The organism is Leucobacter chromiireducens, assembly GCF_003917135.1.
GTDB classification, from domain to species: Bacteria; Actinomycetota; Actinomycetes; order Actinomycetales; family Microbacteriaceae; genus Leucobacter; species Leucobacter chromiireducens_A.
Map to the genome: position 1 here is coordinate 56103 of NZ_RPDI01000007.1, position 54236 is coordinate 110338.

At 68.7% G+C, this 54236-nt stretch carries 69 protein-coding genes (2 of these 69 cut by a window edge); 61 read left to right on the top strand and 8 right to left on the bottom strand.

Going from position 1 to position 54236, the window contains the following annotated elements; all coding sequences use genetic code 11:
- From rplC to rplQ, 28 genes are all read left to right on the top strand, one after another.
- Positions 1-509 carry the 3' portion of a 50S ribosomal protein L3 gene (gene rplC / locus EGM46_RS05015; RefSeq protein ID WP_125099078.1) on the top strand. The gene continues 145 nt to the left of window position 1, outside the view, so the window shows 509 of its 654 coding nt (coding positions 146-654); its start codon lies off the left edge, out of view; its stop codon occupies positions 507-509.
- Between the two features lie 3 nt (positions 510-512).
- Complete coding sequence (gene rplD, locus EGM46_RS05020; RefSeq protein ID WP_125099079.1) at positions 513-1166, top strand: 50S ribosomal protein L4; 654 nt, start codon at positions 513-515, stop codon at positions 1164-1166.
- Complete coding sequence (gene rplW, locus EGM46_RS05025) at positions 1163-1462, top strand: 50S ribosomal protein L23 (protein WP_125099080.1); 300 nt, start codon at positions 1163-1165, stop codon at positions 1460-1462. The genes rplD and rplW overlap by 4 nt, the downstream gene beginning before the upstream one ends.
- Positions 1463-1484: 22 nt before the next feature.
- A complete protein-coding gene (gene rplB / locus EGM46_RS05030; RefSeq protein ID WP_125099081.1) occupies positions 1485-2321 on the top strand; it encodes a 50S ribosomal protein L2 in 837 nt (278 codons plus the stop codon).
- Positions 2322-2343: 22 nt separating this feature from the next.
- A complete protein-coding gene (gene rpsS, locus EGM46_RS05035) occupies positions 2344-2625 on the top strand; it encodes a 30S ribosomal protein S19 (RefSeq protein ID WP_025133706.1) in 282 nt (93 codons plus the stop codon).
- 26 nt (positions 2626-2651) lie between these two features.
- Positions 2652-3035, top strand: a complete 384-nt coding sequence (gene rplV, locus EGM46_RS05040; protein ID WP_125099082.1) for a 50S ribosomal protein L22 — start codon at positions 2652-2654, stop codon at positions 3033-3035.
- A complete protein-coding gene (gene rpsC, locus EGM46_RS05045; RefSeq protein ID WP_125099083.1) occupies positions 3036-3794 on the top strand; it encodes a 30S ribosomal protein S3 in 759 nt (252 codons plus the stop codon).
- Between the two features lie 2 nt (positions 3795-3796).
- The gene (rplP, locus tag EGM46_RS05050; RefSeq protein WP_017885320.1) at positions 3797-4216 is read left to right on the top strand and encodes a 50S ribosomal protein L16; all 420 of its coding nucleotides are present in this window, start codon (positions 3797-3799) and stop codon (positions 4214-4216) included.
- Positions 4216-4527: a 50S ribosomal protein L29 gene (rpmC, locus tag EGM46_RS05055; protein WP_125099084.1), complete on the top strand. Its 312-nt coding sequence runs from the start codon at positions 4216-4218 to the stop codon at positions 4525-4527. Before rplP ends, rpmC begins: the two co-directional genes overlap by 1 nt.
- 2 nt (positions 4528-4529) lie before the next feature.
- Positions 4530-4802, top strand: coding sequence for a 30S ribosomal protein S17 (gene rpsQ, locus EGM46_RS05060; RefSeq protein WP_025133710.1), 273 nt, complete (start codon positions 4530-4532; stop codon positions 4800-4802).
- A 33-nt stretch (positions 4803-4835) separates the two neighbouring features.
- Positions 4836-5204, top strand: a complete 369-nt coding sequence (rplN, locus tag EGM46_RS05065) for a 50S ribosomal protein L14 (protein ID WP_025133711.1) — start codon at positions 4836-4838, stop codon at positions 5202-5204.
- A 4-nt stretch (positions 5205-5208) separates the two neighbouring features.
- Positions 5209-5571, top strand: a complete 363-nt coding sequence (gene rplX, locus EGM46_RS05070; RefSeq protein WP_125099085.1) for a 50S ribosomal protein L24 — start codon at positions 5209-5211, stop codon at positions 5569-5571.
- Positions 5571-6134, top strand: a complete 564-nt coding sequence (gene rplE, locus EGM46_RS05075) for a 50S ribosomal protein L5 (protein WP_125099086.1) — start codon at positions 5571-5573, stop codon at positions 6132-6134. Before rplX ends, rplE begins: the two co-directional genes overlap by 1 nt.
- Positions 6135-6247: 113 nt before the next feature.
- On the top strand, positions 6248-6646 hold the full coding sequence (gene rpsH, locus EGM46_RS05080; protein WP_025133714.1) for a 30S ribosomal protein S8: 399 nt from the start codon (positions 6248-6250) through the stop codon (positions 6644-6646).
- A 6-nt stretch (positions 6647-6652) separates the two neighbouring features.
- Positions 6653-7189, top strand: a complete 537-nt coding sequence (rplF, locus tag EGM46_RS05085; RefSeq protein WP_125099087.1) for a 50S ribosomal protein L6 — start codon at positions 6653-6655, stop codon at positions 7187-7189.
- 2 nt (positions 7190-7191) lie between these two features.
- A complete protein-coding gene (gene rplR, locus EGM46_RS05090) occupies positions 7192-7566 on the top strand; it encodes a 50S ribosomal protein L18 (RefSeq protein ID WP_125099088.1) in 375 nt (124 codons plus the stop codon).
- Positions 7563-8273 carry a 30S ribosomal protein S5 gene (gene rpsE, locus EGM46_RS05095; RefSeq protein WP_125099089.1) on the top strand — a complete coding sequence of 237 codons (711 nt, stop codon included), beginning with the start codon at positions 7563-7565 and terminating at the stop codon, positions 8271-8273. Before rplR ends, rpsE begins: the two co-directional genes overlap by 4 nt.
- The gene (gene rpmD / locus EGM46_RS05100) at positions 8273-8461 is read left to right on the top strand and encodes a 50S ribosomal protein L30 (protein WP_125099090.1); all 189 of its coding nucleotides are present in this window, start codon (positions 8273-8275) and stop codon (positions 8459-8461) included. Before rpsE ends, rpmD begins: the two co-directional genes overlap by 1 nt.
- Positions 8458-8919, top strand: coding sequence for a 50S ribosomal protein L15 (rplO, locus tag EGM46_RS05105; protein WP_125099091.1), 462 nt, complete (start codon positions 8458-8460; stop codon positions 8917-8919). The genes rpmD and rplO overlap by 4 nt, the downstream gene beginning before the upstream one ends.
- Before the next feature lie 216 nt (positions 8920-9135).
- A complete protein-coding gene (gene secY, locus EGM46_RS05110) occupies positions 9136-10461 on the top strand; it encodes a preprotein translocase subunit SecY (protein ID WP_125099092.1) in 1326 nt (441 codons plus the stop codon).
- Positions 10458-11054 carry an adenylate kinase gene (locus EGM46_RS05115; RefSeq protein WP_125099093.1) on the top strand — a complete coding sequence of 199 codons (597 nt, stop codon included), beginning with the start codon at positions 10458-10460 and terminating at the stop codon, positions 11052-11054. Before secY ends, EGM46_RS05115 begins: the two co-directional genes overlap by 4 nt.
- Before the next feature lie 3 nt (positions 11055-11057).
- A complete protein-coding gene (map, locus tag EGM46_RS05120; protein WP_125099094.1) occupies positions 11058-11900 on the top strand; it encodes a type I methionyl aminopeptidase in 843 nt (280 codons plus the stop codon).
- A 271-nt stretch (positions 11901-12171) separates the two neighbouring features.
- Positions 12172-12393, top strand: a complete 222-nt coding sequence (gene infA, locus EGM46_RS05125; RefSeq protein WP_125099095.1) for a translation initiation factor IF-1 — start codon at positions 12172-12174, stop codon at positions 12391-12393.
- Positions 12394-12464: 71 nt separating this feature from the next.
- On the top strand, positions 12465-12581 hold the full coding sequence (gene rpmJ, locus EGM46_RS05130) for a 50S ribosomal protein L36 (protein WP_005050492.1): 117 nt from the start codon (positions 12465-12467) through the stop codon (positions 12579-12581).
- Positions 12582-12736: 155 nt separating this feature from the next.
- Complete coding sequence (gene rpsM / locus EGM46_RS05135) at positions 12737-13105, top strand: 30S ribosomal protein S13 (protein WP_125099096.1); 369 nt, start codon at positions 12737-12739, stop codon at positions 13103-13105.
- 48 nt (positions 13106-13153) lie between these two features.
- Positions 13154-13552, top strand: coding sequence for a 30S ribosomal protein S11 (gene rpsK / locus EGM46_RS05140; protein ID WP_025133724.1), 399 nt, complete (start codon positions 13154-13156; stop codon positions 13550-13552).
- A 153-nt stretch (positions 13553-13705) separates the two neighbouring features.
- Positions 13706-14692 carry a DNA-directed RNA polymerase subunit alpha gene (locus EGM46_RS05145; RefSeq protein WP_025133725.1) on the top strand — a complete coding sequence of 329 codons (987 nt, stop codon included), beginning with the start codon at positions 13706-13708 and terminating at the stop codon, positions 14690-14692.
- Between the two features lie 49 nt (positions 14693-14741).
- Positions 14742-15248: a 50S ribosomal protein L17 gene (gene rplQ, locus EGM46_RS05150; protein WP_125099097.1), complete on the top strand. Its 507-nt coding sequence runs from the start codon at positions 14742-14744 to the stop codon at positions 15246-15248.
- Between the two features lie 254 nt (positions 15249-15502).
- Here rplQ and EGM46_RS05155 read toward each other — a convergent pair whose 3' ends face one another.
- Complete coding sequence (locus EGM46_RS05155) at positions 15503-17425, bottom strand: acyltransferase family protein (protein WP_125099098.1); 1923 nt, start codon at positions 17423-17425, stop codon at positions 15503-15505.
- Positions 17426-17549: 124 nt separating this feature from the next.
- On the opposite strand from EGM46_RS05155, the gene truA reads away from it, so the two are divergent.
- The 5 genes from truA to EGM46_RS05180 all read left to right on the top strand — a co-directional run bounded on the left by truA (position 17550) and on the right by EGM46_RS05180 (position 21448).
- Entirely contained in the window at positions 17550-18440 is an 891-nt protein-coding gene (truA, locus tag EGM46_RS05160) for a tRNA pseudouridine(38-40) synthase TruA (protein ID WP_241156190.1), read from the top strand.
- A gap of 142 nt (positions 18441-18582) precedes the next feature.
- A complete protein-coding gene (gene rplM, locus EGM46_RS05165) occupies positions 18583-19029 on the top strand; it encodes a 50S ribosomal protein L13 (protein WP_025133729.1) in 447 nt (148 codons plus the stop codon).
- A gap of 38 nt (positions 19030-19067) precedes the next feature.
- Positions 19068-19547, top strand: coding sequence for a 30S ribosomal protein S9 (rpsI, locus tag EGM46_RS05170; protein ID WP_125099099.1), 480 nt, complete (start codon positions 19068-19070; stop codon positions 19545-19547).
- A gap of 17 nt (positions 19548-19564) precedes the next feature.
- Complete coding sequence (gene glmM / locus EGM46_RS05175; RefSeq protein ID WP_125099100.1) at positions 19565-20914, top strand: phosphoglucosamine mutase; 1350 nt, start codon at positions 19565-19567, stop codon at positions 20912-20914.
- Positions 20915-20998: 84 nt separating this feature from the next.
- Positions 20999-21448, top strand: coding sequence for a DUF3995 domain-containing protein (locus EGM46_RS05180; RefSeq protein ID WP_125099101.1), 450 nt, complete (start codon positions 20999-21001; stop codon positions 21446-21448).
- A 24-nt stretch (positions 21449-21472) separates the two neighbouring features.
- Here the strand turns inward: EGM46_RS05180 and coaA are convergent, their stop codons facing one another.
- Positions 21473-22522 (bottom strand): type I pantothenate kinase, encoded by a 1050-nt coding sequence (coaA, locus tag EGM46_RS05185; RefSeq protein WP_125099102.1) that lies wholly within the window; start codon positions 22520-22522, stop codon positions 21473-21475.
- Positions 22523-22553: 31 nt separating this feature from the next.
- On the opposite strand from coaA, the gene glmS reads away from it, so the two are divergent.
- From glmS to EGM46_RS14685, 8 genes are all read left to right on the top strand, one after another.
- Positions 22554-24404 (top strand): glutamine--fructose-6-phosphate transaminase (isomerizing), encoded by a 1851-nt coding sequence (gene glmS / locus EGM46_RS05190; protein ID WP_125099103.1) that lies wholly within the window; start codon positions 22554-22556, stop codon positions 24402-24404.
- A complete protein-coding gene (locus EGM46_RS05195) occupies positions 24401-24790 on the top strand; it encodes a holo-ACP synthase (RefSeq protein ID WP_125099104.1) in 390 nt (129 codons plus the stop codon). The genes glmS and EGM46_RS05195 overlap by 4 nt, the downstream gene beginning before the upstream one ends.
- Positions 24787-25974, top strand: a complete 1188-nt coding sequence (gene alr / locus EGM46_RS05200) for an alanine racemase (RefSeq protein ID WP_125099105.1) — start codon at positions 24787-24789, stop codon at positions 25972-25974. The genes EGM46_RS05195 and alr overlap by 4 nt, the downstream gene beginning before the upstream one ends.
- Complete coding sequence (gene tsaE / locus EGM46_RS05205) at positions 25971-26474, top strand: tRNA (adenosine(37)-N6)-threonylcarbamoyltransferase complex ATPase subunit type 1 TsaE (protein WP_125099106.1); 504 nt, start codon at positions 25971-25973, stop codon at positions 26472-26474. Before alr ends, tsaE begins: the two co-directional genes overlap by 4 nt.
- A complete protein-coding gene (tsaB, locus tag EGM46_RS05210) occupies positions 26471-27118 on the top strand; it encodes a tRNA (adenosine(37)-N6)-threonylcarbamoyltransferase complex dimerization subunit type 1 TsaB (RefSeq protein WP_206427504.1) in 648 nt (215 codons plus the stop codon). The genes tsaE and tsaB overlap by 4 nt, the downstream gene beginning before the upstream one ends.
- On the top strand, positions 27115-27597 hold the full coding sequence (gene rimI, locus EGM46_RS05215; RefSeq protein ID WP_125099107.1) for a ribosomal protein S18-alanine N-acetyltransferase: 483 nt from the start codon (positions 27115-27117) through the stop codon (positions 27595-27597). The genes tsaB and rimI overlap by 4 nt, the downstream gene beginning before the upstream one ends.
- A complete protein-coding gene (gene tsaD, locus EGM46_RS05220) occupies positions 27594-28676 on the top strand; it encodes a tRNA (adenosine(37)-N6)-threonylcarbamoyltransferase complex transferase subunit TsaD (protein ID WP_125099108.1) in 1083 nt (360 codons plus the stop codon). Before rimI ends, tsaD begins: the two co-directional genes overlap by 4 nt.
- A gap of 123 nt (positions 28677-28799) precedes the next feature.
- Positions 28800-29348: a DUF4190 domain-containing protein gene (locus tag EGM46_RS14685; protein ID WP_164512816.1), complete on the top strand. Its 549-nt coding sequence runs from the start codon at positions 28800-28802 to the stop codon at positions 29346-29348.
- 252 nt (positions 29349-29600) lie between these two features.
- Here the strand turns inward: EGM46_RS14685 and EGM46_RS05235 are convergent, their stop codons facing one another.
- From EGM46_RS05235 to EGM46_RS05245, 3 genes are read right to left on the bottom strand one after another with little or no spacing between them, the layout of a single operon-like run.
- The gene (locus tag EGM46_RS05235) at positions 29601-30812 is read right to left on the bottom strand and encodes a class I SAM-dependent methyltransferase (RefSeq protein WP_125099157.1); all 1212 of its coding nucleotides are present in this window, start codon (positions 30810-30812) and stop codon (positions 29601-29603) included.
- 39 nt (positions 30813-30851) lie between these two features.
- Positions 30852-31331, bottom strand: coding sequence for a DUF4190 domain-containing protein (locus tag EGM46_RS15100; RefSeq protein WP_125099111.1), 480 nt, complete (start codon positions 31329-31331; stop codon positions 30852-30854).
- Positions 31332-31340: 9 nt separating this feature from the next.
- Positions 31341-31886, bottom strand: coding sequence for a DUF4190 domain-containing protein (locus EGM46_RS05245; RefSeq protein WP_241156192.1), 546 nt, complete (start codon positions 31884-31886; stop codon positions 31341-31343).
- 294 nt (positions 31887-32180) lie between these two features.
- Here EGM46_RS05245 and groES point away from each other — a divergent pair, with 294 nt between their 5' ends.
- The 18 genes from groES (at position 32181) to EGM46_RS05335 (ending at position 50198) form a co-directional block, all read left to right on the top strand.
- Complete coding sequence (gene groES / locus EGM46_RS05250) at positions 32181-32477, top strand: co-chaperone GroES (protein ID WP_125099112.1); 297 nt, start codon at positions 32181-32183, stop codon at positions 32475-32477.
- An 87-nt stretch (positions 32478-32564) separates the two neighbouring features.
- The gene (rarD, locus tag EGM46_RS05255; protein WP_241156193.1) at positions 32565-33470 is read left to right on the top strand and encodes an EamA family transporter RarD; all 906 of its coding nucleotides are present in this window, start codon (positions 32565-32567) and stop codon (positions 33468-33470) included.
- A gap of 103 nt (positions 33471-33573) precedes the next feature.
- Positions 33574-34563, top strand: coding sequence for an Lrp/AsnC family transcriptional regulator (locus EGM46_RS05260; RefSeq protein WP_125099114.1), 990 nt, complete (start codon positions 33574-33576; stop codon positions 34561-34563).
- 111 nt (positions 34564-34674) lie between these two features.
- Positions 34675-35490 (top strand): gamma-glutamyl-gamma-aminobutyrate hydrolase family protein, encoded by an 816-nt coding sequence (locus EGM46_RS05265; RefSeq protein WP_125099115.1) that lies wholly within the window; start codon positions 34675-34677, stop codon positions 35488-35490.
- Positions 35491-35531: 41 nt separating this feature from the next.
- Positions 35532-36002, top strand: a complete 471-nt coding sequence (locus tag EGM46_RS05270; protein WP_125099116.1) for a DUF3830 family protein — start codon at positions 35532-35534, stop codon at positions 36000-36002.
- Between the two features lie 36 nt (positions 36003-36038).
- Positions 36039-37118, top strand: coding sequence for an extracellular solute-binding protein (locus tag EGM46_RS05275; protein ID WP_206427505.1), 1080 nt, complete (start codon positions 36039-36041; stop codon positions 37116-37118).
- Positions 37115-37984, top strand: coding sequence for an ABC transporter permease (locus EGM46_RS05280; RefSeq protein WP_125099117.1), 870 nt, complete (start codon positions 37115-37117; stop codon positions 37982-37984). The genes EGM46_RS05275 and EGM46_RS05280 overlap by 4 nt, the downstream gene beginning before the upstream one ends.
- Before the next feature lie 2 nt (positions 37985-37986).
- Positions 37987-38787, top strand: a complete 801-nt coding sequence (locus tag EGM46_RS05285) for an ABC transporter permease (protein ID WP_125099118.1) — start codon at positions 37987-37989, stop codon at positions 38785-38787.
- Positions 38787-39842 carry an ABC transporter ATP-binding protein gene (locus tag EGM46_RS05290; RefSeq protein ID WP_125099119.1) on the top strand — a complete coding sequence of 352 codons (1056 nt, stop codon included), beginning with the start codon at positions 38787-38789 and terminating at the stop codon, positions 39840-39842. The genes EGM46_RS05285 and EGM46_RS05290 overlap by 1 nt, the downstream gene beginning before the upstream one ends.
- A gap of 131 nt (positions 39843-39973) precedes the next feature.
- Positions 39974-41476, top strand: a complete 1503-nt coding sequence (guaB, locus tag EGM46_RS05295) for an IMP dehydrogenase (RefSeq protein ID WP_125099120.1) — start codon at positions 39974-39976, stop codon at positions 41474-41476.
- A 197-nt stretch (positions 41477-41673) separates the two neighbouring features.
- Positions 41674-42093: a DUF3788 family protein gene (locus EGM46_RS05300; RefSeq protein WP_125099121.1), complete on the top strand. Its 420-nt coding sequence runs from the start codon at positions 41674-41676 to the stop codon at positions 42091-42093.
- Between the two features lie 69 nt (positions 42094-42162).
- The gene (locus tag EGM46_RS05305; RefSeq protein ID WP_125099122.1) at positions 42163-43284 is read left to right on the top strand and encodes a GuaB3 family IMP dehydrogenase-related protein; all 1122 of its coding nucleotides are present in this window, start codon (positions 42163-42165) and stop codon (positions 43282-43284) included.
- A 67-nt stretch (positions 43285-43351) separates the two neighbouring features.
- Positions 43352-44248: an SURF1 family cytochrome oxidase biogenesis protein gene (locus tag EGM46_RS05310; RefSeq protein WP_241156194.1), complete on the top strand. Its 897-nt coding sequence runs from the start codon at positions 43352-43354 to the stop codon at positions 44246-44248.
- Positions 44249-44258: 10 nt separating this feature from the next.
- Positions 44259-44744 carry a DUF3817 domain-containing protein gene (locus EGM46_RS05315; protein WP_125099123.1) on the top strand — a complete coding sequence of 162 codons (486 nt, stop codon included), beginning with the start codon at positions 44259-44261 and terminating at the stop codon, positions 44742-44744.
- A 126-nt stretch (positions 44745-44870) separates the two neighbouring features.
- Positions 44871-46463 (top strand): glutamine-hydrolyzing GMP synthase, encoded by a 1593-nt coding sequence (guaA, locus tag EGM46_RS05320; RefSeq protein WP_125099124.1) that lies wholly within the window; start codon positions 44871-44873, stop codon positions 46461-46463.
- 301 nt (positions 46464-46764) lie between these two features.
- On the top strand, positions 46765-47304 hold the full coding sequence (locus tag EGM46_RS05325; protein WP_125099125.1) for a helix-turn-helix domain-containing protein: 540 nt from the start codon (positions 46765-46767) through the stop codon (positions 47302-47304).
- A 183-nt stretch (positions 47305-47487) separates the two neighbouring features.
- Positions 47488-49020, top strand: a complete 1533-nt coding sequence (locus tag EGM46_RS05330) for a Na+/H+ antiporter NhaC family protein (RefSeq protein WP_125099126.1) — start codon at positions 47488-47490, stop codon at positions 49018-49020.
- A gap of 29 nt (positions 49021-49049) precedes the next feature.
- Positions 49050-50198, top strand: coding sequence for an aminotransferase class V-fold PLP-dependent enzyme (locus tag EGM46_RS05335; RefSeq protein WP_125099127.1), 1149 nt, complete (start codon positions 49050-49052; stop codon positions 50196-50198).
- A 250-nt stretch (positions 50199-50448) separates the two neighbouring features.
- Here the strand turns inward: EGM46_RS05335 and EGM46_RS05340 are convergent, their stop codons facing one another.
- Positions 50449-50808, bottom strand: coding sequence for an iron chaperone (locus tag EGM46_RS05340; protein ID WP_125099128.1), 360 nt, complete (start codon positions 50806-50808; stop codon positions 50449-50451).
- A 293-nt stretch (positions 50809-51101) separates the two neighbouring features.
- Positions 51102-51941: a Bax inhibitor-1/YccA family protein gene (locus tag EGM46_RS05345; RefSeq protein ID WP_125099129.1), complete on the bottom strand. Its 840-nt coding sequence runs from the start codon at positions 51939-51941 to the stop codon at positions 51102-51104.
- A 136-nt stretch (positions 51942-52077) separates the two neighbouring features.
- Here EGM46_RS05345 and EGM46_RS05350 point away from each other — a divergent pair, with 136 nt between their 5' ends.
- On the top strand, positions 52078-53118 hold the full coding sequence (locus tag EGM46_RS05350; RefSeq protein WP_125099130.1) for a glycerophosphodiester phosphodiesterase family protein: 1041 nt from the start codon (positions 52078-52080) through the stop codon (positions 53116-53118).
- Here the strand turns inward: EGM46_RS05350 and EGM46_RS05355 are convergent.
- Positions 53115-54119 (bottom strand): asparaginase, encoded by a 1005-nt coding sequence (locus EGM46_RS05355; RefSeq protein WP_241156196.1) that lies wholly within the window; start codon positions 54117-54119, stop codon positions 53115-53117. The two genes, EGM46_RS05350 and EGM46_RS05355, sit on opposite strands and share 4 nt — an antisense overlap.
- Before the next feature lie 89 nt (positions 54120-54208).
- Here EGM46_RS05355 and EGM46_RS05360 point away from each other — a divergent pair, with 89 nt between their 5' ends.
- Positions 54209-54236, top strand: the start of a protein-coding gene (locus EGM46_RS05360) for an ATP-dependent helicase (protein ID WP_125099131.1). The gene runs 2570 nt beyond the window's last position; 28 of the gene's 2598 nt are visible here — the first part of the coding sequence; the start codon lies at positions 54209-54211; the stop codon falls past the right edge of the window.

Genomic DNA, 54236 nt, shown 5'->3' on the forward strand with positions numbered 1-54236 from the left:
ACGGCTACAACGCCGTGCAGATCGCCGCGGGCGCAATCGACCCCCGCAAGGTCAACAAGCCGACCGCTGGTCACTTCGAGAAGGCCGGCGTCACGCCGCGCCGTCACGTGACCGAGGTTCGCACGGCCGACGCAGCGGAGTACACGCTGGGCCAGGAGCTCACCGTCGATGGCACCTTCGAGGCCGGTCAGAAGATCGACGTCGTTGGCACCTCGAAGGGCAAGGGCTTCGCCGGCACCATGAAGCGTCACAACTTCAAGGGTGTTTCCGCATCGCACGGTGCGCACCGCAACCACCGTAAGCCCGGCTCGATCGGTGGCGCAGCTACCCCGGGTCGCGTCTTCAAGGGTCAGAAGATGGCCGGTCGCATGGGTGGCGATCGCGTCACCGTGCAGAACCTCACCGTGCAGGCGATCGACGCTGAGAAGGGTCTCATCCTGGTCAAGGGTGCAGTTCCCGGCGCTCGCGGTCGTCTCGTTTTCGTTCGCAACGCAGTGAAGGGGGCGTAGTTCATGGCTACCGCTACCAAGCTCGAGGTGCTCGACGCGAAGGGCAAGAAGGCCGGGTCGGTTGACCTGCCCGAGGCTCTCTTCGGCGCCGAGACCAACGTCCCGCTGATCCACCAGGTGGTCACCGCTCAGCTCGCAGCTGCGCGTCAGGGTACGCACAAGACCAAGAACCGTGGCGAGCGCTCCGGTTCGGGTGTCAAGCCGTTCAAGCAGAAGGGTACCGGCCGCGCCCGTCAGGGTTCGGTTCGTATGCCTCAGCACCGCGGCGGCGGCATCGTTCACGGGCCCGTGCCCCGCGATTACTCGCAGCGCACCCCCAAGAAGATGATTGCTGCGGCGCTCCGCGGCGTGCTCTCGGACCGCGCTCGCGCGAACCGCCTGCACGTTGTCGACGGCTTCGGCATCGGTGACAAGCCCAGCACCAAGACCGCACGCGAGTTCCTCGCTCAGGTCGCGCCGGGCAAGCGCGTGCTCGTGGTCGTTGACCGCGCGGACGAGCTCACCACGCTGAGCGTGCGCAACCTGCCGTTCGTTCACGTGCTGTTCCAGGACCAGCTCAACGCTTACGACGTCGTCGTCAGCGATGACCTCGTCTTCACCAAGGCTGCCTTCGACCAGTTCGTCGCCGGCCGTGCCGCTCAGGAGGACACGAAGTGAGCCTGAACAAGTCTGCACACGACGTCATCATTCGCCCGATCGTTTCGGAGAAGAGCTACGGCCTCATCGACACGAACGGCCAGTACACCTTCGAGGTACAGCCGACGGCGAACAAGACCGAGATCAAGCTCGCGATCGAGCAGGTCTTCAACGTTAAGGTCGAGAAGGTCCGCACGCTGAACCGCAAGGGCAAGACCCGCCGCACCCGCTTCGGCGCTGGCAAGCGCAAGGACACCAAGCGCGCCATCGTCACGCTGAAGTCGGGCTCCATCGACATCTTCACGGCTGCGCTGTAGAAGGGGCGAGAAGGAACACACTATGGCTATTCGCAAGTACAAGCCGACGACCCCGGGTCGTCGCGGTTCGAGCGTTGCTGATTTCGCTGAGATCACCCGCTCCACGCCCGAGAAGTCGCTGCTTCGCCCGCTCCCCAAGACGGGCGGCCGCAACAACCAGGGCCGCATCACCACCCGCCACATCGGCGGTGGCCACAAGCGCCAGTACCGCGTCATCGACTTCCGTCGCAATGACAAGGACGGCGTCAACGCCAAGGTTGCGCACATCGAGTACGACCCCAACCGCACGGCGCGCATCGCGCTGCTGCACTTTGAGGACGGCACGAAGCGCTACATCATCGCGCCGAACAAGCTGAAGCAGGGCGATATCGTCGAGTCGGGTCCGGCCGCCGATATCAAGCCGGGCAACAACCTTCCGCTGAAGAACATCCCGACCGGTACCGTGATTCACGCGATCGAGCTGAAGCCAGGCGGGGGTGCCAAGATGGCGCGCTCGGCAGGCGCGTCGGTTCGCCTCGTCGCGAAGGACGGCCCGTACGCTCAGCTGCGTCTCCCCTCGGGCGAGATCCGCAACGTCGACGCGCGCTGCCGCGCGACCGTCGGCGAGGTCGGCAACGCCGAGCAGTCGAACATCAACTGGGGTAAGGCCGGCCGTATGCGCTGGAAGGGCGTCCGCCCGACCGTGCGTGGCGTCGTCATGAACCCGGTCGATCACCCGCACGGTGGTGGCGAAGGCCGCACCTCGGGTGGCCGTCACCCGGTCAGCCCCTGGGGCCAGAAGGAAGGCCGCACGCGCCGTCCGAACAAGGAAAGCGACAAGCTCATCGTGCGTCGCCGCAATGTTGGCAAGAAGCGCTAGTCGGCAGGTAGGAGAATAGAAGATGCCTCGTAGTCTCAAGAAGGGCCCCTTCGTCGATAACCACCTGCTGAACAAGGTGGTTGTCCAGAACGAAGCTGGCACCAAGAACGTGATCAAGACCTGGTCGCGCCGCTCGATGATCATCCCCGCAATGCTGGGACACACCATCGCGGTGCACGACGGTCGGAAGCACATCCCCGTGTTCGTCACGGAAACCATGGTCGGTCACAAGCTGGGCGAGTTCGCGCCCACTCGCACCTTCCGCGGTCACGTGAAGGACGACAAGAAGGGCCGTCGCCGCTAAGCGGTGACGTGAAGGAGGAGAGAGAAATGGTGGAATCGACCGCACGCGTGCGTCAGATCCGCATCACCCCCCAGAAGGCCCGTCGCGTTGTTGACCTGGTTCGCGGGAAGAATGCACAGGAGGCGCTTGCCATCCTGAAGTTCGCCCCCCAGGCTGCCGCCGAGCCCGTGTTCAAGCTGGTTGCCTCGGCGATCGCGAACGCACGTGTGAAGGCCGACGCGGAGAACCTGCGTCTCAACGAGGACGAGCTGGTCATCGCTCGCGCCTATGTCGACGAGGGCACGACGCTCAAGCGTTTCCGCCCCCGTGCGCAGGGCCGTGCGTTCCGGATCAACAAGCGGACCAGCCACATCACCGTCGTTCTGCAGACGGCTGATGAGCTCGCGACCGCGAAGAAGGGAGCCAAGTAAATGGGCCAGAAGATTCATCCCTACGGCTTCCGCCTCGGGATCACCACTGACCACGTCTCGCGTTGGTTCTCGGACTCGACCAAGCAGGGCCAGCGCTACGCTGACTACCTGGCCGAGGACATCAAGATCCGCCAGCACCTGACGAAGCAGCTGGACCGCGCAGGCGTGTCCCGCGTGGAGATCGAGCGCACCCGCGATCGTGTCCGCGTGGACATCCACTCGGCGCGTCCCGGCATCGTGATCGGCCGCCGTGGCGCCGAGGCTGAGCGCATCCGCGCCGACCTCGAGAAGCTCACGGGCAAGCAGATCCAGCTGAACATCCTTGAGGTGAAGAACCCCGAGGCTGACGCTCAGCTCGTCGCTCAGGGCATCGCCGAGCAGCTCGCTGCGCGCGTGGCGTTCCGCCGCGCGATGCGCAAGGGCCTGCAGGGTGCTCAGCGCGCCGGTGCCAAGGGCATCCGTATCCAGGTCTCCGGCCGTCTGGGCGGCGCCGAGATGAGCCGTTCGGAGTTCTACCGTGAGGGTCGCGTGCCGCTGCACACGCTCCGCGCGAACATCGACTACGGCTTCTACGAGGCGAAGACCACCTTCGGCCGCATCGGCGTGAAGGTCTGGATCTACAAGGGTGACCTCACCAACAAGGAACTCGCTCGCGAGCAGGCGGCCCAGAAGCCGTCGCGCGACCGCGGCGACCGCCGCCGTGCGCCCCGTGGCGCGCAGGCCGAGGCTGCACCCGCTGCAGCAGGAGCGGAGAAGTAAGCATGCTGATTCCTCGTCGAGTCAAGTACCGCAAGCAGCACCACCCCAGCCGCAGCGGCCAGTCCAAGGGCGGCAACACCGTCGCTTTTGGTGAGTTCGGGATCCAGGCACTGACCCCCGCGTACGTGACCAACCGTCAGATCGAGTCCGCTCGTATCGCCATGACGCGTCACATCAAGCGTGGTGGCAAGGTGTGGATCAACATCTACCCCGACCGTCCCCTGACCAAGAAGCCTGCGGAAACCCGCATGGGTTCCGGTAAGGGTTCGCCCGAGTGGTGGGTGGCCAACGTCAAGCCGGGCCGCGTCCTCTTCGAGGTCGCCGGCGTCGATGAGCAGCTCGCACGTGAGGCGCTGACCCGCGCCATCCACAAGCTGCCGCTCAAGGCCCGTATTATCAAGCGCGAGGAGGGCGACGCGTAATGGCGATCGGTACCAAGGAACTGGCCATCACGGAGCTCGACTCGTTCGAGAACGAGCGTCTGGCCGAGGAGCTCAAGAAGGCAAAGGGTGAGCTCTTCAACCTGCGATTCCAGTCGGCCACCGGCCAGCTGGAAAGCCACGGTCGTGTGCGCCAGGTGAAGCGCGATATCGCGCGCATCTACACGGTGCTCCGCGAGCGTGAGCTCGGCATTCGGGTGACCCCCGCCGCTGAGACTGCTCCCGCGAAGGCGAAGAAGAGCACCAAGAAGACCGAGCAGGCGGACGCCGCCGCTGAGACGAAGGAGGCCTAAGAATGGCTGAGGTCGAGAAGGAACAGCGCGGCTACCGTAAGGCTCGCCGTGGCTACGTCGTCAGCGACAAGATGGACAAGACCATCGTCGTCGAGGTCGAGGACCGCGTGAAGCACCCGCTCTACGGCAAGGTGATGCGTCGTTCGTCGAAGGTGAAGGCCCACGACGAGCAGAACACCGCCGGCATCGGCGATCTCGTGCTCATCCACGAGACCCGTCCGCTGAGCGCTTCGAAGCGCTGGCGTCTGGTCGAGATCCTCGAGAAGGCGAAGTAAGCCCTCGCGGCTTACTGATTGAAGGAGTAACAAGTGATTCAGCAGGAATCCCGACTCAAGGTTGCCGATAACACCGGCGCCAAGGAGTTGCTCACGATTCGCGTCCTCGGTGGCTCGCGACGTCGCTACGCCGGTCTCGGCGACACGATCGTTGCAACCGTGAAGGACGCAATCCCCGGCGGCAACGTGAAGAAGGGTGAGGTCGTCAAGGCCGTCATCGTTCGCACGCGCAAGTCGACCCGTCGCGTTGATGGCTCGTACATCAGCTTCGACGAGAACGCTGCCGTCATTCTCAAGGCCGACGGGGAGCCCCGCGGCACCCGTATCTTCGGGCCGGTCGGTCGTGAGCTGCGCGACAAGCGCTTCATGAAGATCGTCTCGCTCGCACCGGAGGTGATCTAGTCCTATGGGCCAGAAGATCAAGAAGGGTGACCTCGTCGAGGTCATCACGGGTCCGTCGCAGGATCGCGGCGGCTACAAGGGCAAGCAGGGCAAGGTCATCGAGGTGTTCACCGAGACCGACCGTGTGATCGTCGAGGGCGTGAACTTCGTGACGAAGCACGTCCGCGTCGGCCAGTCCGAGCGTGGCACCCGCGAGGGTGGGATCGAGACCGTTGAGGCCCCGATCCACATCTCGAACGTCGCAGTTGTCGATCCCGAGACGAAGAAGCCGACCCGCGTTGGCTTCCGCGTCGAGGAGATCGAGAAGGACGGCGTCAAGAAGACCGTCCGCGTGCGCTACGCCAAGTCGTCTGGGAAGGACCTCTAATGTCTGAGACCAAGATCCAGCCCCGCCTCAAGGCAAAGTACCGCGGCGAGATCGTCGAGCAGCTCCGCGAGGAGTTCAACTACGCGAACATCATGCAGGTTCCCGGCGTCGTCAAGGTCGTTGTGAACACCGGTGTTGGCGAGGCAGCTCGCGACAGCAAGGTGATCGAGGGCGCAATCGCCGACCTCGTGAAGATCACCGGCCAGAAGCCCATGGTCACGAAGGCTCGCAAGTCCATCGCGCAGTTCAAGCTGCGTGAGGGCCAGGCCATCGGCGCGCACGTCACCCTCCGCGGTGACCGCGCGTGGGAGTTCCTTGATCGCCTCATCAACCTCGCACTGCCGCGTATCCGCGATTTCCGCGGACTTTCGCCTAAGCAGTTCGACGGAAACGGCAACTACACTTTCGGTCTGACCGAGCAGAGTGTGTTCCACGAGATCGATCAGGATAAGATTGACCGCGTGCGTGGCTTCGACATCACTGTCGTGACCACCGCCCAGTCTGACGACGAGGGCCGTGCGCTGCTTCGCGCACTCGGCTTCCCGTTCAAGACCGACAACTAAATAGTCCAAGCGGTGCGGGTGCCCGGGGATTCCCCGGGCACCCCATCCGCATGTCACCCAGGTCACGCTCCGTGTAACGGTGCGTGATACCAGGCGAGAAAGAAGAGTCACTCATGACGATGACTGATCCGGTCGCAGATATGCTGACCCGGCTGCGCAATGCCAACTCTGCGCATCATGACGACGTTTCGCTCCCCGGCTCCAAGCTGAAGGTGCGAATCGCGGAGATCCTCAAGCGCGAGGGCTACATCAAGGACTGGAAGGTCGAGGACGCACGCGTCGGCACGACCCTCACCATGTCGCTGAAGTACGGCCCGAACCGCGAGCGCTCCATCGAGGGCATCAAGCGCGTGTCCAAGCCCGGCCTCCGGGTGTACGCACGCTCGACCGAGATCCCGAGCGTGCTCGGCGGCCTCGGCATTGCGATCCTGTCCACGTCCTCCGGTCTCCTGACCGACCGCGAGGCTGACCAGAAGGGCGTTGGCGGGGAAGTCCTCGCTTACGTGTGGTAAGCCGTCATGTCACGTATTGGAAAGCTTCCCATCACCGTTCCCGGTGGTGTAGACGTCAAGATCGATGGCCAGAAGGTCACGGTTAAGGGCACGAAGGGCGAGCTGTCGCTCGTCGTCGCAGAGCCCATCCGCGTTGCTGTCGAGGAGGGCCAGGTTGTGGTCACTCGTCCCGACGACGAGCGCGACTCCCGAGCGCTGCACGGCCTGACCCGCACGCTCATCAACAACAACATCATCGGTGTGACCGAGGGCTACTCCAAGCAGCTCGAGGTTGTCGGCACCGGCTACCGCGTGCAGCAGAAGGGTGCAGGCCTCGAGCTCGCGCTCGGCTTCTCGCACCCGGTGCTCGTCGACGCTCCCGAGGGCATCACGCTCGCTGTTGAGGGCAACACCAAGATCACCGTGAGCGGGATCTCCAAGCAGGCGGTCGGCGAGGCCGCTGCGAACATCCGCAAGCTGAAGAAGCCGGAGCCCTACAAGGGCAAGGGCATCCGCTACGCGGGCGAGAACGTTCGCCGCAAGGCTGGAAAGGCTGGTAAGTAACCATGGCCGCTAACATCACCCGTGCAAAGGGTCGTTCGGCTGCGCGCGTGCGCCGCCACACCCGCCTGCGCAAGAAGATCGTCGGCACGGAGCTCCGTCCCCGTCTCGTGGTGACCCGCTCGTCGCGTCACGTCTTCGTGCAGGTTGTTGACGACTCGAAGGGCATCACCCTCGCGTCGGCATCGACCATGGAAGCCGATCTCCGCGCTCACGAGGGCGACAAGACGGCGAAGGCCCGCAAGGTTGGCGAGCTCGTCGCCGAGCGCGCGAAGAACGCTGGCGTTGAGGCAGTCGTCTTCGACCGTGGCGGCAGCAAGTACGCCGGCCGTGTTGCAGCGATCGCCGACGGCGCTCGCGAAGGGGGGCTGACCCTGTGAGCAAGGAAACGAAGGAGCAGGAAGTGTCCGCAGAGACCCAGACCGCTGAGTCCTCGGCCACTGAGGCCCAGGGCACGGATCACCGCAACGAGCCCCGCGAGCAGCGTCGGGGGAGCCGCGACCGCGGCACCCGTGGCGAGCGCGGCGGCCGTGACCGCAACGAGAGCCAGTTCCTCGAGCGCGTCGTCACCATCAACCGCGTCTCCAAGGTCGTCAAGGGCGGCCGTCGCTTCAGCTTCACCGCGCTCGTCGTGGTGGGCGATGGCAACGGCACCGTTGGCGTCGGCTACGGCAAGGCGAAGGAGGTGCCCCTCGCCATCTCCAAGGGTGTCGAGGAGGCTAAGAAGAACTTCTTCCGCGTGCCCCGCGTTGGCAGCACCATCCCGCACCCCGTGCAGGGTGAGGCAGCAGCCGGTGTGGTGCTCCTCCGCCCCGCAGCGGCAGGTACCGGTGTGATCGCCGGTGGCCCCGTCCGCGCCGTCCTTGAGTGCGCCGGCATCCACGACGTGCTGAGCAAGTCGCTCGGTTCGTCGAACACCCTGAACATCGTGCACGCGACCGTTGAGGCGCTGCAGCTGCTCGAGGAGCCCCGCTCCGTCGCAGCTCGCCGTGGCCTTGACTTCGACCGCGTCGCCCCGGCTCGCATCGTGCGCGCCGAGGCGAAGGCTGCGGCCGACGCTGCCGCGAAGGCAAAGGCAGGTGCGTAATGGCGAAGAGCCTGAAGATTACGCAGACGAAGTCCGTTATCAGCGAGAAGCAGAACCAGCGTGAGACGCTGCGGAGCCTCGGCCTCAAGAAGATCGGCCAGTCGGTCGTTCGTGAGGACACGAAGGCCAACCGCGGGTACGTTCGCGCCGTTGCTCACCTGGTAGAGGTTGAGGAGATCGACGCATGAGCGAGAAGAACGAGGAGCGCGAGCAGGTGCTGAAGGCTCACCACCTTCGCCCGGCACCCGGCTCAAAGAAGGCCAAGACCCGCGTGGGTCGCGGTGAGGGTTCCAAGGGTAAGACCGCTGGTCGCGGCACCAAGGGCACCAAGGCGCGCTACCAGGTCAAGGCGGGCTTCGAGGGTGGGCAGATGCCGCTGCACATGCGCACCCCGAAGCTGCGCGGGTTCAAGAACCCGTTCCGCACCGAGTACCAGGTCGTCAACGTTGCCAAGCTCGCAGAGCTCTACCCCAAGGGTGGCGACGTCACGATCGAGGATCTCGTGGCCAAGGGTGCCGTCCGCAAGAACCAGCCCGTCAAGGTGCTGGGCGACGGCGACATCCAGGTCAAGCTCACCGTTTCGGTTGACAAGGTCTCCAGCTCGGCTGAGCAGAAGATCGTTGCGGCCGGCGGCGAGGTCAAGTAAGGATCCCGACGGGATTCTGACTGAGTCGAGCTGAGCTCGACACCGCGGGGGCGGTGGAGCGGCAGAAATGCCACTCCACCGCCCCTGTCTCTTTCTTCCCCGGGTGTCCACGAACGGCCGGGATATTGGTGAGGCAGCCCGCACAGCGTGTAGGCTGGAGCAATTGGTTCTCGTCGTCAGGCGACGGCCCCGTACGACGCCCCCAGGAGGCAGCTTTTGTTCAGCGCTATCGGACGGATCTTTCGGACACCCGATCTGCGGCGAAAGATCGTCTTTACGCTCGCGATTGTTTCGCTCTTCCGGCTCGGATCGTTCATCCCCGCCCCGTTCGTTGACTTCAACAACGTGCAGGCCTGTCTGGTAGCCAACCAGGCGCAGGGGACCTCCGGTCTCTACGACATGATCAACCTCTTCAGCGGTGGCGCTCTGCTCCAGCTGTCGATCTTCGCGCTCGGGATCATGCCGTACATCACGGCGTCGATCATTACGCAGCTGCTGCGCGTCGTCATCCCGCACTTCGAGTCGCTCCACAAGGAGGGCCAGGCGGGCCAGGCGAAGCTCACGCAGTACACCCGCTACCTCACGATCGCCCTCGCGATCCTGCAGTCGACCACGCTCATCACCGTGGCGCGCTCGGGCCAGCTGTTCGGCGCCTCGGCAAACCAGGCCTGCCAGAACCTCGTGTCGCAGGAGTGGTGGGCGATCCTCATCATGATCATGACCATGACCGCGGGCACTGGCCTCATCATGTGGTTCGGTGAGCTCATCACCGAGCGCGGCATCGGCAACGGCATGTCCCTCCTCATCTTCACGTCGATCTCGGCGACCTTCCCGAGCGGCATGTGGGTCATCAAGGAGTCGAAGGGCTGGGAGGTCTTCTTCCTGGTGCTCCTCGTCGGGCTCCTCGTTGTCGCGGCCGTCGTCTTCGTCGAGCAGTCGCAGCGCCGTATCCCGGTGCAGTACGCGAAGCGCGTGGTCGGCCGTCGCACCTACGGCGGCTCGAGCACGTACATCCCGATCAAGGTGAACATGGCGGGCGTGATCCCCGTCATCTTCGCCTCGGCGATCCTCTACCTCCCCGCCCTCATCACGCAGTTCAATCAGCCGCAGATCGGCGAGGATCCGAAGCCGTGGGTCGTCTGGGTGCAGAACAACCTCGTGATGGGCGATCAGCCGCTCTACATGCTGGTGTTCTTCCTGCTGACGATCGGTTTCACCTTCTTCTACGTGCAGATCACCTTCAACCCGGAGGAGGTCGCGGACAACATGAAGCAGTACGGCGGCTTCGTGCCGGGGATCCGCGCCGGCCGCCCGACGGCCGAGTACCTCAACTACGTGCTGACCCGTATCACGAGCGCTGGCTCGCTCTACCTCGGTCTCATCGCGCTCATCCCGCTGATTGCGCTGTCGTTCTTCGGCGCCAACCAGAACTTCCCGTTCGGCGGCTCGTCGATCCTCATCATCGTGGGCGTTGGCCTCGAGACGGTGAAGCAGATTGACGCACAGCTGCAGCAGCGCCACTACGAAGGGCTCCTCAAGTGACGGACACCACCACACGCCTCCTCATCATCGGCCCGCCCGGGGCAGGCAAGGGCACCCAGGCCACGCAGATCGCCGAGCGCTTCGGCGTTCCGGCCATCTCGACCGGCGACATCTTCCGCGCCAACATCAAGGGCGGCACGGAGCTCGGCCAGCAGGTGCAGGCCATCATCGAGCGCGGCGAGCTCGTTCCCGACTCGCTGACCAACGAGATCGTGGCGGATCGGCTCGCTCAGGCTGACGCGGCCGCAGGCTTCCTGCTCGACGGCTACCCCCGCAACGTCGAGCAGGTGCACGCGCTCGACGGCATGCTCGAGGGCGACGCGCTCGACGCGGTCGTGCTGCTCGAGGTCGACACCGAGGCGGTCGTCGCCCGCCTGCTCAAGCGCGCGGAGCTCGAGGGCCGCGCCGACGACACGGAGGACGTGATCCGGCACCGCCAGGACGTGTACGCCGAGCAGACGGCGCCCCTCGTTGAGCTCTTCACCGAGCGCGGCATTCTCGTTGCGGTCGACGGTCTCGGCACCGTCGACGAGGTCGCAGCGCGCATCGCGGCGGGCCTCGACGCCCAGCTCGCAGCGAAGGCGGGTCGCTAGGTCGTGGCTCGTCGGGGACTGTTGCGCCGTTCGATCTATAAGTCGCCGGCACAGCTGCGGCTGATGGTGGAGCCGGGGCTCGCCGCCGCCGCGGCGATTGCCGCGATGCGCGAGGCCGTGCGGCCCGGCATCACCACGCTGGAGCTCGACGCGATCGCTGAGGACGCGATCCGCTCGCGCGGCGGGGCCCCGAACTTCATGCTGGAGCCTGGCTACCGGCACACGATCTGCGCGAACGTGAACGACCACGTCGTCCACGCGATCCCCGGCGATCGGCCGCTCGCCCCGGGCGACATCGCCTCGCTCGACGTCGGCGCCGTGATCGGAGGGTGGCACTCCGACACCGCGATCACGGTCACGCTCCCGGATCACGCGCGACCCGAGCTCACCGCCGCGAACGAGAAGCTGAGCGACGTCACCGAGCAGGCCATGTGGCGCGGGATCGCGCGTCTCGCGACCGCCAAGCACCTCAACGAGGTGGGGGAGGCGGTGTCCGCGTACGTGCGCGCGAACAGCGACTTCGGTGTACTCGAGGATTACATCGGGCACGGCATCGGACGCAGCATGCACGAGGACCCGCCCGTGTTCAATGTCCCGGTGCGCCAGCGCGGCCCCGAGGTAAAGCCGGGTCTCGTCGTTGCGATCGAGCCGATCATCTCGGCCGGCGGGATCGACACCGACATCGAGGACGACGACTGGACCGTCACGATCGCCGACGGCTCGATGAGCGCCCAGTGGGAGCACTCGGTCGCGGTGCACGCCGACGGCATCTGGGTGCTCACCGCGGAGGACGGCGGGGCCAGCGGCCTCGCGCCGCTCGGGATTGCGCCCGTCCCGATTCCCTAGCGCTGCTGCGCTGCCGCGCTGCCGCGCCGAGACCGCGCGCATCTTTCGAGATCGCGCAGATTCTCGAGACAATCCAGGCGATCTCGAAAGATGCGCTCGGCTGGGCGGGCGGGCGTGCTGAGGGGTGCGAGACGCCACCCGCCGGGCTTTACAAAGTCCCCGTCGGCGAGTACGCTTGACATTTGGTGCTTTGCGCCTGTTTTCGTGTTCTCGAAAGCGGGCGCTTGGCATTCGCAAGACCAGTACATCCTACGCAAGCGATAGTGAGGCTATGGCGAAAAAAGACGGCGTCATCGAGATCGAGGGACAGGTTGCCGAGGCTCTGCCCAACGCGATGTTCCGCGTTGAGCTGACCAACGGACACAAGGTTCTCGCCCACATCTCGGGCAAGATGCGCCAGCACTACATCCGCATTCTCCCCGGGGACCGCGTGATTGTGGAGCTGACGCCCTACGATCTGACCCGCGGCCGCATCGTCTACCGCTACAAGTAGGAGCTGCTGGAAAGTAACGGCAGCCGGCATCCCGGTTGCACGAGGACAGCGAACTCCGCGAAGGAAACATCATGAAGGTTAATCCCAGCGTCAAGCCGATCTGCGATCACTGCAAGGTCATCCGACGCCACGGCCGCGTCATGGTGATCTGCAAGAGCAACCCCCGCCACAAGCAGCGCCAGGGCTAACACCCTGCCGCTCGGCGGTCTCGCAGAGCACACAACTCAATATCTGATCCAGCGCATCGAAGAACCCGGGCACACTGTGCGCGGGGGACACCTCGGGGCGGAGGCCCGAACCCCCGATGCGCGACATACCTCCACTACCGCAAGGAGAGCCACACATGGCACGTCTCGCAGGAGTCGATATCCCACGCGACAAGCGCGTTGAGATTGCACTCACCTACATCTACGGCGTTGGGCGCACCACCGCGCTGAAGACGCTCGCCGATACCGGCATCGACGGCAACATCCGCGTCAAGGACCTCAGCGACGATCAGCTCGTCGCGCTCCGCGACTACATTGAGGGCAACTTCAAGGTTGAGGGTGACCTCCGCCGTGAGGTCGCCGCCGACATCCGCCGCAAGGTGGAGATCGGAAGCTACCAGGGCCTCCGTCACCGTAAGGGCCTGCCCGTGCATGGTCAGCGCACCAAGACGAACGCTCGTACCCGCAAGGGCCCGAAGCGCACCGTCGCCGGCAAGAAGAAGTAATCGCCGGTCCTCTCGACCATCACATAAAGCTTTTCAGGAGAATACTCAATGGCTGCACCAAAGACGGCGGCTCGCAAGCCGCGTCGCAAGGACAAGAAGAACGTGGTCGTGGGCCAGGCCCACATCAAGTCGACGTTCAACAACACCATCGTTTCGATCACTGACACCACCGGTGCTGTGATCAGCTGGGCCTCCTCGGGTGGCGTGGGCTTCAAGGGTTCGCGTAAGTCGACGCCCTTCGCTGCTCAGCTGGCTGCCGAGTCGGCCGCCCGCAAGGCGCAGGAGCACGGCATGAAGAAGGTTGACGTCTTCGTGAAGGGTCCGGGCTCGGGCCGCGAGACCGCGATCCGCTCGCTGCAGGCCGCAGGCCTCGAGGTGGGGTCGATCAACGACGTCACCCCGCAGACGCACAACGGCTGCCGCCCCCCGAAGCGCCGCCGCGTCTAAGGAGCTCGCGCTACTTCCCGGCGCGGTGGGTTCGCCCGCCGCGCCGGGAAGGCGCCGAGACCCCGTTTGAGGGTCTCGGGTGCACAGAGGACATCCCTCATTCCCGATACCGCATGAGTCATATAGCGGACTCCAGCGAAAGGACCACACACCTTGCTCATTGCACAGCGACCCACTCTGACCGAGGAGTCGATCTCCGAGTACCGTTCACGCTTCGCCATCGAACCGCTTGAGCCTGGCTTCGGCTACACGCTCGGCAACTCGCTGCGTCGCACGCTGCTGTCGTCGATCCCCGGCGCCGCAGTGACGAGCGTCCGCTTCGAGGGCGTCGCCCACGAGTTCACGACCATTGCGGGCGTGACCGAGGACGTCACCGAGATCATCCTCAACATCAAGGACCTTGTCGTCTCGAGCGAGCACGATGAGCCCATCACCGCCTACCTGCGCAAGACCGGCGCAGGCGAGGTGACCGCCGCCGACATCTCCGCACCCGCCGGTGTTGAGGTGCACAACCCTGAGCTCGTCATCGCGACGCTCAGCGATTCGGCGCAGTTCGAGCTCGAGCTGACGATCGAGCGTGGCCGCGGCTACGTCTCGGCCGCGCAGAACCGGAACGAAGACGCCGAGGTTGGCCGGATCCCCGTTGATTCGATCTACTCGCCGGTGCTGAAGGTCACCTACCGCGTGGAGGCCACGCGTGCCGGTGAGCGCACCGACTTCGACCGCCTCGTCGTCGACGTGGAGACGAAGCCCGCGATCAGCCCCCGCGACGCGATCGCGTCGGCCGGTTCGACCCTGGTCGAGCTCTTCGGGCTTGCGCGCGAGCTCAACACCGCAGCCGAGGGCGTCGAGATCGGCCCCGCGCCGGTTGAGGTGGTCACGGAGGGCGAGCTCTCGATCCCGATCGAGGACCTCGACCTGTCGGTGCGCAGCTACAACTGCCTGAAGCGTGAGGGCATCAACACGGTGAGCGAGCTCGTTGCGCTCTCCGAGGCTCAGCTGATGAACATCCGCAACTTCGGCCAGAAGTCCGTCTTCGAGGTGCGCGACAAGCTCACCGAGATGGGACTGTCGCTGAAGGACGCAGTGCCCGGCTTCGACGGTGCGCAGTTCTACAGCTACGAAGACGACAACAACTAATTCACGATCCGTCGCCAGCGACCCGATCGTAAACTTACTGGAGTAAACAATGCCGAAGCCCAACAAGGGCCCCCGCCTCGGAGGCGGCCCCGCTCACGAGCGCCTGATGCTCAACCAGATGGCTGCGCAGCTCTTCGAGCACAAGCGCATCCAGACCACGGAGACGAAGGCGAAGCGCCTGCAGCCCGTGGCCGAGCGCCTCGTCACGTTCGCCAAGCGCGGCGACCTGCACGCGCGCCGTCGCGTGATGCGTCAGATCCTCGACAAGTCGGTCGTGCACGAGCTCTTCACCGAGATCGCGCCGCTCGTCGAGAACCGCGAGGGTGGCTACACCCGCATCATCAAGACCGGCTACCGCAAGGGCGACAACGCTCCCATGGCGGTCATCGAGCTCGTGCTCGAGCCGGTGCAGCCCAAGGCGAAGGCCGCGAAGGCTGAGCCCAAGGCTGAGAAGGCGGCTCCGGTCGAGGATCCCGCTGAGGTCGTCGAGGACGCCGCTGAGGCGACCGAGGAGGCCGCTGAGGTCGAGGCTCCCGCCGAGGAGAAGGCTGAGTAACACTCACCTCACCCGCTGAAACGCCCCGCTGATCTGTGGATCGGCGGGGCGTTTCGCTGTCTCCGGGCCTGTGGCGCTCCCCGCTGCGCCCCCCCCCCGCCGCGCTCGCAGACGAGCGCTCAGAGGATCGGGGTCAATTGGGCAGGGTGTCGCCGACCCGGACGCCGCGACACCCTGCCCAAGTGACCCCGATTCGCGCGGGCCGGGGCAGGAGGGGGTGAGGGGGCATGAGGGGGCATGAGGGGGGCGGGAGGCTAGCGGCGGGGGAGCGCGAAGCCGCGCGCCTCGCCTGGCGCCTGCAACTCCTCGAGCGCGCGCTGCACCGAGGCCGCGTAGATCTCCCCACCGCTCGGGTTCGGGTGGATGTCGTCGCCGGCGAGCGCGTCCGGCACGCCGGTCACGGCGCCCGTCCAGTCGGCGACCACCACGCCGCGGCGGCCATCCGCGAAGCGCTCGAGCTCCTCGTTCACGCCCGGGATCCAGTCGCGATCGGCGTGCGCGTTGACGAGCACGATGGGGCGATCGCCTGCCGTGCGTGCGAGCGCGTCGAGCTCCTCGGGGGCGACCGGACCGTTCGTCCCGAGCCCGACCACGAGGATGGGGCGGAGCCTGCCGCTTGCCGCCCACTCGTCCGCGAGCTCGACCCCGACCCCCATGCCGCGCGACACGGCGGCGTCCACCTCGATGCCGGGCAGCGCGGTTTCGAGCTCGGGCAGGCTCGCGAGCATCACGGAGTCGCCGAGCGCGGTGATGCTGTCGCCGCGGGGGAGAAGCGGACCGGGCGGGAGCGCGGGCTCCTCGCCGGCCCCCGGCTTGGGATCGCTGCCGTCCGGCGCGCTGGGCGTGCCCGCCCCGGGCCTGGTGCTCCCGGGCTGCTCCGCCGCCGGTTTCTCCGCCGCGGCGTCGAGCGCGTCCTGCCCCCGCGCGATGGCTGCCGCCGCCGTGGTCTGCTCCGGCGCCTGCACGATCGCCACGGCCGTCGCGGGGATCGTCAGGAGGAGCACCGCGCCGAGCGCGATGGTGACGCCGCGCTGGCGCGGCGTGTACCCCGCCGGCCGGACGGCCAGGCGGAGCGAGCGGCGCAGCCCGAACCTGCGCACGGGCTGTTCGAGGAAGCGGTACGAGAGTGCGGCCGCGAAGAACGTCGCCGCGCCGGCGATGAGCGCGACCGACCAGGGGGTCGCCCCCGCGCCGAGCGCCGCCGAGACGATGAGCAGCAGCGGCCAGTGCCACAGGTAGATTCCGTAGGAGCGCTCGCCGACCCAGCGCAGCGGCGCGACGTCGAGCGCGCGGCCGATCCAGGCCCCGTCCCGCGTCACCGCCCACACGAGCGCGAGCGACGCGACGATGGCCAGCTGGAAGCCGCCCTCGAAGCTCTGCGCGCTGCCCTCCGGCAGGGTGATGGCGAGCCAGGCGAGCACACCGAGCGCGGTCGCGGCGAGCGCCCCGAGGAGGAGCTGCCTGAGGCGCGTGAGCCGCGCACGCGGCGCGGCGTCGCGGCGCGGGTGAACGAGCGTCGCGAGCGCGGCACCCCAGAATAGGCCGAAGGTGTGCGTGTCCGAGCCGAAGTAGATCCTGGTCGGATTGGCCCCCTGCTGGGACAGCGTGAACATGAGGGCGGCTGAGGCGATTCCGAGCGCCGTGAGGAGCACCGCGCGGCTGCTGCGGCCGCGCAGCCGCATGAGCGCGATGATGAGCAGCGGCAGCAGGATGTAGAACTGCTCCTCGATCGAGAGCGACCAGGTGTTGCGGAAGAGTTCCGGCGTATCGCGTGCGAAGTAGTCGGCGCCGTTCGCGATGAACACCCAGTTGCTGACGAAGAACGCGGTGCCCGCGATCTGGCGGCCGAGCCCGACGAGCAGATCGCCGCCGACGAGGAGGGCGAGCGAGGAGCAGACGAGCAGCACGAGACCGAGCGCCGGGAGGAGTCGCCGCGCGCGGCGGCGCCAGAACGCGCCGAGCCTGATCCCGCCGCGCAGCTCCACCTCGCGGAAGAGGAGCGAGGTGATGAGGAAGCCGCTGATCGCGAAGAAGATGTCGACGCCGAGGAAGCCGCCTGGCAGGGCGCGCGGGAAGAAGTGGTAGACGAGCACGAGCCCGACCGCGATGGCGCGCAGCCCATCGAGCCCGCCGAATCGGCCGGGCTGGGGGCGGGTGCGTGGCGAGGGAGAGGTCATCGAGGGAGGCTTTCGGGTGGCAGGCAAGGGCGAGCCCACCACGATCCAGTCTACGCGGCGCGCCTGAGCGGCGCGCCCACACGCTGGGCTGCGCGGCAACGCGCCGGTCTGGCAGGATCGTGGTGTGGAAAGTGAGCCGGAAACTCCGCTGGTGCGTGTGCGCCTCGACCTTGCGTACGACGGCACCGACTTCGCCGGTTGGGCGGCGCAGCCCGGTCTGCGCACCGTGCAGGGGGAACTGGAGGCGGCGCTCGCCGTGCTGCTTCGGCGTGACTCGGCTCGGCTCACCGTCGGCGGGCGGACGGACGCCGGCGTGCACGCGCGCGGCCAGGTGGCGCACCTTGACGTCACCGCGGCGGAGCTCGCGAAGTGGGATGGTCGCGGCGCCGAGACGCGCGATGAGGCGGAGCGCACGCGCCACCGCGCGCGCAAGCTGAACGGGGTGCTCAAACGCGGGGCCGCCGACATCGCGGTGCACGCGGTGCGCGAGGTTCCGACGGCGTTTGACGCGCGCTTCGGCGCCCTGCGCCGCCGCTACGAGTACCGGCTGCGCGACGACGCCGCGCGCCGGGACCCGCTCACCGCGCGCTTCACCGCCGATGTGGCGCAGACGCTCGACCTGGAACGGATGCAGCGCGCCGCCGACGAACTGCTCGGCCTGAACGACTTCACCACGTTTTGCAAAGCGCGCGAGGGGGCAACGGCGGTGCGTGAGCTGCTGTGCTTCGAGTGGCGCCGCACGGAGGACGGCGCGTACGCCGCGCGCATCGAGGCCGACGCGTTCTGCCACTCGATGGTGCGTGCGATGGTGGGCGCCGTGGTGGCGGTGGGCAGCGGGCGCATCACCGAGGGCGAGCTCGTCGAGCTGCGCGACGCGCGCGCCCGCAGCAGCCGGTTCACGGTGATGCCGGCGAACGGGCTCTCCCTCGAGGAGATCGCCTACCCAGCAGATGAGGATCTGGCCGCCCGCGCCGAGCAGACCCGAGCCCGCAGGGATCCCCTCGCGGAGGAGTAGCGCCGCCGCGTGTGCTAAAGTTGTTCTTTGGTGCGCAAGCACCCGATTTGTTGAGCCCTCCATCGTCTGAGCACCCTCCGGGGACCGGGCAGCGGAGTGGGATTCACGAAACACCTCCAATTCGACAGAAAGCAGCACGATAGTGACTCGCACGTATTCGCCGAAGGCCGCTGAGCAGAAGCACGACTGGCTCGTCATCGACGCCACCGATGTGGTGCTCGGCCGCCTGGCATCGCACGCGGCAGCCCTGCTCCGCGGCAAGCACAAGACCACGTTCGCTCCCCACATGGATATGGGCGACTACGTCATCGTCATCAACGCCGACAAGGTCGTCCTGACCGCGAACAAGGCCGCGAAGAAGAAGGCGTACCGCCACTCGGGCTACCCGGGCGGCCTCCGCTCGATGAGCTACACCGAGCTCCTGGAGAAGAACCCCGAGCGCGCCGTCGAGAAGGCGATCCGCGGCATGCTCCCGAAGAACTCCCTCGGCGCTGACCAGTTCCGCAAGCTGAAGGTCTACAAGGGTGCCGAGCACCCCCACGCTGCGCAGCAGCCCACCCCGTACACCTTCGGCCAGGTCGCGCAGTAACCGCGGCGCCAACGAGAATTCAGAAGAGAGACTTCACAGTGACTGAAGAGCAGACCGTGGCCCCCGAGAGCTACACCACCGAGACGCCGGCGTCGCAGGCCACCACGCAGGCCCCGCGCCCCGCGCTCACCGTCCCCGGCGCAGCTGTCGGCCGCCGCAAGCAGGCGATCGCCCGCGTTCGCCTCATCCCCGGCTCGGGCACCATGACCGTCAACGGTCGTGAGCTCGCCGAGTACTTCCCGAACAAGCTGCACCAGCAGCTCATCACGGATCCCTTCACCGTGCTCGAGCTCGGTGGCTCGTACGACGTGATCGCTCGCATCGTCGGCGGCGGCCCCTCGGGCCAGGCCGGTGCACTGCGCCTCGCGATCGCTCGCGCGCTCAACGAGATCGACGCTGAGCACAACCGCCCCACCCTGAAGAAGGCTGGCTTCCTGAGCCGCGACGCTCGCATCAAGGAGCGCAAGAAGGCTGGTCTCAAGAAGGCCCGCAAGGCGCCTCAGTACTCGAAGCGCTAAGTCGGGATCCTTTTCCGATGGGACGCCTTTTTGGCACCGACGGGGTTCGGGGTCTTGCCGGGGTCGATGTGACCGCCGAGCTGGCCCTGAACCTCGCGGACGCTGCGGCTCTCGTTCTCGGGCGTTCTGCCCGGAGCGAGAGCCGTCGTGCTATCGCGGTCGTTGCCCGCGATCCCCGGGTTTCGGGTGAGTTCATCTCTGCCGCGGTTGCGGCCGGGCTGGCCTCCGCGGGCGTCGACGTGCTCGACGCCGGCGTGATCCCGACCCCGGCAGCCGCGTACCTCGTTGCGGACACCGGCGCCGACTTCGGCGTGATGGTGTCGGCCTCGCACAACCCGGCCCCCGACAACGGGATCAAGTTCTTCGCCGCTGGCGGGCGCAAGCTCGCCGACGACATCGAGGACGAGATCGAAGCCGCGCTCGAGCGCCCGAGCATCGCGGTGACCGGCCGTGAAGTGGGGCGCATCCAGCGCTTCGCCGACGCGGAGGATCGCTACCTCGTGCACCTGCTCGGCACGCTCGAGGGCGTGACCCTCGACGGCCTGCACGTGGTCCTCGACTGCGCGCACGGCGCGGCGGCGGGGATCTCGCCCGACGTGTTCAGCGACGCCGGCGCGAAGGTCACAGTGATCGGCAACGATCCCGATGGCTTCAACATCAACGACGGCGTGGGCTCCACCCACCTTGAGCCGCTCATCGCCGCGGTGACGGAGCACGGTGCCGACCTCGGCATCGCGCACGACGGCGACGCGGATCGCTGCCTCGCGGTCGACGCCGACGGCAACGTCGTGGACGGCGACCGCATCATGGCGATTCTCGCGCTCTCGATGTCGGCGCGCGGCAAGCTCGAGCAGAACACCCTCGTCGCGACCGTGATGTCGAACCTCGGGCTGAAGCTCGCGATGGCGGACAACGGGATCGACGTGGTCGAGACCGGCGTCGGCGACCGCTACGTGCTCGAAGCGATCAACGCGAACGGCTACTCGCTCGGCGGTGAGCAGTCGGGGCACGTCATCATGAGCGATCACGCGACGACCGGCGATGGGATCCTCACGGGGCTCCACATCGCGGCCGAGCTGAAGCGCACCGGAAAGACGCTCGCCGAGCTCGCCACCTGCATGCGGGTCTACCCGCAGGTGCTCGTCAACGTGCGCGGCGTCGATCGTGCTGGCGTCGCGGGCGACACGGTGCTCCAGCAGGCGGTGCACCAGGCCGAGCTCGCGCTGGGCGGCCAGGGGCGCGTGCTCCTGCGCCCCTCCGGCACCGAGCCGGTGGTGCGCGTGATGGTCGAGGCGCAGCACGAGGATCAGGCGCAGAAGCTCGCCGACGACCTCGCCGCCATCGTGAAGGAGCGCCTCGAGGTCTAGTGCGTCGCGCACCCGAGCACTCAATCTGATCGGGATCGCCGCCGCTCATGCCCCCACCGTCTCCGCGAGGAGTACGGTGGGGGCATGAGTGCGTTTCGGCGGTTGTCGCGAGTGGTCAGCGGAGTTGGGCTTGGCGTGGTTGCCGCCCTGCACGCGGCATGGGCTTCCGGCTCGAGCTGGCCGGCGCGCAACCGGAAGGAGCTCACCGAGCTGGTGGTCGGCAACCGCCGCGCGATGCCGAGTCCGCGTGCGACCGCCACGGTCGCGGGGGTTGCCGGCGTGGCCGCGGTGGCGACGGCCGGCGCGTTCGGCGAGGGAAAAGCCGTGGTGCGGGGTCGGCGGCTCGTCGGCCTTGCGCTGCTCGGCCGCGCCGCGCTGGGCGGCGACGTCGCGCTCGCGCTGCTCGACCTGCCGCCGGCGGGGAAGAAGTTCCAGCGGCTCGACGCGCGCTGGTACCGGCCGCTCTGCGCGGTTCTCGGCCTCGCGGTGCTCTGCGGCGCGCGCCGCAGGCCCGATCCTCAGTCTGCGGGCTGAGCCGCCCCCCAGCTCCGAGCCGGGCTAGAGCTTCCGCAGCAGCACCTTCTGCACCCGGTGGTTCGCCTCCTTGCGGAGCATCAGCGTCGCGCGGGCGCGCGTCGGGCGGATGTTCTCGATGAGGTTGGGCTCGTTGATGTTGTTCCAGTACTCGTCGGCGAGCGCGGATGCCACCTCGTCGTCGATCCCGGCGAAGCGGCGGAAGTGCGAGTTCGGGTTGGAGAACGCGGCCTCGCGCAGCCGCAGGAAGCGGTTGCGATACCACTGGTGAATGTCCGCGGTGCGCGCGTCGACGTACACGGAGAAGTCGAACAGGTCGCTCACCGCGAGCGGGTGCTCCATCGACGCCGGCTGCAGCACGTTCAGACCCTCGACGATGAGGATGTCGGGCTGGCGCACCACCGTGCACTCGTCGGGCACGATGTCGTAGAGCAGGTGGCTGTAGTGCGGCACGCGCACCTCGGCAACGCCGGCCTTCACCTGCGAGACGAAGCGCAGCAGCGCCCGGCGATCGTAGGATTCCGGGAAGCCCTTCCGGTGCCCGATGCCGCGCCGCTCGAGCTCCGCGTTGGGGTAGAGGAAGCCGTCGGTGGTGACGAGCTCGACGTTCGGGGTCTCCGGCCAGCGCGCAAGCAGGTCGCGGAGGATGCGCGCCACCGTCGACTTGCCGACCGCGACGGATCCCGCGATCCCGATCACGAACGGGCTGGGGCGCTCGCCGTTGCGCTGCAGGAAGCCGCGGGTGCGCTGGTGCATTTCGCGCGCCGCGATCGCGTACTGGTTGATGAGCCGGCTGAGCGGCCGATACACCTCCGACACCTCGGCCATGTCGAGTGGCTCCCCGAGCCCGCGAAACGCCGCGATCTCTGCCTCGGTGAGCGGCATGGGGGTTTCGCCCGCGAGGCGGGCCCACTCGTCGCGCCCGATCTCGATGAACGGTGAGGTAAACTCCGGGCGCACGAGCGCCTGCGTCTCGGTGCTGGGCTCCTGCGGGTGCTTCGCATCCCCACCCGCGTCGGCGATGACGGGGACTGGACGTGTGCGCGGCAGCTGGGGTGGGGGGATCTCGGCCATTATCCACCCATCGTGCCACTAAACTGATGCCATGTGTGGAATCGTCGGATATGTCGGCCCGAATGATACGGTCGACGTTCTCATTACTGGACTGCGGCGCCTGGAGTACCGCGGCTATGACTCGGCTGGGATTGCCGTGGTGGACGAGGCCGGGGGGCTGACCGTTCGCAAGCGCTCGGGGAAGCTTGCGCGCCTCGAGGAGCTGCTCGCCGACAGCCCCGTCGCTGCCGCGAACACGGGCATCGGCCACACTCGCTGGGCCACGCACGGCGGCCCGACGGACGTGAACGCGCACCCGCATCTCGGGGACGAGGGCAAGCTCGCGGTGATCCACAACGGCATCGTCGAGAACTTCGCGGAGCTGCGCGCCGAGCTCGTCGACGCCGGCGTCGAGCTGCAGAGCGAGACCGACACCGAGGTCGTCGCCGGTCTGCTCGGCCGCGCGGTTGCCGAGCACGGCGACCTGGAGACCGCGTTCCGCGCGGTCGTGAAGCGCCTGCACGGCACGTTCACGCTCCTCGCCACCCACCGCGACGAGCCGGGCAAGATCGTCGCCGCGCGCCACCACTCGCCCCTCGTGGTCGGGCTCGGCGACGGCGAGAACTTCCTCGGCTCCGACGTCGCGGCGTTCGTGTCCTCGACCCGCCGCGCTGTGGCGGTCGATGAGGACAACATCGCCGTGATCACCCCCGAGGGCGTGCGCATCACGGACTTCGACGGTGCCGAGGTGGAGTTCGAAGAGTACGAGGTGCAGTGGGACGCCGAGGCCGCGGACAAGGGCGGCTGGTCCTCCTTCATGGCGAAGGAGATCACCGAGCAGCCCGAGGCGATCGCGAACACGATTCGCGGCCGCATCCTCGACGGCCAGGTCGAGGTGCCCGAGCTGAGCGCGCTCGGCGCCGAGCGCCTGCAGAACATCGACCGCATCGTCATCATCGCGTGCGGCACCGCGTCGTACGCGGGCATGATCGGCGCGTACGCGATCGAGCAGTGGGCGCGGATCCCCGTCGAGGTACAGCTCAGCCACGAGTTCCGCTACCGGGATCCGGTACTCACCGAGCGCACCATGGTGATCTCCGTGAGCCAGTCGGGCGAGACCATGGACACCCTCATGGCCGTGAAGTACGCGATCGAGCGCGGTGTCACGACTGTCTCGGTGTGCAACACGCAGTCGGCAACGATCCCGCGCGAGTCTGATGCGGCGGTCTACACGCACGCCGGGCCGGAGGTCGCTGTGGCGTCGACGAAGGCGTTTGTCGCGCAGATCACGGCGCTCTACCTGATCGGCCTGCACCTCGGGAAGGCACGCGGCACGCTCTCGGCGGAGACCGAGGCGGAGGCGGTTCGCCAGTTCGAGGCGCTGCCGGAGAAGATGGCCGAGGCCGTCGCAACGCACGAGCAGATCGCGCAGCTCGCGCACTGGATGGCCGACACGCGCTCGGTGCTGTTCCTCGGCCGCCACGTCGGCTACCCGGCGGCGCTCGAGGGCGCGCTCAAGCTCAAGGAGATCGCGTACATCCACGCCGAGGGCTTCGCCGCCGGCGAGCTGAAGCACGGCCCGATCGCCCTCATCGACCACGGCCAGCCCGTGTTCGTGCTCGTGCCGAGCCCGCGCACCTCCCCGCTCATGCACGCGAAGGTCGTGTCGAACATCCAGGAGATCCGCGCGCGCGGTGCCCGGGTGATCGCGATCGTGGAGACCGGCGACACCGCGGTGCTGCCGTACGCCGACGACGTGGTGCGGATCCCGCTGTCGGACTCGCTGTTCGACCCGATCCTGCAGGTCGTTCCGTTGCAGTGGTTCGCGCTCGAGCTGTGCACCGCAAAGGGGCTCGACGTCGATCAGCCGCGCAACCTCGCGAAGTCGGTCACGGTCGAGTGATCATCGGCATCGGGGTCGACACCGTCGACATCGCGCGCTTCGAGCAGCAGCTTGAGCGCACTCCGGCGCTGCGTGCACGCCTCTTCACCGAGGCCGAGCGCGAGCTGTCGACCCCGTCGCTCGCCGCGCGCTTTGCGGCGAAAGAGGCACTCATCAAGGCGCTCGGCGGCTCCGACGGCGTGAGCTGGCAGGACCTCGAGATTCGTCGCGGGCCCGAGCGCGCCCCGGCGTTCGCCGCGACGCCGGGGCTCGCCGCGGCGCTCAGCCGCCGCGGCGCCGACCGGAGCCACCTCTCGCTCACCCACGACGGGGGAGTGGCCACCGCGTTCGTCATCGTCGAGCGGGCGGGGGAGCCCGCGCGCCCCGAGGGGAAGGAGGGGACATGAGATCCGGATCGATGCGCGTCGCGGAAATCTCGCTCCCCGCGATCCGGCACAACGTTCGGCTGGTGCGTCAGCTCACCGGCGGGGCGGTCATCGTGGTGGTGAAGGCCGGGGGCTACGGCCACGGGGCCGCGATCACCGCGAACGCGGCGTTTGCGGCCGGCGCGACCATCGTCGCCACCGCCGACCTTGAGGAGGCGCTCGCGCTGCGCGACGCCGGTGTCACCGGTCCGCTCCTGTGCTGGCTGCACGGCGTGCGCGCCGACTTCGGCGACGCGGTGGACGCGAACATCGAGATCGGCGTGAGCACGCTGGAGCAGCTCGAGCGGCTCGGGGCGGCCGCCGCGGTGCGGGGCGCGCGGGCCGTCGCGCACCTGAAGGTGGACACGGGGCTCAGCCGCAACGGCTCCTGCCCCGACGACTGGCCCGAGATTTTCGCCCGCGCCGCCGAGCTCGAAGCGCAGGGGCTCGTGCGCGTTCGCGGCATCTTCAGCCATCTCGCGAACGCCGGCGCCGAGGCCGACCGCCAGCAGGCCGAACGCTTCGACGAGGCGATCGCGCAGCTGCGGCAGGCCGGGGTCGATCCCGAGCTGATGCACCTCGCCGCGAGCGCGGCGACGTTCACCTCCCCGCACCTGCACTACAACGCGGTGCGCGTCGGGGTCGCCGCCTACGGGCTCAGCCCGTTCGCCGACAAGACTTCGGCGCAGCTGGGGCTCGTGCCCGCGATGACACTCCGCTCGGAGATCGTCGCGCTGCGCGGCGTGCCGGCCGGCACCGGCGTCTCCTACGGCTTCAACCACGTCTGCGAGGCAGCGACCACGCTCGCGCTCGTGCCCATGGGCTACGCCGACGGCATGCCGCGCGCGCTGAACGGCTCCGGCGCGTGGGTGACGGTCGCCGGCGAGCCCCGCCCGATCGTCGGCCGCATCGGCATGGACCAGTTCATCATCGACGTCGGGCCGCTCGCCGGGCGCCTGAGCCTCGGCGATCCCGTGGTGCTCTTCGGCGATCCCGAGCGGGGCTTTCCCGCTGTGGAGATCTGGTCCGGCCTCATGCGCACCATCAACTACGAGATCATCGCGAGCATCGGGCCGCGCGTCATCCGTGTGCCGGTCGACGGCCCGGATCTCGGCGCCCCCGGCACCGAATCGACTCGCGCGCAGGATGCGGAGGGACGCGCATGACCGCAGCGGCGCCACGCGTCACCACACACCAGGTGCCGGATCCCGACGCGATGCACGAGCTCGGGCTGCGGCTCGGCCGCGTGCTCCGCGCGGGTGACCTGCTGATCCTCACCGGTCCGCTCGGTGCGGGAAAGACGACGCTCACGCGCGGGATCGGCGAGGGCCTCGGCGTGCGCGGCCCCGTGCAGAGCCCAACCTTCGTGCTGGCACGCACGCACCCCTCGCTCGGGGATGGCGCGCCGCTCGTGCACGTCGACGCGTACCGCCTCGCCGACGCCGGGGAGCTCGACGACCTCGACCTCGACTTCGAGGGCTCCGTCGTCGTCGCCGAGTGGGGCGCGGGGCTCATCGACACCCGCGACTCCTGGGTCGAGGCGGTCATCGAGCGCCCGCGCGGCGTCGACGACGAGGAAGAAACGGACTGGTCGGAAGCGCCCGTCGAGGCGCGCACCGTGACCATCACCTGGACGGGCCCCCGCTGGGCCGAGGAGACACTGTGATCACCACCGACGTGCCCGAGCTCGGCGCACACGCGCTGCTCGCCATCGACACCGCGATCGGCACGACCGTCGCGCTCGGCGCGGATGGCCGGGTGTGGAGCGCGGAGCGCGCGAACGCGCGCGGCCACGCCGAGGCGATTGGCACGCTGCTCGAGGAAGTCATCGCCGCGAGCGGGGTCGCACCCTCGCGCGTCACCGGCGTGGTCGCCGGCATGGGGCCAGGTCCGTTCACCGGGCTGCGCGTCGGCATCGCCGCCGCACGGGCGTTCGCGCTCGGCCGTGGCGTTCCCCTCCTGCCCGTTGAGGGGCACGAGGCGGTCGCGCTCGCCGAGCTGGAGCGCGGCGCCACCGCCGGCGTGCGCGTCGTGCAGGACGCGCGCCGCCGCGAGCTCTTCGTCACCGAGTACTCCGGGCTCGACTGGGCCGGCGTGCCCGTGCGCGCGGCAGGGCCCGGCCTCTTCGCGCGCGACGACTACGCCGCCGCGCCCAACGAGGTGTGGCCGGAAACGATTCCGGGTGCCCAGCTGATCGGGATCGCTGCGCGCCGCCTTGCCGCCGGCCAGGGGTTCGCCGACACGCAGGCGCGGTACCTGCGCGCCCCGGACGTCGCGCAGCCCGGCGCGCCCAAACGGGTGAGCACGTGAGTGCCGCCCCCGAGCTGCGCGCCGCGACGGCCGCCGACCTCGACGCGATCCACGCGCTCGAGACGAGCGTCTTCACGAGCGATGCCTGGAGCCGGTCGATGCTCGCCGAAGAGCTCGCCGGTGAGCTGCGGTGCTACGTCGTGCTCGCCGAGCCGGACACCGCCGCGATCCTCGGCTACGCAGGCCTCCTCACGGTCGGCACCGAGGCGGACATCCAGACGATCGCGGTGGCGCCCGAGCTGCGCGGCACGGGGCAGGGGCGTCGCCTCATGACCCACCTGCTCGGGGTCGCGGCGGAAGCCGGGGCGCGCGAGGTATTCCTCGAGGTGCGCGCGGACAACCCGGTGGCGCGCGGGCTCTACGAGTCCCTCGGGTTTGCCGAGCTCGGCGTGCGGCCCCGCTACTACCAGCCGGACGGCGTCGACGCGATTGTCATGCGACACGAACTGCAGGAAGCTACGTTGAAGGAACACCGATGACCGCCAGTGCCCCCCTCGTGCTCGGGATCGAGACCAGCTGCGACGAAACCGGCGTCGGGATCGTCCGGGGTCGGACGCTGCTGGCCAACGAGATCGCGTCGTCGATGGACGAGCACGCCCGCTTCGGCGGCGTCGTCCCCGAGGTGGCGGCGCGCGCGCACCTCGAGGCGATGAACCCCACGATCGAGCGCGCACTCGCGACCGCGGGCGTGCAGCTTGATGAGCTCGACGCGATCGCGGTGACGAGCGGGCCCGGGCTCGCCGGCGCGCTGATGGTCGGCGTCGCGGCGGCGAAGGCGCTCGCGGTCTCGCTCGGCAAACCGCTCTACGCCGTGAACCACCTCGTCGGACACGTCGGCGCCGATCTGCTGCAGGGCGATGGGCTGCGCCCCGTCGTCGGACCGGTGGGGGAGTTCGAGCTGCCAACGGTCGCGCTGCTCGTGTCGGGCGGGCACACCTCCCTCCTGCTCGTGCGGGATCTCGTCGGCGACGTCGAGCTGCTCGGTGAGACCATCGACGACGCCGCAGGCGAGGCCTTTGACAAGGTGGCGCGCCTGCTCGGGCTACCCTACCCGGGTGGCCCGCACATCGACCGCGTCGCGGCCGACGGCGACCCGAACGCGATCCGCTTCCCCAGGGGGCTCTCGCTCCCGAAGGACATGGCGAAGCACCGCTACGACTTCTCGTTCTCGGGGCTGAAGACCTCCGTGGCGCGCTGGGTGGAGAAGCACGAGGCGACGGGCGCGCCGATCCCGGTCGGGGATGTCGCGGCGAGCTTCCGCGAGGCGGTCGCCGACGTGCTGCTCACCAAGGCCGTCGCCGCGTGCCAGGACCTCGGGGTGCCGCGCCTGCTCCTCGGGGGCGGCGTGGTCGCGAACGCGCGCATCCGCGAACTCGCCGCCGAGCGCACGGCGGCCGCCGGCATCGCGCTCCGCGTCCCGCCGCTCTCGCTGTGCACCGACAACGGCGCGATGATCGCCTCGCTCGGCGCGCAGCTGGTTGCCGCGGGGCATGCGCCGTCCTCGCTGGCCTTCGGCGCCGACTCGACCCTCCCCGTGCAGCAGATTCAGGTGCCGTAGGCCAGATCCGCGCAGAAAATTTCGGTATTCCGCCTGGAGGCGTGGTTTTTGCGAGCCCTGAGTCTAGGCTGAGAGTACGGAAACCGGCGGTACGCCGTCGCGCCACCCGACCGAAGGAGCAACATGTCTGAGAACCTGCCCGGCAACGACCCGACCCAGCCGCCCGTGCCGCCCCAGGCGCCCACGACTCCGCCGCAGGCACCGACCACGCCGCCGCAGGCACCGCCAGCGCCTCCGGTACCCCAGCCGGGTGCAGCGGCCGCGCAGGGCGTCCCCCCATACGGGCAGGCGCCGCAGGGGTACCCGCAGGGCGCGCCGCAGGGCGGGTACACGCCGCCGCAGCCCAAGGGTCTCGCGATCGCCGGCCTGGTGCTCGGCATCGTCGGCCTCGTGCTGTCCATTGTGCTGTTCTTCCTGCCCGGCTTCGGCCCGCTGCTCGGTGTGGTCGGCATCGTGCTCAGCATCGTTGCGCTCGTGAAGAAGCAGTCGAAGCCGATGGCCATCACGGGCCTCATCACGGGTGCCCTGGCGATCATCGTCGGCGTGATCGTGTGGATTGTCCTGCTCGCCGGCCTCTCGCAGATCGCCAACGATCCCGACTTCCAGCAGCAGCTCGAGCAGCAGCTGGAGCAGTTGGAGGAGCTGGAGCGGCAGAGCCAGACGCAGGAGTAGCTCACTGCACGCGCAACGGGTCCGGGGAGTTTCCCCGGGCCCGTTGCGCGTTTTGGGGTGTGCTGCCGGTTCCGCGCCTGCCACCCGGCCACCCGCTGAACCGACCGACCGCGCAGGAGAAATTTGAACTCTCGGACCGTATGCCCCAAAAACCTCCGAGAAATCAGATTTCTCCGTGCGTGGGGTGGGGAACGCGGGTCGGCGGGGCGGGGAGGTGAGCCAGCCAGGCTGCTCGCCCGACCGGCCGCAGCCCTACGGCTCGCAGCGCTCCGCGAGGATCGCGACGTGCGACCCCGCGGCGCGGGTGAGGATCAGCGTTCCGCGGTTCGGGCCGCGCAGCTTCAACCGGGTGCGCAGCGCCGCGGGATCCACGTCGGCACCGCGCTTCTTGATCTCCAGCGTGCCGATCCCGCGTTCGGCGAGTGCCTTCTTGAGGTCCTTCTCACGCACGGGCAGCTCCGCAATCACACGGAACGCTTGCGCGAAGGGCGTGGGCGCAAGCCGGTCGGACGTGAGATACGCGATCCCGGGGCTCAGCATGCCGGCGCCGAGCTGGCGCGCGAGCTTGCCGATCAGTCGGGCCCGGATCACTGCGCCGTCGGGCTCGTACAGGTATCTGCCGAGCGGCTGCACGTCGACGTCGACCGCGTCGGCCGGGGCGGCGAGCTCGTGCGCGCGGTCCCCGCGGATCACGAGCGCTGAGCGGAGCGCCTGCGGCCGGGCGAGCGGTCCGAACCAGAGCCCCGTCTCGACGAGCTGCCCGTCGATCGAGACCCACTGCGCCTCAGCGGTGTCCGGGATGAGCTCGCGATCGAGCCCGGGGCCGACCTTGATGCCGGTGGGGAGCCGCTCGGCGAGGGCGAACGCGAAGCTGAGGCTGGGGGAGTAGTCGTCGGGGGACGCGACGCGCCGCGTGTTCGAGTGCCCAGCGGTGCGGCGCGCCGGATCGAGGAACACCCCGTCGGCGTCTGCCGGGCCGAGCTGCTCGGCGTCGCCGACGCGCACCGTCGGGGCCGGTCGCCTGTGGTGCGCCGCGACGATCCCGAGGTTGTGCTCGGCGATGCGCGCGGTGAACGGGTCGAGCTCAACGGCGAGCGGCGTGATGCCGGCGCTGATCAGCGCCATCGACTCCGTGCCGATCCCGCAGCCGAGGTCGGCGACGCGCGTGCACCCGGCGTCGCGGAAGCGGGCAGCGTGCCGCACGGAGACCGCGCGACGGGACGCCTGTTCGAGGCCGGCCGGCGTGAACAGCAGTGAGCGCGCGAGCTCTCCCAGCTTGCCCTGCGCCTTCAGCCGCAGTTGCGCCTGCGTCAGCACGGCTGCGGTGTGCTCGGCGGCGAGCCCGTCGGCGCGGAGCTGGGTGTTCAGCCGGGTGACGTCCGCGCCACCCGCGAGTGCGCCAACGGCCCGCCCGAGCGCGTTCACGCCCTGGGTGGTGAAGAGGAAGTCCCAGCCGGGCGGCATCGTTGCGGCGGGAGAGGATGGCTGCTGACCAGGCACTGCCTACATGCTCGATCCGGCGGCGGCGACAACCCCCACCCAGACGATGAACAGGATGAGCAGCGCCCAGAGCGCCACCTGGATGTAGCCGAGGACGAGCGCCGTGATCGCGAGCCCGCGGCCGCCCTCGCCCGAGCGCCTGATCTGATTCATACTCAGGTGGCCGAGCACGACTGGCACGACAAAGGGTGCCACGAATGCCGAGATCAGCGCGAGGATCGCGAGCGTGTTCGTCGGCGGGGCCGCCGCGGCGACCGGGACATAGTACGGCACGGCGTACGGCTGCTCGGGTGCCGGGTACGCGGGCTGCTGCGGTGCGGTGTGCTGCGGTGCCGAGTACTGCGGCGGAGCGTACTGCGGTGCTGAGTACTGCGGCGGAGCGCCGTACTGCGGCCCAGGCTGCTGCGGTGGCGCGTACTGCTGCTGCTGCTGCGGATCGACCGGCTGCTGCTCGGGGCCCCCGGTGGGGACGTTCTGGCTCACGGCAGCTCCTTAGTACGAGTAGCTGGAGTACTCGCTCGCGATCCCACCGATCGCGAGCGCGATGAACCCGATGTACAGCACGATGAACACGATGAGGAACGCAAACGAGGCGTAGCCGAGCACCAGGCCGGTGATCGCGAGCCCGCGGCCGGCATCGCCGGTGCGCTTGATCTGGCTGAGGCTCATGTGACCGAAGACCACGCCGGCGATCGGGGAGATGAACGCGAGGATGATCGCGAGGAGCGCGTAGGTGTTGGTCTGAGCGAGCGTGGTGCCGCGCGGGGCAGCCGCTGGTGCCGGGGCCGCCGGGCGGTAGACGGGCGCTCCGTATGCTGCTGCCGGCTGGCCGGGCGCGGGCTGCTGGCCGGGTACCTGCGGCTGGCCGGGTGCGTGCTGCTGCGCGTACGCGGGAACGCCCTGCGGCAGCGGAACGGTCGGCTGCGCCGCGGTCGGCTGTGCTGCCGTTGGCTGAGGCGCGGTCGGCTGCGCCGCTGGGACGCCAGACGGTGCCGCTGGGTCCGGGGTGCCCGGCTCGGGGGTGGTGGGGGTAGACATGGGTTTCTCCTCGCGACGCAAATCAAGGTTCGGGATCCCTGCCGCGGTCCCCTCACCGTGCTCTGCGCCCAGTCTATCGGCGCGCGTCTGAGCCGCGCATGGGCCTCAGCCGTGAATCGGCCCACCGGATTCGCCGCCGCGAAGGCGCGGCGGCGCGCGCGTGCGTTCGCTCGGAGCGATCCGCGCAGTTGGCACTCCCCTTGCAGGAGTGCCAATCCGCGTCCTAGACTCGGAGGCAGACGCGCTCGCACCGGGCGGGCGCGAGAACTTTCGAACACTGGAAAGAGGTCAACTGTGTCGGTTGCCATCAAGCCGCTCGAGGATCGCATCGTTATCAAGCAGGTCGAAGCTGAGCAGACCACCGCCTCCGGTCTCGTGATCCCCGATAGCGCCAAGGAGAAGCCCCAGGAGGGCGAGGTCGTTGCCGTCGGTCCCGGCCGCGTGTCCGACAGCGGCACCCGGATCCCGCTCGATGTCGCGGTCGGCGACATTGTGATCTACTCGAAGTTCGGCGGCACCGAGGTCAAGGTCTCGGGCGACGATTACCTCGTGCTCTCGGCACGCGATATCCTCGCGGTTGTGACGCGCTAAGCGCTTTTTGCTCTGCGCCCCGGGGCCGACGCGTTTCGCGTCGGCCCCGGTGTTTTTTTGTTGATGCCCACCCGACAGGACCCCCTTGTGTCAGTAGTTTCCTCACGCGGCGACACTCAGCGCGGAGTGCTCGCAGCGATCGCCGCATACACGCTCTGGGGCTTCCTGCCGCTGTACTTCGTGCTGCTCATCGGCATCAACGCGTTCGAGATTGTGGCCTGGCGGATCCTCCTCACGCTGGTGTTCTGCGCCATCCTCATCACGGTGCTGCGCCAGTGGGGCGATGTGGCGCGTGTGCTGCGCGATGGTCGGCTGCTCTGGCGCCTGGCGCTCGCCGGCGCGGTCATCTACGTGAACTGGCAGACCTACGTGCTCGCCTCGACGTCGGGGCACGTGCTCGACGCTTCGCTCGGCTACTTCATCAACCCGGTGATCACGATCCTGCTCGCCGTCGTGCTGCTCGGGGAGCGGCTCGGCCGCGTGCAGTGGATCGCGCTCGGGGCGACGGTGGTCGCGTTCGTCATCATCGCGGTCGGCTACGGCACGTTCCCCTGGGTGGCCCTCCTCCTCGCGCTCTCCTTCGGCTACTACGGCTTCGTGAAGAAGGACGTTGGCGGCCGCGTCGCCGCCCTGCCCGGGCTCTTCGTCGAGACGCTCGTGCTCACCCCGATCGCGCTCGGCGTGCTCGCGGTGCTCGGCGCCACACGCGGGCTCGACGTCCTGAGCGCCCCGCCAACGGAGCTCTGGATCCTCTCCGCGGCAGGGATCGCCACCGCGGTGCCGCTGCTGCTGTTCGCCGCGAGCGCGCGGCGGATCTCGCTCACAGCGCTCGGCTTCGCGCAGTACCTCGCGCCCAGCATCATGTTCCTGGTGGGCTGGCTGATCCTCGGCGAGCACATTCCCGTGGCCCGCTGGATCGGTTTCGCGGTGGTGTGGGGTGCGCTCATCGTGCTGTCGGTGGAGACGCTCCGCGCTGGCGGGCGGAAACGCTAGCGCGCGGCCTCCGGCGCTCGCCGCCGCAGGCGCTGGCCCGTCCGCTAACGTTGGGGGCGAACGGGGCGGTGCTGGCCCCGCTGAGTGCCGAGGAGCCCACCCCATGACGCCGCTGCCAGATTCCTGGGACGAGACTGATCGCCAGATCGCGGCGGTGCTGCAGATCTCGGGCCGCGCGTCGTGGGGCGCGGTGGCCCGCTTGCTCGACCTCCCCGAGCGCACGGTCGCCAGGCGCGGCCAGCGGCTCATCGACCTCGGGGTGATCAAGGTCTCCACCTACCTCGACGCGACGACGGTGTATCAGGCGCGCTCGGTCGTGGTGCGCGTGCGCACCGCTGCCGGTGCCGCGCGCTCCGTCGCGGCGGAGATCGCGGGCCGCGCGGATGCCTCCTCGGTCTCGGTGCTCGAGGGCGGGCGGCAGGTGGTCGCGCTGCTCATCCTCGCCGACCACGACTACGTGGCCGATGTGCTGCTCGACGAGCTGCCCGGGATCCCGGGGGTGCTCGATTCCGAGGCGATGACGGTGCTGCGACCGTATCGCTCCGGCTACGACTGGATGATGACGAACACGATCTCGCCCGAGGTTCGCGCGCGGGCCGAGGCGGAGACGCTCGCCGCGCTGCACGAGGACGCTGAGCCGGTCGCTGACCTGACCGCGCAGGACGAGCGGCTGATCGCGCTGCTCGCCGAGGACGGCAGGATGCCAGCGACGCGGCTCGCCGAGTGCCTCGACGCCAAGACCGGTGTGGTGCGCCGCCGCGTGGAACAACTCATCGCGACCGGCACCCTGCGGGTCCGCGCCGAGGTGCTTCCCGGGGTCTTCGGGCTGCGGGTCGAGGCGATGGTGTGGCTCCGCGTCCCGCCCGGGCGGGTGGACGAGCTGGGCCGGCGCCTCGCGGCGACGGGGGAGGTGCGATTCTGCTCGGCGGTGTCGGGCGAGTACCAGCTGATGGTCGACGTGCTCGCGCGCGGCGAGGAGGCGCTGCTCGAATTCCTCGCCGGTGTGCTGCGGGAGGTCGAGGGGGCGCAGATCGGAGACCTCTCGCTCGTGCTCGCACCGGTACGGCGCGGTCCCCTCAGCCTCACGGCCTGAATAGTCTGCCAATCAATTTCCAACTGAACGAAGATTTCGACATTGTAAATTCATAATTTGCAATTCTCGGCCAATCGTGATGAGATTCTCTCAGTCAACGATTGGTCAACAATGCCCACTTCATCGCACGCCCAGCCGCGCCAGGATCACGGCGCGCTCGCCGCAGAGCGCGCCCCGATCATCGGGATCACGGTGTGGCGCCGCGCACTCCCCACGTACCTGGGGGAGCGCACGGACCTCTTCACGCTCGGCACCGAGTACGCGGCGCGCATCGCGGCAGCCGGTGGCGTTCCGCTGCTCCTCGCGCCGGTCGCCGACGCGCACGTGCCAGCGCTCCTGACGCGCATCGACGGGCTGCTGCTCTCCGGCGGTCAGGATCTCACCCGCGAGCTGCGCGGCCTCGCGCCGAGCGCGGCGGAGCCGGCCGACACGGATCCCGAGCGAGACGCGTTCGAGCGCGCGCTGCTGCTCGGCGCCCGCGCCGCCGAGCTTCCCGTGCTGGGGATCTGCCGCGGGCTCCAGCTGAGCAACGTCGTGCTGGGCGGCACGCTCATCGAGGACATCCCGCGCACCGCGGTGCACCCGGCGCAGGACAGCCCCGCGGCGTTCCTCGGCGACCGCCACGCGGTATCCATCGCCGCTGGCAGCGCCCTCGCCGCGGTGTACGGCACGGCGTCCCGCGAGGTGAACACGATCCACCACCAGGCCATTGACGCGGTCGCCGATGGGCTGACCGTCACCGCACACGCCGCAGACGGCATCGCCGAGGCCGCGGAGTCGACGTCGAGCGACTGGCCATTCCTCGGCGTGCAGTGGCACCCCGAGAAGCTGACCGCGCCGGACGAGGTCGCCGCAGAGGCCAAGCTCTTTGCCGCCTTCGTTGCGAGCGCCGCGGCGCGCGCCGCCCAGCCGGTGGCCGCAGCGTAGCCCCCACACGCTTCCCCTCCACCACCACGAGAAAGAACAGAATGACGAAGCAGATTTCCCTCACCTTCCCGAACGGCGCACAGGCGACCGCTGACCTGAACCTCGACAACGCGCCCGTGACCGCGCAGACGATCTGGGACGCGCTTGAGCAGCCGGTCGAGGTGCTCGCGGTGCACGCGGCGTTCGCCGGGCCCGAGATCATGACCGGGCTGCCCGAGTCGGCACAGAACTTCGACCCGGAGTCGATCCCGGTCGAGAACCAGACCTGCTTCCCCGCAGCTGGCGATCTGCTCTGGTACTATCAGGCACCCAACCAGATGAAGAACATGTCCGAGGATCTCTGGGAGATCGGCGTGTTCTACGGCGACGGCGGCCGCATCTTCGGCCCGCTCGGCTGGACGCCGTGCAACATCTTCGCCTCGATCACCGAGGGCCTCGATGAGTTCGCCGCAGCGTGCGCGAACACCCGCATCGACGGCGCCAAGACCATCACCATTGCCCGCGTGAACTAGCGCACCACCCACCCCTCAGTTCGAAAGTAGTCAGTCATGAAAAAAGCAGTGTCGCTTCTCGCGATGGCCGGTGCCGTCGCTCTGGCCCTGACGGGCTGCTCCTCCGGATCCACCCCGGAGAGCGGTTCGGCGGACCAGCCCTTCGCTGGCCAGACCATCGTCGTCAACTCCTTCGGCGGTGACTACGAGGCCACCCTCCAGGAAGCCGTGATCGCGCCGTTCGAGGCGGAGACCGGGGCCAAGGTCGAGGTCGTGACTGCGTACAGCGCCGACGCGCTCGCGCAGCTCACGGCCCAGAAGGGGAAGCCGCAGCTGGACGTCGTGACGTTCTCGGGCGGCCAGGAGGTCGTCGCTGCCGCTGACGGGCTGCTCGCTCCCATCGCGGAGTCGGACATCGAGGGGGCGTCGGATCTCGTTCCCACCGCGCTTGACGGTGTGAAGCGCGGTGCGGGCGAGGGCCCCGTGATCCAGATCGCCCCGATGGGGCTCATCTACCTGAAGGATCAGGTGAAGCAGGCACCCGAGTCGTGGGACGCCGTCCTCGACTCCGAGTTCGCCGGCCACGTCGCGCTCACCGACTTCTCGAACTCGTACGGCCTGCTCACCTTCCTCGCGCTGAACGCCGAGCTGGGCGGCAGCACCGATGACGTGCAGCCCGGCCTCGACGCCGTTGGCGAGCTGCTCGCGAACAACGACGCGGTGGTCACCGCGACGAGCCCGGAGATCCAGCAGGCGTTCACGCAGCGCGACATCTGGCTCGCGCCGTACGCGCAGGACTACGCGTACACGCTGACGAAGGCAGGCCTGAACGTCGGCTTCACCGTTCCCGAGAACAGCCCGGCGTCGTACATCACCGCAAATGTCGTCGCCGGCACCGGCAAGGAAGAGCTTGCGACCGCGTTCGTGAACTACCAGCTGCGCCCCGAGGTGCAGCTCGCCTGGGCCGAGGCGCTGCGCTACTCGCCCACGAACATGACGGTTGAGATTCCCTCGGACTACTCCGCCGAGGTCATCGCCGGGGAGGACCTCACCGGGCTCGTCCGATTCGACCCGACCGAGATCGACGCGAAGCGCGCCGACTGGGTCAAGGCCTGGAACGCGCTCGTCGCCTCATGACCCAGCCGGTTCATCTCGCATCGCGCTCCAGCCGCGGACGTCAGCGTCCGTGGCTGGAGCCGCTGCTCCTGCTCGCTCCCGCGATCGTGCTCATGCTCATCGGCTTCTTCCTGCCGGTGCTGCAAATGCTGCTCTCCTCCGTGACGAGCGTGCAGGGCGTCGCGGGATTCTCCCTCGGCAACTACGCCGAGGTCTTCCGGAGCGACTACTACCTGTCCGCGATGGGGCGCTCGCTCCGGCTCTCACTCATTCAGACGGCGATCACGCTCGTGCTCGCGCTGCCGCTGTCCTACCTCATGACGCGCGTTTCCGGCCGCGTCTCGAGCATCCTGATGGCCGTCATCATCCTCCCGCTCATGACGAGCGTTGTGGTGCGCACCTTCGGCTGGGTCGTGCTGCTCGCGCCGAACAGCTGGCTCGGCCAGCTCGCGAAGGGCGTCGATCCCGTCGCGTACGGTCAGGGGCTCCTCGGGACCGAGGCCGGCATCGTCATCTCGATGGTGCAGGTGCTCCTGCCCTTCGCGGTGCTCACGCTCTACGGGGTGATGCAGTCGATCGACCCGAAGCTCGAGGAGGCCGCACGCACGATGGGCGCCGGGTTCCTCCGCACCTTGCGCACGGTCGTCTTCCCGCTGTCGCTGCCCGGGCTCGTCGCCGGCGCAACCCTCGTGTTCGCGCTTTCCGTCAGCTCGTTCATCACCCCGCGCCTCGTCGGCGGATCGCGCCTGCCCGTCCTCGCCGGCACGATCTACAACGACGCGACGGTGAACCTCGACTGGCCCTTCGCCGCGGCACAGTCGACCCTGCTCTTCCTTGCGGTCGTGATGCTCATCTTCGCGACCTCACGCATCGGATCGAGGAAATAACTATGGTCAAGGCCGTCCCCGGCTGGATCCGCGCGGTCGCGGTCCTCCTCGCCATCGCCATCGGCGCGTACATGCTGCTGCCGATCATCGTCGTGGCCATCTCCTCGGTGAACTCGGAGCGCTTCCTGAGCTTCCCGCCCAAGGGCTTCAGCCTGCAGTGGTACGAGATGGTGCTGACCACCGACACCTACCTGCAGCCCTTCCTCACGAGCCTCTGGATCGGGCTCCTCGTCACCGCGATCGCCGCGATCGTCGGCACCGCGGCAGCGATCGCGCTCACCCGCTTCCAGATCCCCGGCTCGCAGGCGATCCTGAGTTTCCTGATGGCACCCATCATCGTGCCGAGCATCATCCTGGGCATCGCGCTGCTCGCGTTCCTCTCCGTGTACGCGGGTGGCGCGTCGCTCGGCGGGATCATCATCGGCCACATCGTGCTCGCGATCCCGTACGTGGTGCGCACTGTCTCCGGCGTGCTGCTCCAGCAGGATCGGTTCACGGAGGAGGCCGCGCGCACGATGGGCGCGAACTGGTGGCAGCGCTACGTGCTCGTGCTGCTGCCGATGTGCAAGTCGGGCATCTTCGCCGGCGCGTTCTTCGCGTTCAACATCTCCTTCGACGACGCCGTGGTGGCACTCTTCCTCCGCAGCCCCTCCGTCGAGACACTCCCGCTCGCGATCTACGGGCGCTTGGAGTTCAGCCCGGACCCCTCGGTCGCGGCGGTCTCCACCCTGATGGTGCTCGTCACCGTTCTCGTGCTCATCGGTTTCGAGCGCACCCTCGGACTTGGAAAGGTAATGGCCTAATGGCTGATCTCGTCATCTCCGGGCTGCGGAAAGAGTTCGGCTCCTCCGTCGCCCTGTCAGAAATTTCGCTGGACGTCGCGTCCGGCACGTTCATGTCGCTGCTCGGCCCGTCCGGCTGCGGCAAGTCCACGCTGCTGCGCTGCATCGCGGGGCTCGAGACCGTGACGCGCGGCACGATCCACATCGGCGCCGAGAACGTGACCGCGCTGCCGCCCGAGAAGCGCCGCCTCGGCATGATGTTCCAGTCGTACGCGCTCTTCCCGCACATGACGGTGCTCGAGAACGTGCGCTTCCCGCTGCGCATGGCGGGGGAGGGCACGAAGGCCGAGCAGCTCGAGCGCGCGGCGCACGCGCTCGAACGCGTGCAGATGGGCCACCTCGCCGGGCGCAAGCCGCGCCAGCTCTCTGGCGGCCAGCAGCAGCGCGTCGCCCTCGCGCGCGCGATCGTGTCGCAGCCACGCGTACTGCTGCTCGACGAGCCGCTCTCGAACCTCGACGCGCGGCTCCGTGAGGACATGCAGATCGAGCTGCTCGAGCTGCACCGCGAGCTCGGCCTCACGACGGTGTTCGTGACGCACGACCAGGACGAGGCGATGAGCCTCTCCGACCTCGTCGTGCTGATGAACGTCGGGCGGGTGCAGCAGCAGGGAAGCCCCGAGGAGATCTACGGCGCGCCGAGCACCGTGTTCGCCGCCGACTTCCTTGGCGCGGCCAACCTCCTGCGCGGCACGGTGACCGGCGCAGGCACCGTGCGACTCGCCGGCGGCCACGAGGTACCGGTGCCGCCGCACACGCTCGCCGTCGGCGCGGACGCCGTCGTCGGTCTCCGCCAGGAAGACCTCCGCCTCGCGGCCGGGCCGGACGATGACGCCGTGCTGCCCGTCGAGGTCGTCGCGCCGGTGTTCCGCGGCTCCGAGGTGCAGTACGTCGTCGACTACGGCGAGCAGCGCATTCGGCTCATCGCCGACAAGCGCGGGGCGGCGGTCCCCGCCGGCCCGGCTCGTCTGAGCTGGCGCGTCGCCGACTCGCTCGTGCTCGACCCGGCTGACGTGTAGCGGCGGGGCGCGCCCGCCACGACCGGGGCCGGGGAATACCACCTGGCCCCCGGTCGTTTACGATGGAACAAGCGACCCACCACCCACGGGCCTGCTGAGGACGTCCGCATCAATACCAGTAAAGAGGTTCCATGGAACAGCGCGATCCCTTCGCTTTCACCGGCCTGACCTACGATGACGTGCTGCTGCTTCCCGCGCACACCGATGTCATCCCCAGCGAGGCGGACACCTCGACCCAGCTCACGCGCCGCATCAAGCTGCAGATCCCGCTGATCTCTGCCGCCATGGACACCGTCACCGAGACCCGCATGGCGGTCGCGATGGCGCGCAACGGCGGGCTCGGGATCCTCCACCGCAACCTGTCGATTCAGGATCAGGCCGAGATGGTCGACCGCGTGAAGCGGAGCGAGGCCGGCATGATCACGAACCCGGTCACCACCACCGTCGACGCCACCGTCGCCGAGGTGGACGCCCTGTGCGGCGAGTACCGCGTCTCCGGCCTGCCGGTCGTCGATTCGAGCGGGGTGCTGCTCGGCATCATCACGAACCGCGACATGCGCTTCATCGACCCGAAGGACCGCGCGAACGTGCGCGTCGCCGACGCGATGACGAAGATGCCGCTCATCACCGGCCCCGTCGGGATCTCCCGCGAGGACGCAGCCGCCATCTTCCGGCAGCACAAGATCGAGAAGCTGCCGCTCGTCGACGAGGAGGGGCGCCTCACCGGCCTCATCACCGTCAAGGACTTCGACAAGGAAGAGCAGTACCCGCTCGCCACGAAGGACGACGCCGGTCGCCTCCGCGTTGGCGCGGCCGTCGGCTTCTTCGGCGACGCGTGGAAGCGCGCCGGCCAGCTGGTCGACGCCGGCGTTGACGTGCTCGTCGTCGACACGGCGAACGGCGACAGCCGCGGCGTGCTCGACATCATCGCGAAGATCAAGGGCGACCCGGCGTTTGCCGGCGTCGACGTGATCGGCGGCAACGTCGCGACGTACGCCGGCGCGAAGGCGCTCGTCGACGCGGGCGCGGACGCCGTGAAGGTGGGCGTTGGCCCCGGCTCGATCTGCACCACGCGCGTGATCGCCGGTGTCGGTGTGCCGCAGGTCACCGCGGTCTACGAGGCGGCGAAGGCGGCCACCCCGGCCGGCGTGCCGGTGATCGCTGACGGCGGGCTGCAGTACTCGGGCGACATCGCGAAGGCGCTCGTCGCTGGCGCCTCGTCCGTGATGATGGGCTCGCTGCTCGCCGGAACCGACGAGAGCCCGGGCGATCTCGTGTTCGTCGGCGGCAAGCAGTTCAAGAACTACCGCGGCATGGGCTCGCTCGGTGCGCTCCAGACGCGCGGCGAGCGCACCTCGTACTCGAAGGACCGCTACTTCCAGGCCGATGTGCCGAGCGATGAGAAGCTGATCCCCGAGGGCATCGAGGGCCAGGTGCCCTACCGCGGGCCGGTTGGCGCCGTCGCGCACCAGATGATCGGCGGCCTCCGCCAGTCGATGTTCTACGTTGGCGCGCGCTCGGTGCCCGAGCTGAAGGAGCGCGGCAACTTCGTGCGCATCACCGCGGCCGGGCTGAAGGAGTCGCACCCGCACGACGTGCAGATGGTGGTCGAGGCGCCGAACTACAAGCGCTAAGCCTCAGAACCGCCCGAACGCCCGGTGCCCTGCCACGCAGCGCACCGGGCGTTCCGCGTTCCTGCGGTACGCGCTGCGGAACTTCCGATGCCCGCGATACGCAACCGGGGGCGGTGCGTGGCGCTCGCGGCCCGGGTGCGGGAGACTGAGTGGCGCAGCGCGTCGACACCGCGGCGCGCGTTCCCGGGAGGAGCGAGATGAGCACGAACCCGTTCGCCGACCCGAATGCAGCGCCGGATCAGGCCGGGCTGCGGGACGCGCTCGGCGCAGCGTACCCCGTGTGGCTCAGGCTGGCAGAGGACGTTGCCGCGCTGGGGTTCGCGGCTGAGCTGTCCTGGGCGTACTACCGCGACGGTGGATGGCTGTGCCGGGTGCGCAGCGGGGCGAAGAACCTGGCGTGGTGCGCGATTTGGGACGGATACTTCACCGTGGGGTTCTTCTGCGCGGAGCGCCACCGGGCCGCACTGCAGGAGCTTCCGCTCACCACGGCAGCACTCGCGCTGGCGCGTGAGGCCCCAACGCAGGGAAGGATGCTCGCGCTGCGGCTCGAAATCCGGGAAGCCGCCGACCTCACCGATGTGGGGGAGCTCCTGCGATTTCGGAAGCGCGCACGGTAACGCCCCGGCGCCCGCGCGCGGAATCGGGTGCCCGGCATTCTTCAGCTTTGCGCCAGATAGACTAGGCGGGTGAGCAACGAGATCGAGATCGGCCGCGGCAAGCGCGCACGTCGCGTGTACACCTTCGACGAGATCGGGGTGGTGCCGACGCGGCGCACCCGCGACCCCGAGCTCGTCTCGACCTCCTGGTCGATCGACGCATTCCAGTTCGATATTCCGGTGCTCGGCGCCCCGATGGACTCGGTCATGTCGCCGGAGTCCGCGATCGCGCTCGGCAAGCTCGGCGGCCTCGGCGTGCTGAACCTCGAGGGCCTCTGGACGCGCCACGAGAACCCCGAGCCGCTGCTCGCGGAACTCGCCGGCATCACCGACAGCGTCGAGGCCGTGCACCGCATGCGCGAGCTGTACGCCGCCCCGATCCTGCCCGAGCTGATCCGGGATCGCCTCGGCCAGATCCGCGAGGCCGGCGTCACCGTTGCCGGCGCGCTGTCGCCGCACCGCACCGCCGAGTTCACCGACACGGTCGTGAAGGCCGGCGTCGATCTCTTCGTGATCCGCGGCAACACGGTCTCGGCCGAGCACGTCGCCCGCGAGGGCCGCGAGCCCCTCAACCTGAAGCAGTTCATCTACGAGCTCGACGTGCCCGTCATCGTCGGCGGCGCCGCGACCTACCAGACCGCGCTCCACCTCATGCGCACCGGCGCGGCCGGCGTGCTCGTCGGCTTCGGCGGCGGCGCGTCCTCCACGACCCGCGTGACGCTCGGCATCCGCGCACCCATGGCCTCCGCGATCGCCGACGTCGCCGGCGCGCGCATGGACTACCTCGACGAGTCGGGCGGCCGCTACGTGCACGTGATCGCCGACGGCGGCCTCGGCAGCTCGGGCGACATGATCAAGGCCGTCGCGTGCGGGGCCGACGCCGTGATGCTCGGCGGCGCGCTCGCAAAAGCGACCGACGCCCCCGGCCGCGGCTGGCACTGGGGCCAGGAGGCGCACCACGAGGACCTGCCGCGCGGCCGCCGCGTCGCCGTCGAGCAGGTGGCGCCGCTGAGCGAGATCCTGAACGGCCCGGCCAACGTCGCCGACGGCAGCGCGAACCTCGTCGGCGCGCTGCGCCGCGCGATGGCGACGACCGGCTACTCGGAGCTCAAGGAGTTCCAGCGCGTCGGTCTCGTGTACGCGGAGCGCTAATCCGAGGTGCGCGCCGTCGCCGCGGCGCGCACCCAGCCACCACAACTGAGAATCGAGAACACCTCCCGTGTCGACACCGTCGAAGCCCGAGTACCTGGGGGAACCCACCCTCGGACAGGTGATGCGCCGACCGCTGTGGATCCTCGCGCTGCTGTTCGCGCTCGCGGTGGCCGGGGGATTCGCGTGGCTCGGCCAGTGGCAGATGAGCATCGCGGTGCGCAGCGACGATCCCGAGCTGATCGACACCGAATCCCCGCGCGCGCTCGCCGACGTGAGTGACCTCGCCAAGGGCGTCACCGAGGACGCCGCCGGCGTCGTCGTCGACGTGTCCGGCGCGTTCGTGCCTGGCGACTCGCGCGTGGTCGCGCCGCGCCAGAACGACGGCGCCGACGGTGCGTGGGTGGTGGGGCACCTCGTCACGGAGGATCCCGAGCGCGCGCACCTCGCCGTCGCGATCGGGTGGGCGCCGAGCGCCGCCGCCGCCGAGGCCGCGATCCCGCAGCTCGAAGGGGCCGAGGGCTTCGCCGCCGAGCGCGAGCTGGAGGGCCGCTACATGCCGCCCGAGGGGCCGCAGGTGCCGAAGCCGAGCGACGACCCGCAGGCGATGCCCACGATGATCCCGGCGCACTTCGCCAACGTGTGGGCCGACGTCGACGCCCCCGTCTACTCCGGCTTCCTCGTGCTGCACGAGACCGGCGACGTCGGCGCGCTGCTCGCGAGCGCCGACCTCGAAGTCGTCGACTCGGTGCCCCCGCTTCCCGCCGAGAAGGTGAACTGGCTCAACGTGTTCTACGCGATCGAGTGGGTCGTGTTCGCCGGCTTCGCCGTGTTCTTCTGGTTCCGGCTCACGCGCGACGCGTGGGAGAAGGAACACGAACTCCAGGCCCTCGCCGCTGCGGGCGGCCACGATCCCGAGCCCGGCAGCGATCCCGATCGAGCGCTCGCAGATTCCCGCCCCGAATAGAATGGACACCATGAAACTCCAGCCGAAGCCCGCCGACTACCCGCGGATTCGCAAGGCACTGAGCTTCTACAAGGTCACCTCGGTGATCACGGGCGTCATGCTGCTGCTGCTCGTCGCGGTGATGGTGATGAAGTACGCGTTCCAGGTGCAGCTGTTCCTCTTCACCCCCGACGCGGTCGCCGAGTTCGTGCCGCTCGCGCCCGAGGGCGTCGACAGCGACTTCGTGCCGCAGGGCTTCGACCTGTTCAAGGCGATCCTCATCGCGCACGGCTGGTTCTACGTGGTGTACCTCGTCTCCGACTTCATGCTGTGGAGCCCGATGCGGTGGCACTTCGGCAAGTTCCTGCTCATCGCGCTCGGCGGCGTGATCCCGTTCATGTCGTTCTTCCTCGAGGCGCGCATCGTGCGCGAGGTGAACGGTTTCCTCAACCGCGTTGGAGCCGGCCGGGCTGCGGCCGACGCCGCAGACACCAGTGCGGGATCGGCCACGGCCTAGCCCGCGCACCGCGCAGCGGCGATGCCCGCACGGCCCCGATCCCGAGCTGGCCGCGCCGCCCCCGCTCAGGCGGTAGAATCTTCCCTTACCTCCCTCCTCACAGCTGAAAGGCCCAAGCACTCGAATATGGCGACTCAGGAAGAACAGACGGACACCGGGCACCGGCCCGTCCTCGTGGTCGATTTCGGCGCGCAGTACGCGCAGCTGATCGCCCGCCGCGTGCGCGAGGCCGGGGTGTACTCCGAGCTCGTTCCGCACACCGTGACCGCGGCCGAGGTCGCGGCCAAGCAGCCCCTCGGCATCGTGCTCTCCGGCGGTCCCTCCTCCGTCTACGAGGAGGGTGCGCCCGCCTTCGACGACGCGATCTTCGAGCTCGGGATCCCCGTGCTCGGGATCTGCTACGGCTTCCAGGTCATGGCGCGCGCCCTCGGCGGCACCGTCGGCAACACCGGCGACCGCGAGTACGGCGCAACCGAGGCCACCGTGGTGGGCGACGGCGGGGCGATCCTCGGCGGCCAGCCCGACACGCAGAACGTGTGGATGAGCCACGGCGACGCCGTGCAGAGCGCGCCGGCCGGCTTCGACGTGCTCGCGAAGACCGCGGTGACCCCGGTCGCCGCGTTCGGCTCGGCCGAGCGCAAGCTGTACGGCGTGCAGTGGCACCCCGAGGTGAAGCACTCGGACCACGGCCAGCGCATCCTCGAGAACTTCCTGCACCATGTCGCGGAGATCCCCGCCGACTGGAACGCCGGCAACGTGATCGCCGAGCAGGTGGCGCGCATCCGCGAGCAGGTCGGTAACGCGCGCGTCATCTCGGCACTGTCCGGCGGCGTGGACTCCGCGGTCTCCACCGCGCTCGTGCACAAGGCGATCGGTGACCAGCTCACCGCAGTGTTCGTCGACCACGGCCTGCTCCGCAAGGGCGAGCGTGAGCAGGTGGAGCGCGACTACGTCGCCTCGACCGGCGTGCGCCTCATCACGGTCGAGGCGGAGGACATCTTCCTCGGCCACCTCGCCGGCGTCACCGACCCCGAGGAGAAGCGCAAGATCATCGGCCGCGAGTTCATTCGCGCGTTCGAGAAGGTGCAGCTCGACCTGGTCGCCGAAGCCAAGGCCGAGGGCGAGCCGATCAAGTTCCTCGTGCAGGGTACGCTCTACCCCGACGTCGTCGAGTCGGGCGGGGGATCGGGCACCGCGAACATCAAGAGCCACCACAACGTCGGTGGCCTGCCCGAGGACCTCGATTTCGAGCTCATCGAGCCGCTGCGCGCCCTCTTCAAGGACGAGGTGCGCGCCATCGGCCGCGAGCTCGGGATCCCCGAGGCGATCGTCGGCCGCCAGCCGTTCCCCGGCCCCGGCCTCGGCATCCGTATTGTCGGCGAGGTCACCCGCGACCGGCTTGAGACGCTCCGCGAGGCCGACGCGATCGCGCGCGCCGAGCTGACCGCCGCCGGCCTCGACCAGGAGATCTGGCAGTGCCCCGTCGTGCTGCTCGCCGATGTGCGCTCCGTCGGCGTGCAGGGCGATGGCCGCACCTACGGGCACCCCATCGTGCTGCGTCCCGTGTCCTCCGAGGACGCGATGACGGCCGACTGGACGCGCGTGCCCTACGACGTGCTCGCCCGCATCTCGAACAAGATCACCAACCAGGTGCCCGAGGTCAACCGCGTGGTGCTCGACGTGACGTCGAAGCCGCCGGGGACCATCGAGTGGGAGTAGGCGTCTGGGCGGGCGCTGGCTGGGCCGGTGCTGCCGGCCGCCCCGCGTTCGCCTGATCCGGAAGCGCCGGGCTGCACCTCAGTGGGTGCGGCCCGGCGCTTCGGCGATTGGAGGGGCTGGGCCGGCCCCGCCCCCTCTGCCAGCCCGCTCTTCTGCTCACCCGCCCCGCGCTCGTTACCCACACTTTGTGAGAGTTTGCCCCGCTATCCCAGACCCAGCGCGGCGCAAACTCCAACAAAATCACGGGTAGGGCCGAACCGCCAGGAGCGCCAGCCCGTGCTGGGTGTGTCAGAATAGCTCCGTGCTTGGGGAGAGAATACGCAGTCGCCGGCAAGAGCTGGGCATGACCGCCCAGCAGCTTGCCAAGGCCTCTGAGCTTTCGCCAGCGCAGGTGAGCCAGATCGAGCACGGCAAGACCGATCCGAGCTTGAAGACGCTCCGCCGGATCGCGAGAGCCCTCGGAACTCCGCTGTTCGACCTGTTCGCCGAGCGGACCGACGCTACGGTACGCATCGTCCGGCACGATGATCGCATGATCATCAAGTCGCCGCATGGTGGACTGTCGTACTCTCGCGTATCGCCGGGCAGTGGCCAGCTCGAGGTCCTCGCCGGAGTGCTCGAGCCGGGGGCCGTGTCGAGCGACGAGCCGTGGTCGCATCCCCCGAGCGAAGAATGCGTGCTCGTGTCTGCTGGAGTGCTGACGGTCGAGGTGGATGGCGAGCTATTCGATCTTTCGGAGGGCGACAGCGCCACGTTTGCCTCGGTTTCCCCGCATCGGTTCCTGAACCGAACCGATCGGCCCGTGCACTTCACGATCTCCGTGACCCCGCCGAGCTACTGACACTGGGGGAGCCGGTGAGCTTCGATACGCCTCTCCCTGCGCGTGTCCGGGATTGGGTTCCCTGCGCGCATGAAATTCAATGGAATTGAAATCTGCTTTAGTTTGAGTAAACTGGCTCGCGTGCACTGATGCACACCCGTGCGGCAGCAGTCGCCGGGAGTCCACTTAGATCAAAGGTGACCTATGAGCCAGGACCGGGCGCACGCGCCCCTCGTATTCAGAATTGGGTTGTTCGGCGCGTTCATCGCACCGATCGTGTTCGTCGTATCGACGATCGTGTTCTTCGTCGTGTTCCGCGCATTCGACATGAACGCGCTCACCGCTGCGGCGCTCGCAGGGCTCTTCATCGCAGCGCCGTTCGCTCGCGGATACGAATCCTTCTGGGAGGCAGTGGTCCGCGGCGTGTCCTCCAAGACCTCCGTCACGCTGATCCTGTTGCTCTTCGCCATTGGCCTCACCTCCTCCCTGATCAAGTCGACCGGGATCTCGCAGGGCTTCATCTGGCTCTCGCTCTCGCTCGGCGTGCACGGGGGACTGTTCATCGCCATCGCGTTTGCTGCGGTGTGCGCGATCGCCATGGCCACGGCGTCCTCGCTCGGGACGATGTTCACAGCCTTCCCGATCTTCTACCCCGCCGGAGTGGTGCTCGGCGCCGATCCGGTGCTGCTTGCCGGCGCGATTCTCTCGGGCGCGCTCTTCGGGGACAACCTCGCCCCGATCTCGGACTCCACGGTGATCTCGTCGACGACGCAGCGCTACCGCACCAAGGAGGGCACCGCCGAGATCCCCGGCGTCGTCGGGAGCCGTCTCCGCTACTCACTGACCGCCGCGACCATCGCGTTCCTCCTCTTCCTGGGGATCGGCACGTTGGTGTCACCGGGAAGCGCAGCCGTGTCGAACGTTTCCGCGGGAGACTTCTCCGCGCAGGGGCTCTGGATGCTGATTGCGGTCGTCGTGCTCCTTGGCACTGCCATCGTCACTCGCAACATTTTCAAGGCGGTCACCGCAGGGTTGGCATCCGGGATCGTCGTCGGCCTGGTGAGCGGAGTGCTCGAACCGTCGGGAATCATCGGCGTCGAGGGCGACGCGATCACCGGCTTCCTGGTCGGCGGAGTCGCCAACATCCTGCCCATCATCGGCCTGAACGTGGGCATCTTCGCAATGCTGGGCGTGCTCGAGAGCGCCGGCGTGCTGGATCGTTTGGTCGACGCCGTGGTGTCGAGCGGTTGGGTCACGACGCCCCGTCGCGCTGAACTCGCGATCGGCGCCGGGATCCTCATGACCACCACGCTTTTCGCCGGCGTCAACGGCCCGTCGATGCTGGTGTTCGGCCCGATCGCAGACCGAATCGGCGCGCAGGTTGGGTTGCACCCGTACCGGCGAGCGAACGTCATGGACTGCTTCGCGCTTGGGCTCGGCAGTGTGGTTCCCGTGGTGAGTTCCTTCCTCTTTATCGCGAGCCTGCTGACCGTGGATCAGGGCGACGCACCCGCGCTTGACCCCATGTCGATCTTCACGGGTGCGTTCTACCCGCTCGTGCTCACCCTTGTCATCCTGTTCGCAGTGCTCACCGGCTGGGGACGCCGATACGAGGGGCGCGATGGCGCGGTCGAGAAGGATCCGGCGAACGCGGTGATTCTCGAAGGAACCGCCGATCCAGCGTCAGGAGTGGACGTCCCTGCGCCTCGCCCGGTTGCCGACCCCGTCTCGTTGTAGTCCCGACTCATCCATAGGAAAGAACTCAGATGCTTGTTTCACCCAGTGCTCCGCTCACCCCCGAACAGTTCCGGAAGGCGTTCCCCGTTCTCGACGACGCACCGCACTTCGCAAGTTGCAGCCAGGGCGCGCTCTCCGATCACCTCGCCCACACCATGCAGCGCATGACGGCGACCCTCATCGACGCGCAGGCCCCATGGGGTGCCTGGGTGGGCAAGGTTGAGGAGTATCGCGCACACGCCGGCCGATTCCTTGGCGTTGCGAGCGACAACGTCGCGGTGCTCTCTTGCGCATCGGAAGCCGCCTTCCAGGTCGTGTCCTCTCTCGACTGGTCGACGCCGCGGAACCGCCTGGTGACCTCCGACCTGGAGTTTCCCTCCGTCGGAAACGTCTGGCGGGCGCAGCACGCCGATATCGATGTGGTGAATGTCGCTGGCATTCAGGCGGCGCTCCACGCCGATTCATGGATCCCACTCATTGACGAGCGCACGAAGCTGGTGTCGATCCCGCTCGTGAGTTACATCAACGGCACACGGCCCGAGATTGAGCGGATCACCGAGCACGCGCACTCGGTTGGCGCGCTCGTGTTTGTCGATGCATACCAAGCAGCGGGCGTGCTCCCGTTCTCCGCCCAGACGCTCGACTGCGATTTCCTGGTGACGGGAAACCTGAAGTACATGCTGGGGCTTCCCGGGATCGCGATGCTCTACGTGCGCGACTGTGTGGGCGTCGAGCGGCCGGCCAGCCTCACCGGCTGGTTCGGGCGAGTCAATCCCTTCGCGTTTGACGCGGCAGGGGTCGACTACCCGGACAACGCACGTCGCTTCGAACTCGGGACCCACCCGATTCCCTCCGCGTACGCTGGCGTCGCAGGATTCGAGATGCTCGCGCAGATCGATGCGGGGGAGGCCTGGGCGCACGTCGTCGAGTTGCGCGACCGGCTCGCGGATGAGCTGACCTCCCTGGGGTACGAGATCGACTTCCCCGCAGATCACGCCCATCGTGGGCCGCAGGTTGCGCTCGTCATGGAGGAACCGGATGCCATCGCTGCGCGCCTCGCCGAGCGGCGGATCGGCACCTCGCCGCGCGGCAGCCGGCTTCGCCTCTCGCTCCACGCCTACTCGAATGGGCAGGACATCGATCGGCTCGTCGAGGGGCTCGCCGCGCTGGCGGCGTAGCTCCCGAGGAACAGGGCTGGGGTGTACCCACGGGTGCACCCCAGCATTATCGCGCGCGAGCGGAACTCCGGCTCACCCGGTCCGCTCCCTTCCCGGAGTGGCCTCGTTCCCGGCCCGACCTCTTTTCCAGTCCCGGTCCCAATCTTTGTTTGAGATTGATCCGGTATTCCCGCCCCGAAGCGGCGCAAGCCCCAATAAAGTTGGGGTGACTCTCCGCCAGGATCCCGGCGCCGCGGCGCAGCGGCGGGGCCTAGGCCCGCGCGCCCGCTTCGATCTGCGCGACCCTGCGGGCGATGAATCTGGCGAGTAGTTCGTCGTCAAGATCTTCGCCCTCACGAAGGTGGATTGAGCCCTTGGTGCTCTCCAACCCGGCGGCTGTCACGGCGTCAGCGAGATCGCCGAGGTTGCCGAACGGGTATACGCCGATGTGCTTCTTCGTTGCCATCGCAGAAAACAGGCCCTTTCCCCGGTAGATGAGGGCAGGCATCGCGTAGGAGCGGCCTTCGATCGCGTCAGGGACGAGCGTGCGCACACGTTCGTAGAGCGCTGACACGCGCCCGCGTGCGGGCTCAGGCAGGCCCTCGATGTACTCGGTGACGTCGGTGCTCATGGAAGTAGTGTGCCACCGCCGCGCCGAAAGCGCACTGCCCGGGTGCCCTGCCCCGGCACACCCGAGGTGCTGGCCACCAAACCAGCCGGAGAAATCTGGGACCTCGGAGCGGACTGCGCGAACTGCTCCGAGAAAACAGATTTCTCCGGCTGGGCTGGTCGTGCGGGGCGCGGGCGGGCGGAGCGAGGCCGGCGAACGCAGGCGCGCAGCGCGCGGCAGGCCACGGCGCCCGGGCACACACAGAGCGGGGGCCCGGCCGAAGCCGGACCCCCGCTCTGCACCGCGCCGAGCGGTTAGTCGCTGCCGCGGAAGATCGCGAGCAGGCGCAGGATCTCGACGTAGAGCCAGATCAGCGTGACCATGAGGCCGAAGGCCGCCGACCATGCCCACTTCTCGGGGACGCGGTTGCGCACGCCGTTCTGGATGAGCTCGAAGTCCATGACGAGCGAGTACGCGGCGAGGAACACGGCGAGGAGGCCGATCACCACACCGAGCGGCATACCGAAGACCTCGATGCTGCGCGCGCCGAACATGCCGGGCGTCACGCCGGTGAGCATGAGCACCAGGTTGATCACCGAGAACACGAGGTAGCCGACCATCGCGATGAGCACGATCTTCGTCATGCGGGGGCTGGTGCGCACCTTGCCGCTGCGGAAGAGCAGCAGCGTCACGCCGAACACCGAGAGCGTGCCGATCACCGCCTGCGACACGATGCCGGGCCACTGCGCCTCGAAGTAGCCGGAGATACCGCCGAGGAAGAGGCCCTGCGCCACCGCGTAGAGCACGATCAGCGGAACGCTCGGCTCCTTCTTGAACGAGTTCACGAGGCCGAGTACGAGGCCGGCGATCGCGCCGGGCAGGGCGAGCACGGGCACGAACCAGCCGACGGCGCCGAAGGCGAGCACGGTGAGGAAGAGCAGCACGGTCTTGGAGATCGTGTTCTCGTAGGTCATCGGCTGATCCGAGGGGGCGATGACGGGCGGCTGCTCACCGCCGAAGCCGGCCTCGACCGGGGTATCGATGCCTGGCCGCTGCGTCTGCGCAGCTGGCTGATCGTAGATGCGGCGCAGCTCATCAGCGCTGAGGGTCTTGCCGTTCAGTGCTGGGTTGTTGCTGAGAGCCGGGTTGCTCATGCGTCGGGATTCCTTTCCAGGCGTATGCGAGTGCCTCCAGCCTAGTGACCGTGGCTTTGGAACGGCTGGGATTTTTCACTGTTCGTGCAGGGCGTACCCGCCGCCGACGCCAGCACCGGTGCCCTACGCTTGAGGCATGTCATCGCGCGCGGTCGGCGGGCCGCTCATCATCGGCCACCGTGGTGCTCCCGGCTACCGTCCGGAGCACAGCGCCTCGGCGTACCGCCTCGCGTTTGAGCTGGGCGCCGACGCGGTGGAGCCCGACATCGTGGTGTCTCGCGATGGGGTGCTCGTCGTGCGGCACGAGAACGAGATCTCGGGCACGACCGACGTGGCCACCCGCCCGGAGTTCGCCTCGCGCCGCACCACGAAGGTGGTCGACGGGAAGAAGCACACCGGCTGGTTCGTCGAGGACTTCACGTGGGCGGAGCTCGCGACGCTCCGCTGCCGCGAGCGACTCGCGAAGGTGCGGCCGGACAACCGTGACTACGACGGGGCCGAGCCGATCCTGCGCCTGCGTGATGTGCTCGCTATTGTCGACGCGGAGAGCGCCGCGCGCGGCCGCCCGCTCGGCGCCGTGATCGAGATCAAGCACGCGCACTTCCTTGCCGGGATCGGGCACGATATCGGGGCGCTGCTGCTGCAGGAACTCGCGGAGACTGGCTGGGATGCGAAGCCGGAACGGCTCGTGATCGAGTCGTTCGAGCTCGGCGTCCTTGAGCAGCTCAGCCGCGCCAGGGTGGACGGCACGCTCGTGTTCCTCACGGAGCGATTCGGATCGCCGCCCGACGAGCCGCGTCCCGGCCGCGCCGCGCGGAGCTACGCCTGGTATCGGAGCGATCCCGGGCTGGATTTTCTCGCGCAGCGCGTCGACGGGATCAGCGTGGCGAAGAGCAACCTGATTCGGGTGAACGCGCTCGGGCGTGCGACCGGCCCGACGGACCTCGTGCAGCGCGCGCACGCGCGCGGGCTCCGCGTCTACACCTGGACGCTTCGGCCCGAGAACCGCTACCTCAACGTGAAGCACCAGAGCTCACTGCGCGGCGCGGAGTGGGGCGACTGGCAGAGCGAGTTTGCGCTGATCATCGCGTCAGGGGTCGATGGACTGTTCCTCGACCATCCGGACCTCGCGGTGGCGCTGCTCGAGGCGAACCAAGCAGATCGGGATCGCGGCTAGCGCGCGACGCCCGCGCACTCGCCGACGAGGTTCCGCTCCATGAGCGCGCGGAGGTCCGCGCCGCGCACGCCGCAGTCGAGCAGGTACCCGAGCTTCGCGAGCGCCGTCTCGAGGGTCAGATCGGTGCCGTCGATGACCCCGGAGCCCGCGAGCTCCTGCCCGACCGCGTAGCGTGAGAAGTCGACGCCGCCCGTCGCGCACTGCGAGATCGCGACGATCGGGATCTCCGCGCTGATCTCCCGCAGGGCCGCGGTCATGCCGGGGCGTGCCATGGGGCCGTTGCCGCTGCCGTAGCACTCCAGCACGAGCGCGTCGGGGCGGCCGCCGACCGCGGCGTGCACGTCGGCGACGGTGATGCCTGGCACGAAGCGGAGGGTGAGGACCCTGGCGAGGCCCGCGTGCTCCTGGGCGGTGAGCGAGGGCAGCCCGTGCGGCTGGCCCGCGAGCGGCGCCTCGGCGCGGAACGCGGTGAGCGCGCGGCTGTCGTGCTTCGTCGTGCGCACGGCAGGGAGGAGCGCGCCGCCGAACGCGACGGTGACGGGGGATCCCGGCGCGGCCTTCACCGCGGCCCTGATCGCGAGCGAGAGGTTCGCGCGGGCGTCGGTGCCCGGCGCGCCGTGCGCGAGCTGACTGCCGGTCACCACGACGGGGACGCCGAGGTCGCCGAGCTCGAAGGCGAGCCGCGCGGCCGTGTACGCGAGGGTGTCCGTGCCGTGCGTGATGACGACGCCGCGCGGCCGGTGGGTGCGCACGCGTGCGCGGATGGCGCGCGCGATCTTGGGGGCGGTTTCGGCGTCGGCGTTGGCGCTGTCGATCGGGGGGAGGAGGTGGTTGATCCGCGCGCTGATCCCGAGCGGTCCGCAGATCCCGGCGACGAGCTGCTCGAGCACCTCGGGGAAATCGGGATCGGGGGCGAGGCCGTGCTCGGTCTCGCGCATGCCAATCGTGCCGCCCGTCGCGAAGACGAGCACGGACGGAGCGCCGGAGGGGGAAACTGACATCCCTCTATTGTGGCCGATCCCGGGTGGCGGTGTCGGCGGTGGGGGTGGCGGCGCGAGTGTCAGGGGTGCCGCCTAGACTGGAGCACACCATGAGCGACTTCGAACTTCTGGATCCCG

Coding starts and splice junctions, on each gene's coding strand:
- rplR (WP_125099088.1), top strand. CDS start 7,192: ATGGCCGCTAACATCACCCGTGCAAAGGGTCGTTCGGCTGCGCGCGTG.
- rplB (WP_125099081.1), top strand. CDS start 1,485: ATGGCTATTCGCAAGTACAAGCCGACGACCCCGGGTCGTCGCGGTTCG.
- infA (WP_125099095.1), top strand. CDS start 12,172: ATGGCGAAAAAAGACGGCGTCATCGAGATCGAGGGACAGGTTGCCGAG.
- EGM46_RS05275 (WP_206427505.1), top strand. CDS start 36,039: ATGAAAAAAGCAGTGTCGCTTCTCGCGATGGCCGGTGCCGTCGCTCTG.
- EGM46_RS14685 (WP_164512816.1), top strand. CDS start 28,800: ATGTCTGAGAACCTGCCCGGCAACGACCCGACCCAGCCGCCCGTGCCG.
- rpsH (WP_025133714.1), top strand. CDS start 6,248: ATGACGATGACTGATCCGGTCGCAGATATGCTGACCCGGCTGCGCAAT.
- rpmJ (WP_005050492.1), top strand. CDS start 12,465: ATGAAGGTTAATCCCAGCGTCAAGCCGATCTGCGATCACTGCAAGGTC.
- EGM46_RS05285 (WP_125099118.1), top strand. CDS start 37,987: ATGGTCAAGGCCGTCCCCGGCTGGATCCGCGCGGTCGCGGTCCTCCTC.
- coaA (WP_125099102.1), bottom strand. CDS start 22,522: ATGGCCGAGATCCCCCCACCCCAGCTGCCGCGCACACGTCCAGTCCCC.
- rpmD (WP_125099090.1), top strand. CDS start 8,273: ATGGCGAAGAGCCTGAAGATTACGCAGACGAAGTCCGTTATCAGCGAG.
- EGM46_RS05155 (WP_125099098.1), bottom strand. CDS start 17,425: ATGACCTCTCCCTCGCCACGCACCCGCCCCCAGCCCGGCCGATTCGGC.
- tsaD (WP_125099108.1), top strand. CDS start 27,594: ATGACCGCCAGTGCCCCCCTCGTGCTCGGGATCGAGACCAGCTGCGAC.
- EGM46_RS05315 (WP_125099123.1), top strand. CDS start 44,259: ATGAAACTCCAGCCGAAGCCCGCCGACTACCCGCGGATTCGCAAGGCA.
- rplP (WP_017885320.1), top strand. CDS start 3,797: ATGCTGATTCCTCGTCGAGTCAAGTACCGCAAGCAGCACCACCCCAGC.
- EGM46_RS05330 (WP_125099126.1), top strand. CDS start 47,488: ATGAGCCAGGACCGGGCGCACGCGCCCCTCGTATTCAGAATTGGGTTG.
- rpsM (WP_125099096.1), top strand. CDS start 12,737: ATGGCACGTCTCGCAGGAGTCGATATCCCACGCGACAAGCGCGTTGAG.
- rplE (WP_125099086.1), top strand. CDS start 5,571: ATGTCTGAGACCAAGATCCAGCCCCGCCTCAAGGCAAAGTACCGCGGC.
- EGM46_RS05270 (WP_125099116.1), top strand. CDS start 35,532: ATGACGAAGCAGATTTCCCTCACCTTCCCGAACGGCGCACAGGCGACC.
- rpsK (WP_025133724.1), top strand. CDS start 13,154: ATGGCTGCACCAAAGACGGCGGCTCGCAAGCCGCGTCGCAAGGACAAG.
- rplD (WP_125099079.1), top strand. CDS start 513: ATGGCTACCGCTACCAAGCTCGAGGTGCTCGACGCGAAGGGCAAGAAG.
- EGM46_RS05355 (WP_241156196.1), bottom strand. CDS start 54,119: ATGTCAGTTTCCCCCTCCGGCGCTCCGTCCGTGCTCGTCTTCGCGACG.
- EGM46_RS05335 (WP_125099127.1), top strand. CDS start 49,050: ATGCTTGTTTCACCCAGTGCTCCGCTCACCCCCGAACAGTTCCGGAAG.
- EGM46_RS05340 (WP_125099128.1), bottom strand. CDS start 50,808: ATGAGCACCGACGTCACCGAGTACATCGAGGGCCTGCCTGAGCCCGCA.
- rpsQ (WP_025133710.1), top strand. CDS start 4,530: ATGGCTGAGGTCGAGAAGGAACAGCGCGGCTACCGTAAGGCTCGCCGT.
- rpsC (WP_125099083.1), top strand. CDS start 3,036: ATGGGCCAGAAGATTCATCCCTACGGCTTCCGCCTCGGGATCACCACT.
- EGM46_RS05245 (WP_241156192.1), bottom strand. CDS start 31,886: ATGTCTACCCCCACCACCCCCGAGCCGGGCACCCCGGACCCAGCGGCA.
- tsaE (WP_125099106.1), top strand. CDS start 25,971: ATGACCGCAGCGGCGCCACGCGTCACCACACACCAGGTGCCGGATCCC.
- EGM46_RS05265 (WP_125099115.1), top strand. CDS start 34,675: ATGCCCACTTCATCGCACGCCCAGCCGCGCCAGGATCACGGCGCGCTC.
- EGM46_RS05345 (WP_125099129.1), bottom strand. CDS start 51,941: ATGAGCAACCCGGCTCTCAGCAACAACCCAGCACTGAACGGCAAGACC.
- guaB (WP_125099120.1), top strand. CDS start 39,974: ATGGAACAGCGCGATCCCTTCGCTTTCACCGGCCTGACCTACGATGAC.
- rplF (WP_125099087.1), top strand. CDS start 6,653: ATGTCACGTATTGGAAAGCTTCCCATCACCGTTCCCGGTGGTGTAGAC.
- EGM46_RS05260 (WP_125099114.1), top strand. CDS start 33,574: ATGACGCCGCTGCCAGATTCCTGGGACGAGACTGATCGCCAGATCGCG.
- EGM46_RS05300 (WP_125099121.1), top strand. CDS start 41,674: ATGAGCACGAACCCGTTCGCCGACCCGAATGCAGCGCCGGATCAGGCC.
- EGM46_RS05280 (WP_125099117.1), top strand. CDS start 37,115: ATGACCCAGCCGGTTCATCTCGCATCGCGCTCCAGCCGCGGACGTCAG.
- rplV (WP_125099082.1), top strand. CDS start 2,652: ATGGTGGAATCGACCGCACGCGTGCGTCAGATCCGCATCACCCCCCAG.
- rplO (WP_125099091.1), top strand. CDS start 8,458: ATGAGCGAGAAGAACGAGGAGCGCGAGCAGGTGCTGAAGGCTCACCAC.
- EGM46_RS05235 (WP_125099157.1), bottom strand. CDS start 30,812: ATGCCGCCCGGCTGGGACTTCCTCTTCACCACCCAGGGCGTGAACGCG.
- rpsS (WP_025133706.1), top strand. CDS start 2,344: ATGCCTCGTAGTCTCAAGAAGGGCCCCTTCGTCGATAACCACCTGCTG.
- glmM (WP_125099100.1), top strand. CDS start 19,565: ATGGGACGCCTTTTTGGCACCGACGGGGTTCGGGGTCTTGCCGGGGTC.
- alr (WP_125099105.1), top strand. CDS start 24,787: ATGAGATCCGGATCGATGCGCGTCGCGGAAATCTCGCTCCCCGCGATC.
- rplQ (WP_125099097.1), top strand. CDS start 14,742: ATGCCGAAGCCCAACAAGGGCCCCCGCCTCGGAGGCGGCCCCGCTCAC.
- rplX (WP_125099085.1), top strand. CDS start 5,209: ATGGGCCAGAAGATCAAGAAGGGTGACCTCGTCGAGGTCATCACGGGT.
- rpmC (WP_125099084.1), top strand. CDS start 4,216: ATGGCGATCGGTACCAAGGAACTGGCCATCACGGAGCTCGACTCGTTC.
- glmS (WP_125099103.1), top strand. CDS start 22,554: ATGTGTGGAATCGTCGGATATGTCGGCCCGAATGATACGGTCGACGTT.
- EGM46_RS05290 (WP_125099119.1), top strand. CDS start 38,787: ATGGCTGATCTCGTCATCTCCGGGCTGCGGAAAGAGTTCGGCTCCTCC.
- EGM46_RS05350 (WP_125099130.1), top strand. CDS start 52,078: ATGTCATCGCGCGCGGTCGGCGGGCCGCTCATCATCGGCCACCGTGGT.
- EGM46_RS05180 (WP_125099101.1), top strand. CDS start 20,999: ATGAGTGCGTTTCGGCGGTTGTCGCGAGTGGTCAGCGGAGTTGGGCTT.
- guaA (WP_125099124.1), top strand. CDS start 44,871: ATGGCGACTCAGGAAGAACAGACGGACACCGGGCACCGGCCCGTCCTC.